General features: G+C 72.3%; 61 protein-coding genes and 1 pseudogene (2 of these 62 cut by a window edge). 29 read left to right on the top strand and 33 right to left on the bottom strand.

Features of this window, described 5'->3' with window-relative positions:
• Positions 1-115: the 5' portion of an amino acid permease gene (locus E5083_RS08620; protein ID WP_135784992.1), read on the bottom strand. The gene continues 1307 nt to the left of window position 1, outside the view; only the first 115 of its 1422 coding nucleotides appear in the window; the start codon lies at positions 113-115; the stop codon falls past the left edge of the window.
• Between the two features lie 90 nt (positions 116-205).
• Entirely contained in the window at positions 206-1129 is a 924-nt protein-coding gene (locus E5083_RS08615) for a LysR family transcriptional regulator (protein ID WP_135784991.1), read from the bottom strand.
• A 109-nt stretch (positions 1130-1238) separates the two neighbouring features.
• Here E5083_RS08615 and E5083_RS08610 point away from each other — a divergent pair, with 109 nt between their 5' ends.
• Positions 1239-2495, top strand: coding sequence for an MFS transporter (locus tag E5083_RS08610; RefSeq protein WP_244317432.1), 1257 nt, complete (start codon positions 1239-1241; stop codon positions 2493-2495).
• On the opposite strand, the gene E5083_RS08605 is transcribed toward E5083_RS08610, so the two are convergent.
• Positions 2431-2904 (bottom strand): universal stress protein, encoded by a 474-nt coding sequence (locus E5083_RS08605; RefSeq protein ID WP_135784989.1) that lies wholly within the window; start codon positions 2902-2904, stop codon positions 2431-2433. The two genes, E5083_RS08610 and E5083_RS08605, sit on opposite strands and share 65 nt — an antisense overlap.
• A 152-nt stretch (positions 2905-3056) precedes the next feature.
• Between E5083_RS08605 and E5083_RS08600 the strand changes: the two genes are divergently transcribed.
• On the top strand, positions 3057-3896 hold the full coding sequence (locus E5083_RS08600; RefSeq protein ID WP_135784988.1) for a polysaccharide deacetylase family protein: 840 nt from the start codon (positions 3057-3059) through the stop codon (positions 3894-3896).
• A gap of 26 nt (positions 3897-3922) precedes the next feature.
• Here E5083_RS08600 and E5083_RS08595 read toward each other — a convergent pair whose 3' ends face one another.
• Complete coding sequence (locus E5083_RS08595; protein ID WP_135784987.1) at positions 3923-4618, bottom strand: class F sortase; 696 nt, start codon at positions 4616-4618, stop codon at positions 3923-3925.
• A gap of 333 nt (positions 4619-4951) precedes the next feature.
• Between E5083_RS08595 and E5083_RS08590 the strand changes: the two genes are divergently transcribed.
• Positions 4952-5833, top strand: a complete 882-nt coding sequence (locus tag E5083_RS08590) for a hypothetical protein (protein WP_135784986.1) — start codon at positions 4952-4954, stop codon at positions 5831-5833.
• A gap of 91 nt (positions 5834-5924) precedes the next feature.
• Here E5083_RS08590 and E5083_RS08585 read toward each other — a convergent pair whose 3' ends face one another.
• Complete coding sequence (locus tag E5083_RS08585; protein WP_135784985.1) at positions 5925-6683, bottom strand: bestrophin-like domain; 759 nt, start codon at positions 6681-6683, stop codon at positions 5925-5927.
• Between the two features lie 30 nt (positions 6684-6713).
• Positions 6714-6842, bottom strand: coding sequence for a hypothetical protein (locus E5083_RS31990; RefSeq protein ID WP_272922752.1), 129 nt, complete (start codon positions 6840-6842; stop codon positions 6714-6716).
• 786 nt (positions 6843-7628) lie between these two features.
• On the opposite strand from E5083_RS31990, the gene E5083_RS08575 reads away from it, so the two are divergent.
• The 3 genes from E5083_RS08575 to E5083_RS08565 all read left to right on the top strand — a co-directional run bounded on the left by E5083_RS08575 (position 7629) and on the right by E5083_RS08565 (position 11745).
• Positions 7629-8576, top strand: a complete 948-nt coding sequence (locus E5083_RS08575) for an SCO0930 family lipoprotein (RefSeq protein WP_135784983.1) — start codon at positions 7629-7631, stop codon at positions 8574-8576.
• Between the two features lie 230 nt (positions 8577-8806).
• Positions 8807-9619, top strand: a complete 813-nt coding sequence (locus tag E5083_RS08570) for an SAM-dependent methyltransferase (protein ID WP_135784982.1) — start codon at positions 8807-8809, stop codon at positions 9617-9619.
• Complete coding sequence (locus E5083_RS08565) at positions 9616-11745, top strand: putative bifunctional diguanylate cyclase/phosphodiesterase (RefSeq protein WP_135784981.1); 2130 nt, start codon at positions 9616-9618, stop codon at positions 11743-11745. Before E5083_RS08570 ends, E5083_RS08565 begins: the two co-directional genes overlap by 4 nt.
• Positions 11746-11786: 41 nt before the next feature.
• On the opposite strand, the gene E5083_RS08560 is transcribed toward E5083_RS08565, so the two are convergent.
• Together E5083_RS08560 and E5083_RS08555 are read right to left on the bottom strand one after the other, a co-directional pair.
• Positions 11787-13088, bottom strand: coding sequence for a hypothetical protein (locus tag E5083_RS08560; protein ID WP_244317431.1), 1302 nt, complete (start codon positions 13086-13088; stop codon positions 11787-11789).
• 22 nt (positions 13089-13110) lie between these two features.
• Positions 13111-13995, bottom strand: a complete 885-nt coding sequence (locus tag E5083_RS08555; protein WP_135784980.1) for a LysR family transcriptional regulator — start codon at positions 13993-13995, stop codon at positions 13111-13113.
• Between the two features lie 118 nt (positions 13996-14113).
• On the opposite strand from E5083_RS08555, the gene E5083_RS08550 reads away from it, so the two are divergent.
• Genes E5083_RS08550 through E5083_RS08540 form a run of 3 tightly spaced genes read left to right on the top strand, consistent with a single transcriptional unit; the run spans position 14114 to position 17480 of the window.
• Positions 14114-14785: a succinate dehydrogenase gene (locus E5083_RS08550; protein WP_135785276.1), complete on the top strand. Its 672-nt coding sequence runs from the start codon at positions 14114-14116 to the stop codon at positions 14783-14785.
• A 2-nt stretch (positions 14786-14787) separates the two neighbouring features.
• Positions 14788-16734, top strand: a complete 1947-nt coding sequence (locus tag E5083_RS08545) for a fumarate reductase/succinate dehydrogenase flavoprotein subunit (protein ID WP_135784979.1) — start codon at positions 14788-14790, stop codon at positions 16732-16734.
• Positions 16731-17480: a succinate dehydrogenase/fumarate reductase iron-sulfur subunit gene (locus E5083_RS08540; RefSeq protein ID WP_135784978.1), complete on the top strand. Its 750-nt coding sequence runs from the start codon at positions 16731-16733 to the stop codon at positions 17478-17480. The genes E5083_RS08545 and E5083_RS08540 overlap by 4 nt, the downstream gene beginning before the upstream one ends.
• 92 nt (positions 17481-17572) lie before the next feature.
• Here E5083_RS08540 and E5083_RS08535 read toward each other — a convergent pair whose 3' ends face one another.
• Together E5083_RS08535 and E5083_RS08530 are read right to left on the bottom strand one after the other, a co-directional pair.
• Positions 17573-19327, bottom strand: coding sequence for an NlpC/P60 family protein (locus tag E5083_RS08535; protein ID WP_135784977.1), 1755 nt, complete (start codon positions 19325-19327; stop codon positions 17573-17575).
• A 102-nt stretch (positions 19328-19429) separates the two neighbouring features.
• On the bottom strand, positions 19430-19624 hold the full coding sequence (locus E5083_RS08530; protein WP_135784976.1) for an antitoxin: 195 nt from the start codon (positions 19622-19624) through the stop codon (positions 19430-19432).
• 107 nt (positions 19625-19731) lie between these two features.
• On the opposite strand from E5083_RS08530, the gene E5083_RS08525 reads away from it, so the two are divergent.
• Entirely contained in the window at positions 19732-20223 is a 492-nt protein-coding gene (locus E5083_RS08525) for a phosphatase domain-containing protein (RefSeq protein WP_135784975.1), read from the top strand.
• Positions 20224-20240: 17 nt separating this feature from the next.
• On the opposite strand, the gene E5083_RS08520 is transcribed toward E5083_RS08525, so the two are convergent.
• The 7 genes from E5083_RS08520 to E5083_RS08490 all read right to left on the bottom strand — a co-directional run bounded on the left by E5083_RS08520 (position 20241) and on the right by E5083_RS08490 (position 26864).
• Complete coding sequence (locus E5083_RS08520; RefSeq protein WP_030817079.1) at positions 20241-20453, bottom strand: dodecin; 213 nt, start codon at positions 20451-20453, stop codon at positions 20241-20243.
• A 158-nt stretch (positions 20454-20611) separates the two neighbouring features.
• Positions 20612-21571 carry an L-histidine N(alpha)-methyltransferase gene (gene egtD / locus E5083_RS08515; protein ID WP_135784974.1) on the bottom strand — a complete coding sequence of 320 codons (960 nt, stop codon included), beginning with the start codon at positions 21569-21571 and terminating at the stop codon, positions 20612-20614.
• On the bottom strand, positions 21568-22347 hold the full coding sequence (egtC, locus tag E5083_RS08510; protein ID WP_135784973.1) for an ergothioneine biosynthesis protein EgtC: 780 nt from the start codon (positions 22345-22347) through the stop codon (positions 21568-21570). The genes egtD and egtC overlap by 4 nt, the downstream gene beginning before the upstream one ends.
• Positions 22347-23681: an ergothioneine biosynthesis protein EgtB gene (gene egtB, locus E5083_RS08505; protein ID WP_135784972.1), complete on the bottom strand. Its 1335-nt coding sequence runs from the start codon at positions 23679-23681 to the stop codon at positions 22347-22349. The genes egtC and egtB overlap by 1 nt, the downstream gene beginning before the upstream one ends.
• A complete protein-coding gene (gene egtA, locus E5083_RS08500) occupies positions 23678-25015 on the bottom strand; it encodes an ergothioneine biosynthesis glutamate--cysteine ligase EgtA (RefSeq protein ID WP_135784971.1) in 1338 nt (445 codons plus the stop codon). The genes egtB and egtA overlap by 4 nt, the downstream gene beginning before the upstream one ends.
• Positions 25016-25385: 370 nt before the next feature.
• Positions 25386-25832, bottom strand: coding sequence for a type II toxin-antitoxin system PemK/MazF family toxin (locus E5083_RS08495; protein WP_086696410.1), 447 nt, complete (start codon positions 25830-25832; stop codon positions 25386-25388).
• A 30-nt stretch (positions 25833-25862) separates the two neighbouring features.
• A complete protein-coding gene (locus E5083_RS08490) occupies positions 25863-26864 on the bottom strand; it encodes an alpha/beta hydrolase (RefSeq protein WP_135784970.1) in 1002 nt (333 codons plus the stop codon).
• Positions 26865-26998: 134 nt separating this feature from the next.
• Here E5083_RS08490 and E5083_RS08485 point away from each other — a divergent pair, with 134 nt between their 5' ends.
• Positions 26999-27967: an SDR family NAD(P)-dependent oxidoreductase gene (locus E5083_RS08485; protein WP_135784969.1), complete on the top strand. Its 969-nt coding sequence runs from the start codon at positions 26999-27001 to the stop codon at positions 27965-27967.
• Between the two features lie 61 nt (positions 27968-28028).
• Here the strand turns inward: E5083_RS08485 and E5083_RS08480 are convergent, their stop codons facing one another.
• Complete coding sequence (locus tag E5083_RS08480; RefSeq protein ID WP_135784968.1) at positions 28029-28592, bottom strand: NAD(P)H-dependent oxidoreductase; 564 nt, start codon at positions 28590-28592, stop codon at positions 28029-28031.
• Between the two features lie 102 nt (positions 28593-28694).
• Here E5083_RS08480 and E5083_RS08475 point away from each other — a divergent pair, with 102 nt between their 5' ends.
• Complete coding sequence (locus E5083_RS08475) at positions 28695-29438, top strand: TetR/AcrR family transcriptional regulator (protein WP_135784967.1); 744 nt, start codon at positions 28695-28697, stop codon at positions 29436-29438.
• Here the strand turns inward: E5083_RS08475 and E5083_RS08470 are convergent.
• Both E5083_RS08470 and E5083_RS08465 read right to left on the bottom strand, forming a co-directional pair.
• Positions 29350-30519, bottom strand: a complete 1170-nt coding sequence (locus tag E5083_RS08470) for an FAD-dependent oxidoreductase (protein ID WP_135784966.1) — start codon at positions 30517-30519, stop codon at positions 29350-29352. The genes E5083_RS08475 and E5083_RS08470 overlap by 89 nt on opposite strands.
• A 17-nt stretch (positions 30520-30536) precedes the next feature.
• Positions 30537-31202, bottom strand: a complete 666-nt coding sequence (locus E5083_RS08465) for a TetR/AcrR family transcriptional regulator (RefSeq protein ID WP_135784965.1) — start codon at positions 31200-31202, stop codon at positions 30537-30539.
• Positions 31203-31339: 137 nt separating this feature from the next.
• On the opposite strand from E5083_RS08465, the gene E5083_RS08460 reads away from it, so the two are divergent.
• Positions 31340-32350 carry a LacI family DNA-binding transcriptional regulator gene (locus E5083_RS08460; protein ID WP_208754000.1) on the top strand — a complete coding sequence of 337 codons (1011 nt, stop codon included), beginning with the start codon at positions 31340-31342 and terminating at the stop codon, positions 32348-32350.
• A gap of 1 nt (position 32351) precedes the next feature.
• On the opposite strand, the gene trxA is transcribed toward E5083_RS08460, so the two are convergent.
• On the bottom strand, positions 32352-32747 hold the full coding sequence (trxA, locus tag E5083_RS08455) for a thioredoxin (protein ID WP_135784963.1): 396 nt from the start codon (positions 32745-32747) through the stop codon (positions 32352-32354).
• A gap of 193 nt (positions 32748-32940) precedes the next feature.
• On the opposite strand from trxA, the gene E5083_RS08450 reads away from it, so the two are divergent.
• On the top strand, positions 32941-34371 hold the full coding sequence (locus E5083_RS08450; protein WP_135784962.1) for a dihydrolipoyl dehydrogenase family protein: 1431 nt from the start codon (positions 32941-32943) through the stop codon (positions 34369-34371).
• A gap of 8 nt (positions 34372-34379) precedes the next feature.
• Here the strand turns inward: E5083_RS08450 and E5083_RS08445 are convergent, their stop codons facing one another.
• A complete protein-coding gene (locus E5083_RS08445; protein ID WP_135784961.1) occupies positions 34380-35024 on the bottom strand; it encodes a peptide deformylase in 645 nt (214 codons plus the stop codon).
• A gap of 96 nt (positions 35025-35120) precedes the next feature.
• Positions 35121-35468 carry a tetratricopeptide repeat protein gene (locus E5083_RS08440; protein ID WP_135784960.1) on the bottom strand — a complete coding sequence of 116 codons (348 nt, stop codon included), beginning with the start codon at positions 35466-35468 and terminating at the stop codon, positions 35121-35123.
• 182 nt (positions 35469-35650) lie between these two features.
• On the opposite strand from E5083_RS08440, the gene E5083_RS08435 reads away from it, so the two are divergent.
• On the top strand, positions 35651-36709 hold the full coding sequence (locus E5083_RS08435) for an enoyl-CoA hydratase/isomerase family protein (RefSeq protein WP_135784959.1): 1059 nt from the start codon (positions 35651-35653) through the stop codon (positions 36707-36709).
• On the opposite strand, the gene E5083_RS31985 is transcribed toward E5083_RS08435, so the two are convergent.
• Together E5083_RS31985 and E5083_RS08430 are read right to left on the bottom strand one after the other, a co-directional pair.
• Positions 36697-36822: a hypothetical protein gene (locus E5083_RS31985; protein WP_279632447.1), complete on the bottom strand. Its 126-nt coding sequence runs from the start codon at positions 36820-36822 to the stop codon at positions 36697-36699. The two genes, E5083_RS08435 and E5083_RS31985, sit on opposite strands and share 13 nt — an antisense overlap.
• 46 nt (positions 36823-36868) lie before the next feature.
• Positions 36869-37201, bottom strand: a complete 333-nt coding sequence (locus tag E5083_RS08430; protein ID WP_135784958.1) for an antibiotic biosynthesis monooxygenase family protein — start codon at positions 37199-37201, stop codon at positions 36869-36871.
• Between the two features lie 79 nt (positions 37202-37280).
• Here E5083_RS08430 and E5083_RS08425 point away from each other — a divergent pair, with 79 nt between their 5' ends.
• Complete coding sequence (locus E5083_RS08425) at positions 37281-37664, top strand: VOC family protein (protein WP_135784957.1); 384 nt, start codon at positions 37281-37283, stop codon at positions 37662-37664.
• Between the two features lie 7 nt (positions 37665-37671).
• Here E5083_RS08425 and E5083_RS08420 read toward each other — a convergent pair whose 3' ends face one another.
• Entirely contained in the window at positions 37672-39798 is a 2127-nt protein-coding gene (locus tag E5083_RS08420; protein WP_135784956.1) for an MMPL family transporter, read from the bottom strand.
• A 96-nt stretch (positions 39799-39894) separates the two neighbouring features.
• Between E5083_RS08420 and E5083_RS08415 the strand changes: the two genes are divergently transcribed.
• Entirely contained in the window at positions 39895-40368 is a 474-nt protein-coding gene (locus E5083_RS08415; protein WP_135784955.1) for a MarR family winged helix-turn-helix transcriptional regulator, read from the top strand.
• A 96-nt stretch (positions 40369-40464) separates the two neighbouring features.
• Here E5083_RS08415 and E5083_RS08410 read toward each other — a convergent pair whose 3' ends face one another.
• Entirely contained in the window at positions 40465-40647 is a 183-nt protein-coding gene (locus E5083_RS08410; RefSeq protein ID WP_135784954.1) for a hypothetical protein, read from the bottom strand.
• A gap of 273 nt (positions 40648-40920) precedes the next feature.
• Between E5083_RS08410 and E5083_RS08405 the strand changes: the two genes are divergently transcribed.
• Positions 40921-41922, top strand: a complete 1002-nt coding sequence (locus tag E5083_RS08405) for a mechanosensitive ion channel family protein (protein WP_244317430.1) — start codon at positions 40921-40923, stop codon at positions 41920-41922.
• 79 nt (positions 41923-42001) lie between these two features.
• Here E5083_RS08405 and E5083_RS08400 read toward each other — a convergent pair whose 3' ends face one another.
• Positions 42002-42172 carry a DUF5670 family protein gene (locus E5083_RS08400; protein WP_030805655.1) on the bottom strand — a complete coding sequence of 57 codons (171 nt, stop codon included), beginning with the start codon at positions 42170-42172 and terminating at the stop codon, positions 42002-42004.
• Between the two features lie 210 nt (positions 42173-42382).
• Between E5083_RS08400 and E5083_RS08395 the strand changes: the two genes are divergently transcribed.
• Entirely contained in the window at positions 42383-42628 is a 246-nt protein-coding gene (locus E5083_RS08395; protein WP_135784953.1) for a DUF6479 family protein, read from the top strand.
• A gap of 4 nt (positions 42629-42632) precedes the next feature.
• Here E5083_RS08395 and E5083_RS08390 read toward each other — a convergent pair whose 3' ends face one another.
• From E5083_RS08390 to E5083_RS08380, 3 genes are all read right to left on the bottom strand, one after another.
• Positions 42633-43142: an SRPBCC family protein gene (locus E5083_RS08390; protein WP_135784952.1), complete on the bottom strand. Its 510-nt coding sequence runs from the start codon at positions 43140-43142 to the stop codon at positions 42633-42635.
• A gap of 69 nt (positions 43143-43211) precedes the next feature.
• On the bottom strand, positions 43212-44324 hold the full coding sequence (locus tag E5083_RS08385) for an aminotransferase class V-fold PLP-dependent enzyme (protein ID WP_135784951.1): 1113 nt from the start codon (positions 44322-44324) through the stop codon (positions 43212-43214).
• Positions 44325-44394: 70 nt separating this feature from the next.
• Entirely contained in the window at positions 44395-46107 is a 1713-nt protein-coding gene (locus E5083_RS08380; protein WP_135784950.1) for an MFS transporter, read from the bottom strand.
• A gap of 240 nt (positions 46108-46347) precedes the next feature.
• Between E5083_RS08380 and E5083_RS08375 the strand changes: the two genes are divergently transcribed.
• Entirely contained in the window at positions 46348-47130 is a 783-nt protein-coding gene (locus E5083_RS08375; protein ID WP_135784949.1) for a TetR/AcrR family transcriptional regulator, read from the top strand.
• A gap of 1 nt (position 47131) precedes the next feature.
• Here E5083_RS08375 and E5083_RS08370 read toward each other — a convergent pair whose 3' ends face one another.
• Positions 47132-48346, bottom strand: a complete 1215-nt coding sequence (locus tag E5083_RS08370; protein WP_135784948.1) for an LmeA family phospholipid-binding protein — start codon at positions 48344-48346, stop codon at positions 47132-47134.
• A 180-nt stretch (positions 48347-48526) separates the two neighbouring features.
• Here E5083_RS08370 and E5083_RS08365 point away from each other — a divergent pair, with 180 nt between their 5' ends.
• Positions 48527-48868: an STAS domain-containing protein gene (locus E5083_RS08365; RefSeq protein ID WP_030805634.1), complete on the top strand. Its 342-nt coding sequence runs from the start codon at positions 48527-48529 to the stop codon at positions 48866-48868.
• Positions 48869-48874: 6 nt separating this feature from the next.
• On the opposite strand, the gene E5083_RS08360 is transcribed toward E5083_RS08365, so the two are convergent.
• The gene (locus tag E5083_RS08360; RefSeq protein WP_135784947.1) at positions 48875-49357 is read right to left on the bottom strand and encodes a YbaK/EbsC family protein; all 483 of its coding nucleotides are present in this window, start codon (positions 49355-49357) and stop codon (positions 48875-48877) included.
• A 211-nt stretch (positions 49358-49568) separates the two neighbouring features.
• Here E5083_RS08360 and E5083_RS31680 point away from each other — a divergent pair.
• From E5083_RS31680 to E5083_RS08315, 8 genes and pseudogenes are all read left to right on the top strand, one after another.
• Positions 49569-49706 (top strand): annotated as a pseudogene (locus E5083_RS31680) (TetR family transcriptional regulator C-terminal domain-containing protein); the annotation flags it as partial.
• 136 nt (positions 49707-49842) lie between these two features.
• Positions 49843-50151 carry a gas vesicle protein GvpO gene (locus tag E5083_RS08345; protein WP_279632446.1) on the top strand — a complete coding sequence of 103 codons (309 nt, stop codon included), beginning with the start codon at positions 49843-49845 and terminating at the stop codon, positions 50149-50151.
• Positions 50152-50218: 67 nt separating this feature from the next.
• A complete protein-coding gene (locus E5083_RS08340; RefSeq protein WP_135784946.1) occupies positions 50219-50671 on the top strand; it encodes a gas vesicle structural protein GvpA in 453 nt (150 codons plus the stop codon).
• A gap of 3 nt (positions 50672-50674) precedes the next feature.
• On the top strand, positions 50675-51388 hold the full coding sequence (locus E5083_RS08335; RefSeq protein ID WP_135784945.1) for a GvpL/GvpF family gas vesicle protein: 714 nt from the start codon (positions 50675-50677) through the stop codon (positions 51386-51388).
• A 38-nt stretch (positions 51389-51426) separates the two neighbouring features.
• A complete protein-coding gene (locus tag E5083_RS08330) occupies positions 51427-51684 on the top strand; it encodes a gas vesicle protein GvpG (RefSeq protein ID WP_135784944.1) in 258 nt (85 codons plus the stop codon).
• Between the two features lie 46 nt (positions 51685-51730).
• Positions 51731-52267 carry a hypothetical protein gene (locus tag E5083_RS08325; RefSeq protein WP_135784943.1) on the top strand — a complete coding sequence of 179 codons (537 nt, stop codon included), beginning with the start codon at positions 51731-51733 and terminating at the stop codon, positions 52265-52267.
• On the top strand, positions 52260-53456 hold the full coding sequence (locus E5083_RS08320) for an SRPBCC family protein (RefSeq protein ID WP_135784942.1): 1197 nt from the start codon (positions 52260-52262) through the stop codon (positions 53454-53456). Before E5083_RS08325 ends, E5083_RS08320 begins: the two co-directional genes overlap by 8 nt.
• Before the next feature lie 57 nt (positions 53457-53513).
• A protein-coding gene (locus tag E5083_RS08315; protein WP_135784941.1) for a gas vesicle protein crosses the window boundary here: on the top strand, positions 53514-53767 show its 5' portion. 157 nt of this gene lie beyond the right edge of the window; 254 of the gene's 411 nt are visible here — the first part of the coding sequence; it begins with the start codon at positions 53514-53516; its stop codon lies off the right edge, out of view.

Here is a 53767-nt window from a genome sequence, read left to right as displayed (position 1 = left end):
TGAGCTGCCAGAGGCCGAGCGAACGGGTCAGGCCGCCCTCGGCCGCCTCGGACTCCTCGATGTGTTCAATGGGTTTGCGACGGAGAATCCCCTCACCCGAACGGATCTTGGCCACACGCCTCACCTCTTCCCCGACGGCAAACGGCTGACGGCGGATCATGATGGCTCAGGGGCGGCCCGTTCGGAAGGCGCCACGCACGACGGCTCAGGTCACGGCCCAGTCCGGGACCCAGGTGCCGACGGCGTGCGGCGGTCCTGACCCGCCGGTCAGATGCGCGCGCAGGGCGGCGAGGGCCGGGTGGGCATTGGCCCGGTCCCAGATCAGGGAGTGCGGGTAGACCGGCGTCGGCCCGGTGAGCGGGATCAGCCGCAGGTCACGCCCGGCGTGCCGGGGATGCTCACCCATGAAGGTCGCCAGCTCCGGTGACCCGGCGATCCGGTCCAGCATCGCGGCGCTGCCGAAGTTGGGCCCCGCCGCGTCGATGGTGAGCCCGAACTCCGCCGCCAGCGAGGCGTAGTACGCGGCCCACTCGACGCCCTCCACGAGGCTCGGCATCCAGATCCGGTGCCCCGCCAGCTCGGCGGGGGTCACCGAGTCCGCGTCGGCGAGCGTGTGCTCCGGGCCGGTGAGCAGATGCAGCGGCTCGTCCAGCACCCGGACGCTCGCCAGGCTCTCCGGCAGCGGCCGCCCCGGCATGCCGACCGCGCGGAAGGTCGCGTCCACCCGGCCCGCCTGCACGGCGGCGACGGCGGTGTCCGCGTCGAACAGCGTGACCACCTCCAGCTCCACCCCCGGATGCGCCTCGTGGAAGCCGCGCAGCAGGACGGCCGGGGCGACGCGCGGGCCGATCACGTCCACCCGGAGCGCCCGGCGGCCCGGCCGGACCGAGGCGGCCGCCCGCTCCTCGGCCAGCAGCAGCGCCCGCGCGTGCGGCAGGAAAGCCCGCCCGTCCAGCGTCGGTTCGGCGCCCCGCGCGGTCCGGGCGAACAACCGCACCCCGAGGTCCCGCTCCAGTGCCGCGATCCGCTTGGAGACGGCCTGCTGGGTGACGGCGAGCACGGCGGCCGCCTCCTGGAACTGCCCCGCGTCCGCCACGGCGACGAAGGTGCGTACGGCCTTGAGGTCCATGGCCGACAGGGTAGCCGTACAACCGTCGGTTGTGCCCTGGCGGGGTTTGGTTGTTTGCTCCCGCCGTCCACGGGCCGATTTCATGACCCTGGTCAACGGGAGGTTGTGGATGAGGCTGGGGTCGCGGTTCGGTTGGCTGTGGGCGGCGTACGCCGTGAGCGCGGCCGGGACCTGGCTGGCGTTCGACGCCTTCGCGCTGATCGCGCTCCTCGTGCTGCACGCGGGTCCCGCTCAGGTGGCCCTGCTGGCCTCCGCCGGACCGGCCGTGGGCGCGGTGCTCGCGGTGCCGCTGGGGCCCTGGATGGAGTTCCGCCGCAAGCGCCCCGTCATGATCATGGCGGACCTGGTCCGGTGCGCCGCCCTGCTCGCCGTCCCCGCCGCCCACTTCCTCGGGGTGCTCGGCTTCGGCCAACTGCTGCTCGTCTCCATGGTCGTGGCCGCCGCCGACCTCACCTTCACCGCGGCCTCCGGCGCCCACCTGAAGAGCCTCGTACCGCGCGCCGGGCTGCTCACCGCCACCAGCAGGTTCGAGTCCACCACCTGGACCGCCACCGTGCTCGGCCCCCCGCTCGGCGGCGCCGCCGTCGGCCTGTTCGGACCGGTGGTGACGGTCGCCGCCAACGCCCTCAGCTTCCTGCTGTCCGCCCTCGGCATCCGCGCCATCAAGGGCACCGAGACCGCCCCGGAACGCCTGCCTCGCGATCCCGGACGCCCGCGCGCCGCCGACCTCCTCGACGGCTGGCGGCATCTGCTCACCAGCCCCGAGCTGCGGCCGCTGTTCCTCAACACGGTCCTGGTGAACGGCCTGATCATGGCCCAGGCCCCGCCGCTCGCCGTCCTGATGCTCGGCCCGCTCGGCTTCGCGCCCTGGAGTTACGGCCTCGCCTTCGCCGTGCCCTGCCTCGGCGGACTCCTCGGCTCCCGGCTCGCCCGCCCGCTCGCCGCCCGGTACGGCAGGCGGCGGGTGCTGCTCACCTCGGGCGTGCTGCGGGCCTGCTGGCCGGTGGGGCTGGCGCTGGTGCGGCCCGGCGTGCCCGGCCTGGTCCTCGTCATGGCGGTAGAGCTGTGCCTGATCACCTGCGCCGGCGTGTTCACCCCGGTGCTCGCCGCCGAGCGGCTGGAGCGCACCCCGGACGACCGGGTCGCCCGTACGCTCTCCGCCTGGTCGGTCTCCACCAAGACCGGTACGGCCGCGCTGACCGCGCTGTGGGGCGTGCTGGCCGCGCTCACCGGGCCGCGCACCGCCATCGCCGCGGCCGGAGTGCTGCTCCTGGCGACCGCCCCGATGCTGCGATCCCTCGCTACGGGACGACCGTCACCGGCCAGCGTCCCGCCTTCACCAGCCGGACCGCCACCGACCCGATGATCCGGTGTCCGGCCTGCTCCGAGGCGCCCACCACGACCGCGTCCGCCTTCAGCTCGTCGGCCGCCTGCACCAGGCCGTTGAAGGGGTCGCCGCGGAAGGTGTGGAACTCCCAGCGGACGTCGAATATCCCCTTCACCCGCTCCGCCGCCTCCCTGATCTGCGCGATCAGGTCCTCGGCGATCTCGTCCGTGGCCTGCGCCACCGGCACCCCGAGCGCCGCCCCGGCCGCCAGCACCGGCTGCACGTACACCACCGCCAGCAGGGCACCCTGCCGCCGGGCCAGACCGCCCGCGTAGGCGGCCGCCCGCAGGGAGGAGTCGGAGCCGTCCATGCCGACGACGATGACCTTGGGACCGTCCGTGCCCCGCTCGAACCGGTGCCGCTCGTGCTCTGCCTGCTGTTCCGTCACGGCGGTGAGGCTATCGGAAGCCGCCGTTCCGTCCAGGGGACGGGCAGGAGTGCCTTCGGAATCGCGCCGCCGCTCGGCCGACCGGGTGGACCGGACCCGCCGCACCGGTGTCGGTGCGGTGCGGCGCGGGGTCGGCGGGCGACTGATGGTTCATGGAGAAGGATCAGTTGTTCACACGGCGCCGGATGCTCCTCGGCTCGGCCGCCGTCCTCGGCGCCGCGGGCGTCGGGGGAGCCCTCATGTCGGGCGGCGGCGACGAGGCCGCCCGCACCACCGCCGGCCTCGCCGGGCCCCAGGCCCGCCAGGCCCTCAAGCCCTCCGCGTTCCGCCTCCAGCCCCTCATCGGCTCCGGCACCCCGCACACCGCCGCCCCCGGCAAGCTGAAGGTGCGTCACCAGCCCATCCTGCGCCTGACCGGCAAGGGCAGGAACATGATGCTCACCTTCGACGACGGCCCCCACCCCGACTACACCCCGCACATCCTGGACACCCTCGCCAAGTACGACGTACGCGCGATGTTCTTCGTCTGTGGCGAGATGGCCGTCGAGAACAAGGAACTCCTGGCCCGGATGGCCGAGGAGGGGCATGTGGTCGGCAACCACACCTGGACCCACCCGCTGCTCACCGAGATGGCCCGGCGCGACATCCGGGACGAGATCGAGCGCACCAGCGATGTCATCGAGGACGCCTACGGGGACCGCCCGCAGTGGTTCCGCGCCCCCTACGGCGCCTGGAACCGGGCCACCTTCCAGCTCGGCGCCGAGATGGGCATGGAGCCGATGGCCTGGACCGTCGACACCACCGACTGGATGACCCCCGGCACCAGCACGGTCGTCAAGCGGGTCGAACACGGCGCCGCCCCCGGCGTCGTCATCCTCTCCCACGACGCCGGGGGCGACCGGACGCAGAGCGTCCGCGCGATCCGCGAGTACCTGCCCTATCTGCTCGACCACGGCTACCACCTCACCGTGCCGCCCCGCCGCATGACCTAGGCCGTGCGTCTCGTGGTCGCGGGGGCTCAGGCTCCCGTGACCAGGCGGGCGAAGACGACCACGTTGCCGTCGTAGCCGTTCTGCTTGGAGAAGCCGCCGCCGCAGGTGATCACCCGCAGCTCCGGGGTGCCCTTGGAGCCGTAGACGCGGTCGCCGGGGAACTTGCTCTTCTCGAAGACCTCGACGCCGTACACCTCGAACACCGCGGTACGGCCGTCCTGCCGGGCCACGTCGATCCGGGCGCCCTTCTTCAGCGCGCCGAGCCCGTAGAAGACGGCCGGCCCCTGGGTGTTGTCGACATGGCCGACGATCACCGATGTGCCCTTCTCGCCGGGGGAGACCGCGCCGGTGAACCAGCCGGCCAGGTTCGGGTCCTCGGGCGGGGGCGCGCCGACCCAGCCGTCCGCGTCGAGGCCCACCGGGGTGACCGGGGCGTCGACCTGGATCGCGGGGATACGGACCCGGTCGGCGGGGGAGAACGACAGGCCGACCGGGGCCGAGGCGGGCGGGGTCGCGGTCGCGCCCGCGCTCGGCGTGGACCGTACGTCGGGGGCCGGGGCGGCGGCCGCGGCGGGCTGCGGGGGGCCCACGTCGAACTCGCCGGACCCGTTGCGGATCAGCGCCACACCGGTCAGCAGCACGAGCGCCAGCACGCCCCAGGGGGCGCGTCTCCTGCGCCGCTCCTCCCGTTCGCTCCACTCCGCCAGCTCGGACGCAGACATTCGCCATCCCCTCTCGACGCGGCTGTCGCCACGTCCGTCGCGCATGGGAAAACGCTAAGTCCCGCGCGGACGGGCGGCGACGGGGCGGCGGGCGAACGGGTGGCGGCCCCGCTTTCCGGTGCGCCATCCGAGTTGCAGAGCGGAGAGAATTTCTGACGGGGTGTGACCTGCGGAGATATCCGATTGTGTGGTTGTCGCACGGGAGGGGTGCTCACCAGGACGGCCCATTCTCGACATGCGGGCGTGTTCCTTGCGCCTGAGGGTTCAGTCGGGAGGTGCTTTCTCGCCGATCGACCGGGGACCGGCCCCGGCGTGCCTCTCGCGGAGGAACACATGCGTAACCAGCGTGCCTTGGCGGCCACGTGCGCCGCGATCGCCGTGCTCGGTATCGCCACCCCCGTCGCCGTCGCGGACGGCATGGGCAACGGGAACGGCACCAACACCGTCGTGGGCGTCAGCCCGAACACCGGCGTCATCAACGGGAACGGCAACTTCAACGGCAACTTCAACAACGGGAACGGGAACTTCGGAAACGGCAACGGCAATTTCAACGGGAACGGGAACTTCAACGGGAACGGCAACAACAACGGGAACTTCGGGAACGGCAACGGGCACGGGAACGAGAATTTCGGCAACGGAAACGGGAACGGCAACCGGGGCAACGACAACTTCGGGAACGGCAACAACAACGGGAACGGCAACGGCAACGGGAACTTCGGCAACGGGAACGGCCGGGGCAACGACAACTTCGGCAATGGCAACGGGAACGGCAACTTCGGCAACGGGAACGGCAACGGCGGTCATGGCGGCGGTGGCAACGACGGCAACCTCCGCAACATCGTCGTCACCCCCAGCGTCCTCCCCGCCGGCGGCCGGCTGACCATCAGCGTCGAGGGCTGCCGCGGCGGCACCGTCTCCTCGCGCGCCTTCCGCGCCGCCCGGCTGGAGGGGAACGGCAACAACTCCCGCGTCACCGTCACCATCGACCGCAACGCCCGCCCCGGCCGCTACGACATCACCGTCGAGTGCGGCGGCCGTACCTTGACCCGCCCGAACGCCTTCACCGTGATCGGCGGTGTCAACGGCGGCCTGGGCGGCTCCTCCACCACCGGCGCCACCCGTGCGGACATGGCGATCGGCGGCGGGCTCGTCGCCTCGGCCGCGCTCGGCGGCGGCGCCGTCTGGCTGCGCCGGCGCACCGAGAAGCGCGCCTGAGCCCCGCCCGCGTCCTCGCCGGCGCGGGACACGCCTCCACGGGCCCTCGCCCCACCCCTCGCCGGGCCGGGACGAGGGCCCTCGGCATGTCCTACGCGTGCGGGAACAGCGTCAGGAACGGCTCCGCCGTCACCGCGATGCCCCGGCTGAAGGGGGCGTCGAAGTCCCAGATCAGGAACAGCATGAACGCGATGGTGGCCGAGAACAGCCCCGCGAGGACCAGTTCCCGCGCGGTGCGCCGGATCTGCAGGGCGAACACCATGCCCACCGTGATCACCGCCCCGGCGAGCAGCCCCCACCACACCACGGGCGGCATGGTCGGGCCGGTGGAGTCGGCGCGGGCGTTGCGGGCCTGGTCGGCCGCGGCCACCTGGTCCACCAGCGGCTGGTACGCCTGCGCCTCGAAGTCGCTGCGCGGCTGGTAGTCCGTCACGTCCTGCCGCACCTTGTCCAGCAGCCGCGACCCCTGCGCGGTGACCTCCCCCTTGTCCGTCATCGACTTCCACTCGGTGTCCACGACGTACGAGACATACGCGTCCACGTCCGCGCGGACCTGGTCACGCACGTCCGCCGGGTACACCCGGACGCGCTCGGAGACCTCGTGGAGCGCCTGCGCCTCGGCCTGGACGGTGTCCCCGGCCGCGCTGCGCGCCTCCCAGACGCCCGCGATGGCCAGGCCCAGCACGATGGCGTACACCACCCCGATCCACATCGTCATGTACTCGATGACGTCGGGCGTCTCGCTGGGGTCCTCGTCCTCCGGGGCCCGCCGGTGCCGGACGAGGGTGATCAGCACCACCACGGCACAGGCGCCCAGCATGGCCAGGACGAGAACGAGCCAATCCGACAACGGATACCTCCAGGGGTGGGTGCGGCCGCGTCACCGCGGGCGCAGCGCCGCGACGGCGACGATCGCGGGGATGGTGACGAGCAGGACGTAGCGGACCGGCGAGGTGTGGGAGCGGGCGATGTGCCGGGCAGCGCGGGCGTGGTACGCCGGGTAGCTCACCGGGGTCACGGTCGGCCGGGGAGTGGGCTTCGGCGGTTCGGGTGCCGGCCGGGGTGGCGCGGGTGCGGGCGCCGGGGCGGGCGGGGGCGGTGTGGGTGCCGGGCGCGGTGTTGGTGGGGGCGGCGTCGGCGTCGGCCGGACGGGGGGCTTGGGGGCGGGTGGTGTCGGGCGCGGCTGCGGCTTCGGTGGTGGGGGAGGGTCGGGAGTCGGTGTGGGGGTGGGTGTCGGCGGTGGTGGGGGTGTCGGGGTGGGCGTAGGGGTCGGTGTCGGGGTCGGAGTGGGCGTCGGCGGGCACGGTGGCGGGGGTGGCGGATGGCAGGGCGGTGGGCCGGGGTGGTGGTTTCCGGCCACCGCCACGGCCACCGTGCCGTCCGGGCCCGTGGAGGCGTACGCGCAGGCGTCGGCCGACGCCGTGCCGACCGGGCAGCCGACCACGCTCCACACCACCGCGAGCAGCGCCAACGCCCTGGTGGCGACCGCGCATCGGGTTGCTTGGGGACCTTGCACGAGCGAGATCATGGAGGCCCCGCGAAGCCCCCGCGGCCATTCGTACGGGGATTGGTCCGAAGGAGGGACAACGCGCCCCACCCGGTTTGACGCGCCGGTGGACCCCGCCGGACGGATGGGTACGCCCGTACGCACCGCCACCCCCTCGGCACGCCCCGTCGCGCACCGCCGAAAGTTTTTCGCCGCCCCGTTGAACGCTCCGCCCCCCGAGCCCCGTACCCATGGCCGTGCGGTGACTCAGTAGCGCCGCAACAAACTGGCGAAAATGGGGAGTTGAGGATGAAGACCTCCTGGCGGACCGCCGCACTGGTGGCCACGGCCGCTTCGGTGCTGGCGCTGACGACGGCGTGCGGTCAGGACAACGCCACGCCCCCGGCGGCGGCCCAGAACGTGGGAGCGTCGGCCAGCGCCGCCGGTATCGGCACCGGACTCGGCTCGGGCAACGGTTACGGCGCCGACGGTGCCCAGAGCAGCGCCTCCCCGACCCCCGCCGCCCCCGCGGGCAAGCTGACGGTGGCCACCAACCCGCAGCTCGGCAACGTGCTCACCGACGGCTCCGGCCTCACCCTGTACCGCTTCGACAAGGACACCGCCGAGCCGCCGAAGACCAACTGCGACGGCGACTGCGCCACCACCTGGCCCCCCGTCCCCGCCGACGACGCCAACGCCGGCGCCGGTATCGACAAGGCCATGCTCGGCGAGGTCACCCGCGCCGACGGCACCAAGCAGCTCACCATCGGCGGCTGGCCGGCGTACCGCTACGCCAAGGACCTCAACTCCGGCGACGTCAACGGCCAGGGTGTGGGCGGCAAGTGGTTCGCGCTCGCCCCCAACGGCAAGAAGGCGTCGCTGACTTCACTGCCCGGTCTCTCCGTCCGCAAGGACCCCAAGCTCGGTGACATCGTCGTCGACAAGAACGGCCGCACGGTCTACCGCTTCCTCAAGGACAAGGCGTGGCCCAAGTCCGTCTCCAACTGCACCGGGGCGTGCCTGGAGAAGTGGCCCGCGGTCGCGCCGGTGAGCGCCGACGACACCCAGGGCGTGAAGAAGAAGGGCCTGATGCCCTTCACCCGCCCCGACGGTGTGAAGCAGATGTCGGTCAACTGCTGGCCCATCTACACCTTCACCGGAGACAAGGCGCCCGGTGACACCAACGGCCAAGGTGTGGGCGGCACTTGGTACGCCGTCTCGCCCGAGGGCAAGCCGATCGGCGCGCCCGCCGAGTAGCGGTCACCGCCCGGCGCAGGGCCCGTACCGTCCGTGTGACACGGAGGGGACGGGCCCTCCGTCATGCGCCCGGACGGTCACCCAGCGGGGTCGGACGGGTACTTCCCGCAGGCGGTGACCGGGAACGGATGGTCAATTTCCGTTTCGGGTCGCCCCTTTGGCGGGCGATCAGTAGCCTCAGCTCGAACACCGGCTCGCCCGTCCCTGCCGCCTACGCCTTGGAGTGATACATGGAGCGCCCCGCCTGGGCCCCCCGGAGCATCGACATCTCGGTGCCGAGCGTCTCGCGCATGTACGACTACTACCTGGGCGGTTCGCACAACTTCGAGGTCGACCGGGAAGCGGCCCGCAAGGCGATGGAGTTCCTCCCCGGCCTGCCCAAGATCATGCAGGCGAACCGGGCGTTCCTGCGCCGGGCCGTGCGGTTCGCCGCCGAGCAGGGCATCGACCAGTACCTCGACGTCGGCTCCGGCATCCCCACCTTCGGCAACGTCCACGAGATAGCCCAGGCCGCCCGGCCCGGAGCGCGTGTCGTCTACGTCGACCACGATCCCGTCGCCGTCGCGCACAGCCAGGCGGTGCTCGCGGGGAACGCGGACGCCGGGGTCGTCGCCGCCGATCTGCGCAAGCCGCGGGAGATCCTCACCAGCCCCGAGGTGGCCCGGCTGATCGACCTCGACCGGCCGGTGGCGCTGCTGCTGGTTGCCGTCCTGCACTTCCTGGAGGACGCCGACGAACCCCACCGCGCGGTGGCCGAACTGCGTGCCGCGCTCGCGCCGGGCAGTCTGCTGATCCTCACCCACGCCTCCTTCGAGGGCATCCCGCTGCCCGAGGAGCGCGCCGAGGGCGCGGTGGACGTGTACCGGGACATCCGCAGCCCGCTGGTGATGCGCCCGCGCGACGAGATCGCCCGCTTCTTCGACGGCTTCGAGCTGCTCGATCCCGGACTGGTCCATCTCCCGGACTGGCGCCCGGAGTCGGCGCGGGAGGACGAGGACGACTTCGCGTTCTCCGGGTTCGCCGGCGTGGGGCGTACGGCGTGAGCGCGGAGCCGGACGGCCCGGAAGGCAGAGTGCGGCGGCTGACGACGATCTGGAGCCGGGCCGTGTACCCGGTCACCTCCACGTCGCTCCCCCGCGCCGAGTTCGAGGAGCGGCTGCTCCCCCTCGCCCACCGCCTGAGCCGGGCGCTCAGGGCCCACAGCTTCGACGCGGGGGAGGCGAGGGCCGTCGGGGCCGCGCTGGTCGAGGCGCACGGCACCGACCCCGAGGTGCTCGCCCGCACCCTGGACTGCGTCGACGCCTACCTCGTCCTGTACTGCGGTGATGACAGCCCGCAGGACCAACTCCGCATGCGTTCCTCGCGGTTGCAGCACGCCATGGCCGCCGGGTACGCCCAGGCGCTGCGCGAGCGCACCCTCGCCGAGCAGGAGTCCATCGCGCAGGCCGCGCTCCGCGCCCAGGGGGTGGTCGCCGAGGCGCTGCACGCCAGCGAGGCCCGCTTCCGCGCGGTGTTCGAGGGCGCGGCGATCGGCATCGGCATCGCCGACCTCGACGGCAACGTCCTCCAGGTCAACGGCGCCTTGCAGCGGATGTTCGGCGTCTCCGAGTCCACGATGCGCGGCCGGAAGGTCCGGGACTGGACCCACCCCGAGGACGCGCCCCAGACCTGGCGGCTCTACGAGGAACTCGTCCGGGGCGAACGCGACCACTACCACGTGGAGAAGGCGTTCAACCGGACCGACGGCACCGCCCTGTGGACCAACCTCACGGTCTCCCTGCTCCGCGACGCCGACGGCACCCCGCAGTACCAGATGGCGATGCTGGAGGACACCACCGAGCGCCGGCTGCTCCATCTCCGGCTGCGCTACGAGGCCACGCACGACGCCCTCACCGGGCTGCCCAACCGGACCCTGTTCTTCGAGCGGCTGGAGAAGGCGCTCGCGGCCGGCGAGGGCCAGCGCTTCGGGCTGTGCTACCTCGACCTCGACGGCTTCAAGGCCATCAACGACAGCCTCGGCCACGCGGCCGGCGACCGGCTGCTGGTGGAGGTCGCGGACCGGCTCCAGTCCTGCACCACCGCGCCCGGCGAGATGGTGGCCCGGCTCGGCGGCGACGAGTTCGTGGCCCTCACCACCGGCCGCGACACCGAGCGCACAGTGGAGGAGCTGGCCGAGCGCATCGGCAACGCCCTGCTCACCCCGGTCGGCATCGACGGCCGCGACCTCCTGGTGCGCGGCAGCCTCGGCATCGTGGAGGGCCCGGCGGGGGAGCGTACGGCGGCGGAGGTGCTGCGCAGCGCCGACATCACGATGTACCGGGCCAAGTCGGCGGGCGGCAACCGGGCCGAGCTGGCCGACCCGGAGGCGGACGCCCGTGCGATCACCCGGCACGGGCTCACCACCGCGCTGCCCAGCGCCCTGGAGCGCGGCGAGTTCTTCATCGAGTACCAGCCCCTGGTGCACCTCGGCGACGGCACCGTGAGCGGGGCCGAGGCCCTGGTCCGCTGGCTGCACCCGCAGCACGGGGTGCTCGGTCCTGACCGCTTCATCCCGCTCGCCGAGCACACCGGGCTGATCGTCCCGCTGGGCCGGTGGGTCCTTGAGGAATCGATCCGGCAGGCCCGTGCCTGGCGGGAGAAGACGGCCGGCCCGCTGCGGATCAACGTCAACCTCTCCCCGTGCCAGCTCACCCATCCTGGCCTGGTGCAGGACACCGTCGACATTCTGGAGCGCGCCGGTGTCACCCCGGACGCGCTGTGCCTGGAGGTCACCGAGTCCGCCCTGATCGGCGCCGACGACGGCCTCCTGAAGCCGCTGCGCCGGCTGGCCGAGATGGGCGTCGACATCGCCCTGGACGACTTCGGCACCGGCTACTCCAACCTCGCCAACCTCCGCCGCCTCCCGGTCAGCGTCCTCAAACTCGACCGCTCCTTCACCCAGGGCATGCAGCAGTACCCCGCCGACCCGGTGGACCTCAAGATCGTCGAGGGCATAGTCTCCCTCGCCCACAGCCTCGACCTCGCGGTCACGGTGGAGGGCGTGGAAACCAGCGCCCAGGCCGACCAACTCCGCCTCCTCGGCTGCGACACCGCCCAAGGCTGGTACTACGCCCGCCCGGGCCCCCCGGAACACCTCCACACCCTGGCGTTGGCGGACGCGACGGGCTGAGCGGACGGGAGCCGGGCAGGACGCCCGGCTCCCTGTGCCGGTCAGCTCGGCGTGTGGACCGAGAAGACCACGCGCTTGCCCGAGGTGTAGTTCGCCCGTTCGTTGAGGCCCCACAGCCTCCCCGCCAGCGGGGACCACGACAGGTTCTGGGTCAGCGGCGGCGCCTCCGTCAGCACGTGCGGCGCCTCGCCGGGCTTCGCCCGGTGGACGCAGTACGGGACGTCGGCGTCGGTGCCGCCCGCGTAGTCCGGGCACTCGCCGCTGAAGTAGTAGTACGTGCCGTCCGTCGCGGCGCCCTGCACCTTCCAGACCGGCACCCGGTAGGCGGCGGTTGCCGTCACGGTGCCCGTGCTGTTGCCGGCCGTGTCCGTCTCCAGTAGCCCGTTGGAGGAGAGCGGCCAGCGGACGACCGGGCGGCCGCCGGTGGCGTTGAACTCGGAGGTGACCAGGCCGTCCGCGCCGGTGCGGTCCAGGCTCAGCGAGGTCAGGCAGGGGTTGGTGTCCGTGCACCCGTCGCCCGGCTTGCCGTTGGAGTACATGCCGATCATGGGCAGCGCGTAGTTGAAGTACCGCGCGGAGGACGCGCCGTTCTGGATGCCGACCGACGCCGAGGTGTTGCCGCTCATCTTCCACAGGTGCCGCAGGTCGTAGACCTGGATCTGGTGGCCGGTCGCCAGGAACAGCTTGTTGCCGTACCAGGAGATGCCGTCCGCGTGCCCGCCGGGGGCGGGGGACGCCGGGGAGGAGGGGTCGCCGACCGCCCGGAAGTTCGCCGAACCACCGCTGCCGTACGGGTCGACCAGCATGATGTGGTTGTACGTGGTGGGGGCGCCGGGGCTGTTGTCCACCACGGTGATGCGGGCGAAGGTGTTGTCCTTGAAGTGCCAGGACGCGATGTAGACGTAGTGGCCGCGCCAGGTGCCGGCCGGCGAGGCGTCGTGGGAGCCGGTGAGGCCCTGGGGCGTCCAGTCGGCGGAGGTGTCGTCGCCGTGGTCCCAGCAGAAGCCGTCGGGGGAGTAGGACGAGTTGAGGTTGGTCGGGTGGCACAGACCCCGGCTGCCGGTGTGTCCGTTGCCGGTCAGCAGCGGGCCCAGCGCGTCCTGGTCCGGGTCGTAGTAGCTGGTGACGGCGCCGCCCGCCTCGATGGCGTCGATGGCGTTCCAGCGGCTCTGGAAGTCGCCCGCCGTCAGCTTCATCACCGACGCGTTCATGGGCGCCAACGGGGTGGCGGCGGCCGCCGGTTGGGGGTTGACGAGGAGCAGGGCCAGGGCACCGCACACGGAGGCGCCGGCCAGGGAGGTTCTGCCGGACCATATCCGGCGCAGCTTTCTCAGTAGCAACATCGGCCGAGTGTAACGGCGTTGATCACCGCTCCAGCAGCATCCGCTGCAGCTCCCTGGCCCCCCGAGGCGGAGCCACATCGCTGCGGTGGGCGAGTGCGATGGTCCGGGACAGGCCCGGCCGGGCAAGAGGGGTCACGCGAAGTCCCCGTCCGGCACGGCTTGCCACCATCCGAGGCACGACGGCCACCCCGAGCCCGGCCCGCACAAACCCAAGAACGGCGTCCATCTCGCCCCCCTCCACCGCGAACTCCGGCTCGAACCCAGCGGAGCGACAGGCGGCGACGGTCAGTTCGCGGAGGTCGTACCCGTACCGGAACATCACCAGGCGCTCGTTCTCGAGGTCGGCGATCTCCACGGCACGCTGCCCTCCGCCGGGGGCGGGGGACTCGGGGGAGGAGACGACCACCAGGTCCTCCCGCAACAGCTCTACCGTGGTCAGCGCGGGCGCCGGGGCCGGGAGGGGGAGGACGATCAGGGCGAGGTCGAGGGCGCCGCGGGCGAGCTCGCGGACCAGGTCGCGGGAGCCGCTCTCCTGGACGAGGAACTGGATGCCGGGGTAGCGGTCGTGGAAGGCGCGCAGGACGTCCGGCAGCAGGCCCGTGCAGAGGCTCGGGGTGGCGCCGAGGCGGACCCGGCCGCGCCGGAGCTGGACCAATTCCTGCACCTCGTGCCGGGCGGTGTCCGCGTCCGCCAGGATGCGGCGGGCCAGCGGGAGCAGCGCCTCGCCCGCGTCGGTCAGCGCGATGTTGCCCCGCGCCCGCACGAACAGATCCGCGCCCAGCTCCCGCTCCAGCGCCCGGATCTGCTGGGAGAGCGAGGGCTGCGCCACATGCACCCGCTCGGCGGCACGGGTGAAGTGCCGGGTCTCGGCCACGGCCACGAAGTACTGGAGCTGCTGGAACTGCACCCCTCCAGGATAGCGAGAGGCTATGGAAACCAGCCGATCCATGTCTTGGACCGATCGGCTGCCCGGTCGTAACGTCCTGTCCATGGCTCTGGCAACGCGGACGGACCGACGGCCGTCGATGGCGCGCACGGTCTGGGACAGCTCCGTCGGCAAGAAGACCGTGATGGCCGTCAGCGGCATCGTGATGCTGCTGTACCTGGTCGCGCACATGATCGGGAACCTGAAGATCTACTTCGGGGCCGGCGAGTTCAACGCTTACGCCCACTGGCTGCGCACGGTCGGCGAGCCGTTCATGCACTACGAGTGGACGCTCTGGATCATCCGGGTCGTCCTGGTCGTCGCCGTGGTCGCCCACGCCACCGCCGCCTACCAGCTCAGCCGCCGAGACATCAAGGCCCGGCCGAGCAAGTACGTGCACAAGAAGGCGCGCACCAGCTACGCCACCCGGACCATGCGCTGGGGCGGCATCATCCTCGGCCTCTTCATCGTCTGGCATCTCCTGGACCTGACCACCGGCACCGCACACCCGGGCGGTTTCCAGGAGGGCCACCCGTACCAGAACGTGGTGGACACCTTCTCCACCTGGTACGGCAACGTCGTCTACATCGTGGCGATGCTCGCCCTCGGCCTGCACATCCGGCACGGCTTCTGGAGTGCCGCCCAGACCCTCGGCGCCGGCGGCCGGACCCGCGAACGGTTCCTGAAGGGTGCCGCAAACGTCCTCGCGCTGCTGCTCACGGCCGGCTTCATCGCCGTCCCCGTGGGCGTCATGACCGGAGTGGTGAGCTGACCATGACCTACACCGAGTACGTGACCGGAGAGCCGGTCGCCGACACCAAGGCCCCCTCGGGGCCGGTCCACGAGCGCTGGGACACCCGCCGCTTCGAGGCCAAGCTGGTCAACCCGGCCAACCGGCGCAAGCACACCGTCATCGTCGTCGGCACCGGCCTCGCGGGCGGCTCGGCGGGCGCCACGCTCGCCGAACAGGGCTACCACGTCGTCCAGTTCTGCTACCAGGACTCCCCGCGCCGCGCCCACTCCATCGCGGCGCAGGGCGGCATCAACGCGGCGAAGAACTACCGCAACGACGGCGACTCCGTACACCGGCTGTTCTACGACACCGTCAAGGGCGGCGACTTCCGCGCCCGCGAGTCCAACGTGCACCGCCTCGCGCAGATCTCGGTCGAGATCATCGACCAGTGCGTGGCCCAGGGCGTGCCCTTCGCCCGCGAGTACGGCGGGCTGCTGGACACCCGCTCCTTCGGCGGCGTCCAGGTCTCCCGCACCTTCTACGCCCGCGGCCAGACCGGCCAGCAACTGCTGCTGGGCGCCTACCAGGCGCTGTCCCGCCAGATCGCGGCCGGGAACGTGGAGATGCATCCGCGCACCGAGATGCTCGACCTGATCGTGGTCGACGGCCGGGCGCGCGGCATCGTCGCCCGCGACCTGATCACCGGGAAGATCGACACCTACTTCGCGGACGCGGTGGTCCTGGCGAGCGGCGGTTACGGCAACGTCTTCTACCTGTCGACCAACGCCATGAACTCCAACGCCACCGCCATCTGGCGGGCGCACCGGCGCGGCGCGCTGTTCGCCAACCCCTGCTTCACCCAGATCCACCCCACCTGCATCCCGCGCACCGGCGACCACCAGTCCAAGCTGACGCTGATGAGCGAGTCGCTGCGCAACGACGGCCGGATCTGGGTGCCCAAGGCGGAGGGCGACACCCGGCCGCCCAAGGAGATCCCCGAGGACGAGCGGGACTACTACCTGGAGCGGATCTACCCCTCCTTCGGCAACCTGGTCCCGCGCGACATCGCCTCCCGTGCCGCCAAGAACGTCTGCGACGAGGGGCGCGGGGTCGGACCCGGCGGCCAGGGCGTCTACCTGGACTTCTCCGACGCCATCGCACGCATGGGCCGCAAGGCGGTCGAGGCCAAGTACGGCAACCTCTTCGACATGTACCACCGCATCACCGACGAGGACCCGTACGAGGTGCCGATGCGGATCTACCCCGCCGTGCACTACACGATGGGCGGGCTCTGGGTCGACTACGACCTCCAGACCACCGTCCCCGGACTCTTCGCCATCGGTGAGGCCAACTTCTCCGACCACGGCGCCAACCGGCTCGGCGCCTCCGCGCTGATGCAGGGCCTGGCCGACGGCTACTTCGTGCTGCCGGCCACCCTCAACGACTACCTGGCCCGCCATCCGCACCAGGAGCCGCTGAGCGACGAACACCCCGAAGTGCAGGAGGTGCTGGCCGAGACCGAGGACCGGGTCAACCTGCTCCTCGCCGTCGACGGCGACCGCACCCCCGACTCCTTCCACCGTGAACTCGGCGAGCTGATGTGGGAGTTCTGCGGCATGGCCCGCAACGCCGAGGGCCTGCGCAAGGCGCTCGCCGAAATCCCCCGTATCCGCGAGGAGTTCTGGCGCCGGATCAAGGTGCCCGGCACCGGTGAGGAGTTCAACCAGTCGCTGGAGAAGGCGAATCGCATCGTCGACTACCTCGAACTGGCCGAGCTGATGTGCCTCGACGCCCTGCACCGCGCCGAGTCCTGCGGCGGCCACTTCCGCGAGGAGTCCCAGACCCCGGACGGCGAAGCGGCCCGCCGGGACGACGAGTTCGGCTACGCGGCCGCCTGGGAGTTCACCGCCACCGGCGAGGCCCCCGTCCTGCACAAGGAAGACCTGGTCTTCGAGTACGTCCACCCCACCCAGCGGAGCTACGCATGAGGCTCACCCTGCGCGTATGGCGCCAGCGGAACGCCGGCACCGACGGCGCCATGTCCACCTACGAGGTGGACGGCATCTCGCCCGACATGTCCTTCCTGGAGATGCTGGACGTCCTGAACGAACGGCTCATCCTCGAGGGCGAGGACCCCGTCGCCTTCGACCACGACTGCCGTGAGGGCATCTGCGGCGCGTGCAGCCTCGTCATCAACGGCGACGCCCACGGACCCGAGCGCACCACCACCTGCCAGCTCCACATGCGGTCCTTCCGGGACGGCGACACCATCGACATCGAGCCCTGGCGGGCCGCCGCCTTCCCGGTGATCAAGGACCTGGTGGTGGACCGGTCCGCCTTCGACCGGATCATCCAGGCCGGCGGCTATGTCACCGCCCCCACGGGTGCCGCCCCGGAGGCCCACGCGACACCGGTGCCCAAGCCGGACGCCGACTTCGCCTTCGAGCACGCGGAGTGCATCGGCTGCGGGGCCTGTGTGGCCGCCTGCCCCAACGGCGCCGCGATGCTCTTCACCTCGGCCAAGGTCAACCACCTCAACGTCCTCCCGCAGGGCGCCCCCGAGCGGGAGACGCGGGTGCTGGACATGGTGGCCCAGATGGACGCGGAGGGCTTCGGCGGCTGCACCCTGGCCGGCGAATGCGCCACCGCCTGCCCGAAGGGCATCCCGCTCTTCTCCATCACCGGAATGAACAAGGAGTGGCTGCGCGCGACCCGTAAGGCGGGCAAGCGGTAGGGAACTCAGCAGACGTTCGCCAAAGGGGGCGGACGGGCGGGGCCGGGAGTGGTGCTCATCCCCGGCCCCGTCTGCTGTGTTCGCACAGCGGGTCAGATACGGCGGACCGTGTGCAGGGACGTCGCGTACGTGCCGGTGCCGTCCAGGAGGGACGCGCCGCCCAGGTCGGACATGGTGGGGCCGTCGACCGTCTTCCGGCTGGACAGGAAGCGCCGCTTGCCGTCGGCGTCCGGGCCCAGATAGATCCCGACGTGGTCCACGGTGACCGTCGCGTGGTCGTCACTGGAGTCGGCGTTGAACAGCACCAGGTCACCGGGCTGGAGCAGCGCGGCGGCGGGCGGGGTGGTGCCGGTCGTGCGGTCGACGACGACACCGGGCGCGTAGTCGACGATGTCACGCGACTTGCGCGGTATCCGCGTCCCCGAGGTGTCCGCGCCCGCGGCCAGCGGTACGCCCAGGTGGTAGCCGTACACCATCCGGGTGTAGCCGGAGCAGTCGAGGTTGCCCACCTGCTTGCTCGACGGCCCGGTGTAGGTGCCGTCGGGGAAGGTCCAGCCCACGTTCATGTACTCGTGGAAGTCGGCGCCCTCGTAGCGGTAGCCCTGCGGGTCCGGATAGCCGTAACCGGCCTCGCCCAGTACCTGCTTGCCCCGCGCGGGCCCGTCCCCGGCGGTGACCGCCGGAGCGCCGCCGAGGAACATCGCGGCGTACGCCAGCACGTCCGGCGCCGTCGACCCGGCCCAGCCGCGCACCGTGCGCTCCAGGTCGGCCGTCCAGGTGCCGTCGAAGGGCTGCGGCAGCACGCGCACCCAGTCGCCGTGGGTGACGGTCGGCGGGGTGTCCCAGTTCGCCGCGTCCACCTCGAAGCGGCTCACCTGGAGCCTGACCGGCAGGTTGGAGCAGCCCTGGTTGGCCAGCGCGCGCAGGCCCACCCGGCCCGCGCCGAAGGTGGCGTCCGTGGTGTCCACCGCCCAGCCGGCCGGCTCCGCCGTGCTCGTCCGCCACGCCTTGACCCTGATCCGGGTGCCCTCCCGGCGCACCCGGACCGTGAAGTCGGTGCCCGCGGGGACTCCGGTGGCGAGGGTGGTGGCGGTGGCGAGCTGGGTGACCGTGTCGGCGACCTCCTTCTCGACGCGCAGCTCCACCGCGCCGCTGGTCAGGAAGGAGAGCCGGGCCCGGTAGTTGTTGTGGGTGTCCTGGTAGCCGAAGGAGAGCGCGGAGGAGCACGCCTGGCCGGTGGGCACCTTGTCGAAGCGGGTGGTCGCGCGCACGTCCACGTCGGTGATCCGATCGTCCCGCAGGGTCGCATGGCGGCTGGCATAGTCGGTGGTCAGGGCGATGACGCCGGTGCCGGGCTGCACCGAGTAGTCGGTGTCGGCGGGGCCCAGCGTGGACCAGCTCCCGCCGCCCGGCGAGGTCCCCCAGTACGAGCGGTCGGCGGCCGGGAGCGAGGTGTCCGGCAGGGTGCGCCCGAAGTCGTCCACGAAGGGCCGCTTGTTCTCGGCGAAGGTTCTTCGCGGGCCCGGCACCAGCACGGTCCGCGCGCCCCGGGTGAGCAGGGCGACCCGTCTGCCGCCGCTGGTTATCTCGGTGCGGGCCGGGGTGCCGGGCAGCACGGTGGCGGTGAGCGGCGCGGCGAGGGTGAGCTGGGAGAAGTAGGAGGCGTCCAGCGGCGGCAGGGTCACCGAGGAGCGGGCCGAGGTCAGGCCGGCCGGGGCCGGCAGCGGGTCCACGGGCGTGGGCAGGGCGTCGGCCCGCGCGGGAGCGGTGGCCAGGGCGCCCAGCGGCAGCGAGGCGGCGGTGACGGCGAAGGCGGCCAGCAGGCCGCGGCGTGACGTGTTGATCATGCGAGGCATGATCCCGTACCCGGCCGCGCACACGACCGCGTCCGGCTCGGATCAGCTCCGAACCGGACGCGGCCGTAGGTGTGGTGGGAGTTTCGCGGCGTCCTAGGACTGCGGCGGGTTGTCGCGGTGCTGCTGGGAGCCGAACTGGTCCCTCAGCTTGTCCTGAGCGGTGTCGACCTGGGACTGGTGCTTGTTGCCGGTCCGCTGGTCGAGGTAGTCGCCACCCCTGTCGATGCCCTTGTCGGCCATGTCTTCGTGGCCCTTGAGCATTCCCTTGATCTTGTCCATAAAGGACATGGCAGCCCTCCTGGTCGCTTGAGGCTTCCCCTCCCAGGGTCACCGTCCCGGCCCGGCTTCGCATCTTGAGCGCCCGGCGGGCGTCACCGCCGCCCTACAGTGGGCCTGTGGCACACAGCAGCGAACGCCCGGTGACCGTCTTCGACCTCGACAACACCCTCGCGGAGACCGCGCACCGGCAGCACTTCCTTCAGCGGCGCCCGCGCGACTGGGACGGCTTCTTCGCCGCCGCGCCCCTCGACCCGCCCCTGGTGGAGGGCGTGGCGATGGTTCGTACCGCCGCCCGCACCTGCGACATCGTGTACCTCACCGGCCGCCCCGAGCGGTGCCGCCGGGACACCCTCGACTGGCTCGCCCTCCACCAACTCCCGGACGGCGAGCTGCACATGCGTCCCGGCCAGGACCGCAGGCCCGCCCGCACCACCAAACTGGAGATCCTGCGCAGGCTCGCCCGGCGGCGTGAGGTGCTGGTCGTGGTGGACGACGACGAGCTGGTCTGCGACGCGGCCGAACGGGCCGGCTTCGCCGTGGTACGGGCCCGCTGGGCCGAGTCCTCGGCCGCGCTGCAGGAGGCCCAGGAGCAGGAGGGCCGGACCTGAGGGACGGCTCGGCCCGCTCAGACGTCCTCCAGGCGGAAGCCCACCTTCAGGCACACCTGGTACTTCTCGATCCGCCCGTTCTCGATCTGCCCCCGGACCTGGGTGACCTCGAACCAGTCCAGGTTGCGCAGGGTCTGGTCGGCACGGCCGATGGCGTTGCGGATGGCCTGGTCGACACCGTCGTTGGAGGTGCCGACGATCTCGCTGACCCGGTAGGTGTGGTTCGACATGGGCGGGTGCTCCTCTTCGCCGTACGGCAGGATGACGGCGCCCGGCTGCCCCGACATGGCCGGTTTGTCGCGCCGTAATCCACCGTGCCGCATCCCCGCCCGGCGCGCGAGACATCGCCCGCCGGGCGGGGAGACAGCGGCCCTCGGTCCGCTGTCGCTCAGCGCGCCACGCTGAGCGACAGCGCGAAGCGGTCCTCGGAGTCGGTCCACCAGTGGGTCAACTCCAGCCCCGCCTTGTCCAGTTCGGCGCCGACCCCCTCCCGGCGGAACTTCGCGGAAACCTCGGTACGCAGCTCCTCGCCGGCCGCGAAGTCCACGACCATGCCGAGCGCCGGGATCTTCACCGTCTGCGCGGTACGCGAGCGCAGCCGCATCTCGATCCACTCCCGCTCCGGGTCCCAGCGGGCCACGTGGTCGAAGGCGTCCGGGTCGAAGTCGGCGCCCAGCTCGCGGTCGACCACGCTGAGCACGTTCTTGTTGAACGCCGCCGTCACCCCGGACGCGTCGTCGTACGCCCGGACCAGCACCGCCTCGTCCTTCACCAGGTCGGTGCCGAGCAGCAGCCCGTCGCCCGGCGCCAGCATGGCGCGCACGCCGGCCAGGAAGTCGGACCGCTCGGCGGGCAGCAGGTTGCCCAGCGTGCCGCCGAGGAAGGCGACCAGCCGGGGACCCGGAGTCTCGGGCAGCGTCATCGGCCGGGTGAAGTCCGCGATCAGCGCGTGCACCGCGAGACCCGGCCGCTCCTCGGTGAGCGCCCGCCCCGCCTGCACCAGCGCGCTCTCGCTGACGTCGACCGGGACGTACGCCTCCAGCGAGGTCAGCGCGTCGATGAGATGCCGGGTCTTGGTGGAGGAGCCCGACCCCAGCTCGATCAGGGTGCGGGCGCCGCCGGCCGCGGCGATCTCACCGGAGCGGGTCTGCAGGATCTCCCGCTCGGCCCGGGTCGGGTAGTACTCGGGCAGCTCCGTGATCCGCTCGAACAGCTCGCTGCCGCGCGCGTCGTAGAACCACTTGGGGGGCAGTGTCTTGGGATCGGTGGACAGGCCGTCGAGGACGTCGGCGCGCAGCGCGGCTTCGGTCGCGTCCTCGGGGAGGGTGCGGGTCACGTGCAGGCTCACGTGCAGTGCTCCTTCGGTGGTGCGGACACGAGGTCCTCGACGGGGTCGAGCCGGACCTCGGTACGGCTCGCGGTGACCACGGTGCGGTCGGGGACCTCCCGCCACAGCGGTTCGTCGTCGTACGGCTCGGAGGCGACGATCACGGCGGGTCCCGGTTCCGCGCGGTACCAGAGGCTGTCGCCCCAGGCGGTCGCGGTGACGGTCTCGCCGTCGGTCAGCAGCAGGTTGAGACGGGAGGCGGGCGCGGCCTCGGCCAGTTGGCGGACGGTCGCCGCGAGGGCGTAGTCCGGGGCCTCGCCCGACCTGAGCCGGTGCAGGACCAGCGCCCAGACGAACGCCGAGTCGGTGCGTGCCTGGAGCGACAGCACATCGACCGGGGGCAGCAGGGAGACCAGCGGTGCGGCCGCGTCGGGCCAGCCGGCCACCGCCCCGTTGTGGCTGAACAGCCAGTGCCCCGAGGCGAACGGCGCCGCCGCGGCCTCCGCGTCCGCGCCCGTCAGCGTGGCGTCGCGCACGGCGGCCAGCACCGCGCCCGAACGCACCACACGGGCCAGGTCCAGCAGCGACTGGTCCGCCCAGATCGGCCCGGAGCGCCGGTAGCGGGCCGGCACCGGATCGCCGTCCGCGTACCAGCCGACCCCGAACCCGTCCGCGTTCACCGTGCCGTTGCGCTGCCGCCGGGGCGCCCAGGACTGCCGGTACAGGCTGTGCGGCGGGTCCAGCAGCAGGTGCTTGAGGGGCTGCTCGGGTCCCAGATAGGCCAGGTGGCGGCACATCAGGCGGACTCCGAGCGGGCGGTGCGGAACCCGGCGAAGATCTGCCGCCGGACCGGATAGTCCCAGTTGCGGAACGTACCCCGGCAGGCCACCGCGTCCACGGCGAACGAACCGCCGCGCATCACCTTGTACTCCGGCCCGAAGAACACCTCCGAGTACTCCCGGTACGGGAACGCGGCGAACCCCGGATACGGTGCGAGGTCGCTCGACGTCCACTCCCAGACGTCCCCGATCAACTGCCGTACCCCGAGCGGCGATGCACCGGCCGGGTAGCTGCCGACAGGGGCGGGGGAGAGGTGCCGCTGGCCCAGGTTGGCGTGCTCCGGGCCCGGATCGGCGTCGCCCCACGGGTAGCGGGTGGAGCGGCCGGTGACCGGGTCGTGCCGGGCCGCCTTCTCCCACTCCGCCTCGGTGGGCAGCCTGCGCCCGGCCCAGCGGGCGTAGGCGTCCGCCTCGTACCAGCACACGTGCAGCACCGGCCCCTCGGGCGGCACCACCTCGGTGACCCCGAACCGGCGCCGCAGCCACTGGCTCCCCTCCCGGCGCCAGTACAGCGGCGCCTTGAGGGAGTTGCGGCGGACATGCGCCCAGCCCTCCGGGGTCCACCAGCGCTCGGTGTCGTAGCCGCCGTCCGCGATGAACGCCTGGTAGGCCGCGTTCGTCACCGGCACCGTGTCGATCCAGAACGGCGCCACCTCCCGTACGTGCGCCGGGCGTTCGTTGTCCAGCGCCCAGGGCTCGGTGGAGGTGCCCATGGTGAACGGGCCGCCGGGAACCAGGACTTCGGCCGGGCCGGTGTACGGCGGCACCGGGTCGTGGGCGGGCGCGGTCAGCGCGGCCGGGCCGGTGCGGAGCTGATGGGTGATCAGCATCGTCTCGTCGTGCTGCTGTTCGTGCTGGGCGATCATCCCGAAGGCGAACCCCGCCTCGGTGAGCCGGCTGCCGCCCTCGAAGTCGGCGCCCTCCAGCAGGTCCAGCGCCCGCCCGCGCACCTCGGCCGCGTACTTCCGCGCCTCCTCGGGCGGGAGCAGCGGGAGCGAGGGGCGTTCGGAGCGCGGATGCTCGAAGGCGTCGTACAGCACGTCGATGTCGGGCCGCATCGCCTCCCGGCCGCCGACGTTGCGCAGCAGCCACAGCTCCTCCTGGTTGCCGATGTGCGCGAGGTCCCAGACCAGGGGCGACATCAGCGGGGAGTGCTGGGCGGTGAGGTCCGGGTCCTCGACGCAGCTCGTCAGCAGGGTGGTGCGGTCGCGGGCGGTGACCAGCGAGGCGAGCAGCCGCTCGCGCAGCGTCTCGGTGCCGGCCGCCGTGGTCCCGCTCTCCTGGGCGGTCATGAGCGGATGTCCTTCCTCGCGTGGGCGCGCGGGTCCGTGGCGCCGGCGCCGGCCGGCAGGTCGTCGGCCGGGCAGCGGCCCCGCAGGACGTAACGGTCCAGATACCCCGCCACCGCGTCCGACACCTCGGGCGTGGCGCCGAGCCGGGGCAGCGCAGCCAGGGCCGCCGTGAAGCAGGCGGTGGCGGCCTCCCGCAGCCCCGGATCGGCGAGGCCGAGCCGGGCCGCGTCCGACCACAGCGGGTTGTGCGGGGCGGGCCGGTCCAGCGCGCGCTCCGTCAGCGGCTTCACCGCCCGGTGCGCGGCCTCGGCGGCCTCCGGGTCGTCGAAGAGGGCCGCCGTCACCGCGAGCGGCACGATCCAGCCGTCGTCACCGGGCTGCGCGTCGATCATCCGCAGCTCCAGATGGCCGCGCGGCCTGACCGGCGGGAACAGCGTGGTCAGGTGGTAGTCGAGATCCGCGCGGGTGGGCGGGCGCGGGGCCCGCGACCGGGTCCACTCGCGGAAGGTCAGCCCCTCCGGCACGTCCCAGGGGCCCTCGTCGCGGCGGACGCACATCACCGGGGAGTCCAGCACGTGCCGGGCCCAGTCGGCCCGTGGTTCGCCGTCGATCGGCGGAGCCCCGGCCCGGCCGGGACCGATCTCCATCCAGTGGAGCTGCCGGGTGGACCGCCAGCCGGTGGGCCGGCGCCCGGTCATCGGGGAGTTGGCGAACGCGGCCACCAGGACCGCGCCGAGCTGGTGCGCCAGCCACCAGCGCCGTTCGTAGCCCAGCGGACCCGGCTCCTCGTACCCGGCGTCCACGCAGACCTGCACGGAGGCCGAGGCGCACATCATGTGACGGCCGGCCCGGCCGGTGCGGTCCAGGCACGCCTCCATGGCGTCGTAACGGGGTTCATGGAGGAAGCGGGTGGGTTCCTGCCAGGGATCGTGGCCGACGCCGAGGAGGGCCAGGCCGTGTCCGGCGAGGACCTTGCGGACCGCGGTCAGGTCGGCGGAGACGGAGTTCACGCACTCCATGAGGGAAGAGGCGGGCAGTGAGCTGAGCTCCAACTGACCGCCGGGCTCGACCGTGAGCGGCGAGTCCAGGGGGACGGTGCGCACGGCCGCGTGGGCCGCTTCGAGCCGTTCGGGCGGTACGGGGAGCCAGGGCCGCTCCGGATCACGGACCAGCCACTCCACCTCCACCCCGAGGGTGCGGGGCGGGCCGGTCTTGAAGCAGATGCCCCGGATCAGGGCGTCCACCTCGGCCTCGGTGACCGCCGCGCGGTGCCGGGTGCAGTCGTGTTTCGTGCAGTGGTGCTCCGTACAGTCACCACTCGATGCGTCAGACATGTCGGGGTTCTCCTGGGATTCCAGCGTGCCGACGGAGCCCGGCCGGGGGTGTGCCGGGCAGAGACGCATTCCACCCAAGACCCTCGCACCGAATCGCACAAGAGCGCCCAATGGGACGTCCGGGATCGTTCATCTCCGTCTCCTCGCGCGTTTCCTCCCGTACCGGGTGACCGGTTCCGGGCGCCTTCGCGGCACCCCACCAGCATTACCCCGGCGGCGCGTGGAGGCACGGCGGGGAGAGCGGGGGACGGCGGCGGTTCGGGCAGCTCAGGAGGGCTCGGGGGCGGTCCGGGCGGGGCTGCTCCGACCGGGTGAGTCCGCCGCGAGCATGCGAAGGCCCGCCCGGGCGGGGGCGGGCCTTGTGAGGCGGTCAGGTCCAGCCGTAGCGCTCATAGAGCCGCTGCCGGACCAGGTTGAAGCGCATCCGGTCCAGCGCGCACGCCTCCCGGCGCATGCCGTCGTCGTGCAGCCGCAGCACCCGCTCCACGGACACCCAGGAGTCGCGGCCGGTGCGGTCCCAGGGACCCTGGCCTATCGCCACCCACTCCCGCTCGCCGTCGTGCTCCTTGCTGGACAACTGGACGGCGAGGAAGGTGCCGGCGGCCTCCCGCGCGACGACCAGCACCGGGCGGTCCTTGCCCCGGCCGTCGTTCTCCTCGAACGGCACCCAGGTCCAGACGATCTCGCCCGGATCGGGGTCGCCGTCCCGCTCGGGCGTGTACTCGGTGGCAACCGGGCCGACCTGGCGCGGGTCGGCCTCGGTGGTGGCGTGGGGGCCGAAGCGGCCGGGGACGTTCTCTTCGCTGTACGTGCTCACGCCGTGCACCCTAACGGCGGGCAACGGCCCTCAGGACCTCGGGGTTTGCTCCGTCCCGTCGGTGAGCAGCCGCTCCAGCCAGCCCAGTTGGGCCGCGCGGGCCGCCTTCGACAGGGACGCCTCGGGCGCGAAGGCGTCGAAACCGTGGAACCCGCCCGGCCAGACGTGGAGTTCGGCCACCCCGCCGCTGCGCCAGATCCGGGATGCGTACTCCACCACCTCGTCCCGGAACGTCTCCGCCGAACCCACGTCGAGAAAGGCCGGGGGCAGCCCGGCGAGATCGGTGGCGCGGGCCGGAGCGGCGTACGGGGAGACGTCCGGGCCGCCCCGGCGCTCACCCAGCAGGGCGTTCCAGCCGGTCTCGTTGGCGGTGCGGTCCCAGACGCCGACGCCGGCCATCTGATGGCCGGAGGGGGTGTCGTTGCGGTCGTCCAGCATCGGGTACCTGAGCAACTGGCCCAGCACGGGCGGTCCTTGGCGGTCCCGCAGCATCAGGGCCACGGCGGCCGCCAGACCGCCGCCCGCGCTGGCGCCCGCGAGGACGATCCGCTCCGGGTCGCCGCCCAGCTCCTTCGCGTGCTCCGCCGCCCACAGCAGCCCGGCGTACACGTCCTCCACCGGCGCCGGATGCGGATGCTCCGGGGCGAGCCGGTACTCCACGGAGACGACCACCGCGCCGCCCAGGTCCAGTGCGAGGGACAGGACCGCGTCCACGCCCGCGCGGTTGGTGCCGAGGATCATGCCGCCGCCGTGCACGTAGTAGATCACCGGCAGCCGGGCGCCGGGCTCGGTGCCGGTGGGGCGGCAGAGGTAGAGGGAGACGTCCGGGGCGCCCGGCGGGCCCGGCACCTCGCGGTCCTCCACCTCGAAGGCACCATCCAGGGTGAGATCCAGCGACCCGAACACCTCCATGGCGGCGTTCTCCCGCGCCGCCTCGATGCCGTCCGGGGTCAGGCCCGGCTCCATCGTGTCCCTGAGCGGTTCCAGTGCGGCGGCGAGTTCCGGGTCGAACGGCGGCGGGTCCATGGTCATGATCGTGCCCCTTCCCTCGCGCGCGGGCGATTCACCTCTCCAGGATCGGTGCGCGGGCGTTCCGGCGCAGGTTCCCGGCGCGTCCTTGTGCACCGCTTGACTTCGAGAGCACTCCAATTCGTAGCGTTCCGGGCATGAGTACTCCTGCACAGCACAAGATCGGTTCGGGTTTCGGCGCGGACAGCACCGCCGACGAGGTCCTGCGGGGCATCGACCTCACGGGGAAGCTGGCGATCGTCACCGGCGGCTACTCGGGGCTCGGCCTGGAGACCACCCGCGCGCTGGCCAAGGCGGGCGCCCACGTGGTCGTCCCGGCCAGGCGTCCGGACGTGGCCCGACAGGAGCTGGCCGGGATCGAGAACGTCGAGGTGGACGAGCTGGACCTCGGCGACCTGGACAGCGTGCGCGGCTTCGCCGAGCGGTTCCTGGCGTCCGGCCGCAGCATCGACTTCCTCATCGACAACGCGGGGATCATGGCCTGCCCGGAGACGCGGGTCGGGCCGGGCTGGGAGACGCAGTTCGCCACCAACCACCTTGGCCACTACGCCCTCGCCAACCGGCTCTGGCCGGCCCTCGCCTCCGGTGACGGCGCCCGCGTCGTCTCGGTGTCCTCGCGCGGACACCACCTCTCGCCGGTCCGCTGGGACGACGTCCAGTGGACCGACGGCTACGACAAGTGGCAGGCGTACGGCCAGGCCAAGACGGCCAACGCCCTGTTCGCCCTCCAGCTCGACACCCTGGGCCGGGACTCCGGTGTGCGGGCCTTCTCGCTCCACCCCGGCGGGATCATGACCCCGCTCCAGCGGCACCTGCCCAAGGAGGAGATGGTCGAGCGCGGCTGGATCGACGAGCAGGGCAACCCGCTGGACGCGGCGGGCTTCAAGACCCCGGAGCAGGGCGCCGCCACCCAGGTCTGGGCCGCGACCTCGCCCCGGCTCGACGGCCTGGGCGGGCTGTACCTGGAGGACTGCGACATCGCCGAGCCCGCCCCTGAGGACGGCACCTGGGCCGGCGTCAAGGACTGGGCCACCGACCCCGAGCAGGCGGCCCGTCTGTGGGCGCTGTCGGCGGAGCTGACCGGTGTGGACACCTTCGCCAAGTAGGTCCCGCGCACGCGCCGAGGGCCGGGGTCCAGTGGACTCCGGCCCTCGGGCGTACGAGAGGTCAGGCGGCGATGACGTCGCCCACGGTGCCGTGCAGGCGGGTGACGACCTCGGTGAGCTGGCCGGCGACCTCGGCGTCGTCGGACGGGTGGGTCTCGGCGAAGCGGGTCAGGGAGCCGGGGATGGAGAGCTTGATGTCCTCGATCACCTTGCCGCCCGCGATGCCCACGGCCTTGCGGGTGTCGTCCTGGGCCCACACGCCGCCGTACTGGCCGAAGGCGGTGCCGATGACGGCGACGGGCTTGCCGCCGAAGGCGCCGGCGCCGTACGGGCGGGACAGCCAGTCGATGGCGTTCTTCAGCACGGCCGGCATCGTGCCGTTGTACTCGGGGGAGAACACGAGGAACGCGTCGGCGGCCTGGGCGGCGGCACGCAGCTCGGCGGCGGCGGCCGGGACCTGGCCGTCGACGTCGGTGTCCTCGTTGTAGAACGGCACGTCGGCCAGACCCTCGTAGATCACGACCTCGGCGCCCTCGGGGGCGAGCTTGGCGGCCGCCTCGGCGAGCTGACGGTTGTGCGAACCGGCGCGGAGGCTGCCGACGAGCGCGAGGATGCGAACGGACATGGGGTACTCCAAGGGGTGGTGAAACACGCTGGAAACGATCCGGACCGGGGTCCGTTTAATTTTCTACCACCCTAACCGGACCGGGGTCCAGTTTTGTTCCCGATGCTTTACGCTGTCTTCATGTCCAGCGCTCTGCCGCCCTGCCCGCAGCCTCAGGAGCCCGTCGACACACCTCGTCTGCTGGAGGTCGCCGCCGGCCCCCAGGACCCGTGCCTGCGCGCCGACGCCGCCCGCAACCGGGCCCGGCTGCTGGAGGCCGCCAGCCGGCTGATCGCCGAGCACGGGGTGGCCGGGGTGACCATGGAGGCCGTCGCCACCGCGGCCCAGGTCGGCAAGGGCACCGTCTTCCGCCGCTTCGGCGACCGCACCGGACTCCTCACCGCCCTGCTGGACCACTCCTCCGCCCGGCTCCAGGCCGACTTCCTCGCCGGCCCGCCCCCGCTGGGCCCCGGCGCACCCCCGCGCGAGCGGCTGCACGCCTTCGGCGTCGCCGTGCTCCACCTCTGCGCCGACCAGCTCGACCTGCAACTGGCCGCGCTGCCCGAGCCCACCCGGCGCCATCTGCACCCCTCCAACCAGGCCATGCGCGCCCACGTCCTGGTCCTGCTGCGCCAACTGCTCCCCGGCGAGGACTGCGAACTCCTCGCCCCGGTCCTGCTGGCCTACCTGGACCCGGCCCTCATCCACCATCTGACCCGCCAGCTCGGCATGCCGATGGCGCGGGTGGAGGCGGGCTGGTGCGACCTGGTCGACCGGCTCACCGCTCCTCGGCCCACGGCTGGTGCCCCCCGAACATCGCCGCCAGCCGCTCCGGCGCGTCCGGCCGGAACAGCATCCCGCCCATGAGGGCCGAGTCCGCGGCCGAGTGCTCGGCGCGCGGGAACATCCGCTCCTCGTAGGCGGCGAGCGCGGCCTCGGTGTCGCCGGGGTGGGCGAGGAGGGCGCGGGCCAGGTCGGCGCCGTCGATCAGGGCCAGGTTGGCGCCCTCGCCGGCGAACGGCGACATCAGGTGGGCCGCGTCGCCGAGCAGGGTGACGCCCGGTGTGCGCGGCCAGCGGTGGCCGACCGGGAGGGCGTGGATGCGGCGGGGCACCAGGGGGGCGTCGGCGTCCGCGACCAGGGCCCGCAGATCCTCGTGCCAGCCGTCGAACTCCTTGAGCACCGCCCGCGCGGCCGCCTCGGTGTCCGTGAAATCGATGCCGTCCAGCCACTCCTCCGGGGCCTCGACGGCGGCGTACACATGCAGGCTGCCGTCCGGCTCGCGGTGGGCGAGGAAGCCGCGCCCGGCGCCGAGCGCGAACAGCATGCCGCCGCCCACCACTTGGGCGCCGGCCGGGTGCCGGGTGTCGGCCGAGTGCAGGTCCGCCTCGACGAAGGACATCCCGGTGTAGGCGGGGACCGCGTCCGACAGCAGGGGCCGTACCCGCGACCAGGCGCCGTCCGCGCCGATGAGCAGGTCGGTGGTGAAGGCGGTGCCGTCGGCGAGCGTCACCTCGTGCCGGCCGCCGTCCAGCGCGCGGACGCCGGTCACCTTGGCGCCCCAGCGGACGAGCCCCTCGGGCAGCGACTCCAGCAGCAGGGCGCGCAGTTCGCCCCGGTCGATCTCGGGGCGGCCGCCCGTGCCGTCGTCCGGCTGCGACCAGTGCACCTCGGCGTGCCGGTCCAGGACACGGGTGGCCTGGCCGCCCGCGTGGACCCGCGCGAGGAACGCCTCGTGCAGCCCGGCCGCGCGCAGCGCCTCCTGCCCGGTGTCGTCGTGGATGTCGAGCATCCCGCCCTGCGTGCGCGCCTCGGCCGAGGCGTCGAGGTCGAACACCGCCGCCTCGACACCGTGCGCGTACAGCACCCGCGCGAGCGTGAGCCCGCCGAGTCCGGCGCCGATGACGGCTATGGGGTGATGGGGGAGGGGGGTGGTGGTTTCGGTCATGGAAGTCTCCTGGTGGCTCATTCGGGTACGGCGGTCCGCTCGATGCCGTTGATCAAGGTCTGGAAGGCCCACGAGAGCCGGTTCTCGGGCGTGCCCGAGAGCAGCGCCTCGGCGCTGCCCGCGATGTGCGGGTGGGTCCGGTCGGACACCGTGCGCAGGGTGCCGATCAGGTTCTGCCAGTCGTCCGCCGGCTCCTCGCCGGCGTGCTCCGCGGCGGTCGCGGTGGCGTGCTGGAGCAGCAGGTCGACACCCCAGGCGGCCCGCTCGCGCGGCACCCCGCCCTCGGCGAGCAGTCCGAGCAGGGTCTCGATCAGGTTCAGGTAGTGCGGCCCGCTCGGCCGCGCGGTCAGCGCGGAGCGCGCCAGCTCGGGGTGGGCCAGCAGCATCGCCGTACAGGACGTGAGGACCTGCTCCAGGCGCTCCCGCCAGGTGCCCCCGTCGGGGACGGGCGGGAGGGTGCCGAGCAGTTCGTCCAGGACGGCCGCGTGCAGTTCGTGGGTGTTGCGGACGTAGACGTAGAGCGAGGCGGGGCCGGTGTCGAGTTCCTGCGCCAGCCGTCGCATGGTCACCTTGCGCAGCCCCTCGGCGCGCAGAACGGCCAGCGCGGCGGCCACGATGCCCTCGCGGGTGAGGGCGGGCTTGGCGGGGCGCTCCCTGCGGGAGCCGGGGGGAGGTGGGGTCATGGCTCGACAGTAACGAACATGTTCGCTCCGAACAAGTTCGTGGCGAACATGTTCGTGCACCGCCTCGTGTGCCGCGCTTTCGTCCAGTCCTGTACGACCTCGCCCCGCCCGAAGCCGCCCCCGCCGCCTCTGCCAGGATGCGCTCTGTCATGGTGCAGATACCGAACACGCCCACGAGCGCCGACGTGGCCCGCCTGGCGGGCGTCTCGCGCGCGACCGTGTCCTACGTCCTCAACGACACCGACGCCGTACGGATCAGCGAGCCCACCCGCCGCCGCGTCCACGCCGCCGCCCGCGAACTCGGGTACGTGCCGCACGCCGCCGCCCGCACCCTGCGCGCCGGACACAGCCGGATGGTGCTGATGCCCGCCCCGGCCGTCCCGGTGGGCCCCCTCTACCACCGCTTCCTCGGCGAACTCCAGGCCGCCCTCGGCCGCCTCGACTACACCGTCGTCCAGCACGGCGCCGTCGGCCAGGGCGACGAAGCCGCCCGCGCCTGGGCCGAGTTACGCCCCGTCGCCGTCCTCGCCCCCGGCTCCGGACTCGGCCCGCACGGGGTCGCGGTGCTCAAGCGGGCCGGGGCCCGCGCCGTGGTGACCCTCGGCCCCGCGCGCGTCGAGGGCGCGCACGCCCTGCTGATGGACCACACCGTCGTCGGCCACCGCGCCGCCGCCCACCTGTACGACCGGGGGCGCCGTTGCATCGGCGTCCTCCTCCCCGAGGAACCCGGCCTGGAGTTCTTCTCCCACCCCCGCCTCACCGGCGTCCGCCGCGCCCTCAACGGCACCGACGCGACCGTGACCGGGCTGCCCCTCGCGTACACGGAACGGGCGGCCAGTGAACTGGCCGCCCGTCTGCCCGAGTTGGGCCTCGACGCCGTCTTCGCCTACAACGACGAGTACGCGATGCTCCTGATGCGCGCCCTGGAGGACGCCGGACTGCGCGTCCCCGAGGACATCGCCGTGGTCGGCGCCGACGACCTCATGCTCGGCCGCCTGCTACGCCCCCGGCTCAGTACCGTCCGCCTCGAACTGCCTTCCGGCCGCGCCCTCGCCGAACTGGTCGACCACGCCGTACGCCACCCCGGCGCCGAACCCGAGGTCCGCACCGTGCTGGACGCCACGCTGATCCACCGGGCGTCGAGCTAGTTCACTCGCCGCCGGGCTGCTGCCCCTGACCCTGGCCCTCCTGGGCCGCGATGTCCTTGCGGACCTCGTTCATGTCCAGCTTGCGGGCCTGGTCGATGACGTCCGTCAGCGCAGGCTCGGGCAGCGCGCCCGGCTGCGCGAAGATCGCCACCTGGTCGCGGACGATCATCAGCGTGGGGATCGACTGGATGCCGAACGCCTGCGCCAGCTCGGGCTGGGCCTCGGTGTCGACCTTGGCGAACACCAGGTCGGGGTTCTCCTCGGCCGCCTTCTCGTACACCGGCGCGAACTGCTTGCACGGTCCGCACCAGTCCGCCCAGAAGTCGATGAGGACGAACTCGTTGTCCGCCACCGTCTGGTCGAAGTTCTCCTTGGTCAGCTCCACGGTGCCGCTCATGGTGTGATCCCTCTTCCTGGTGTGGAGGTAGGTGCCACCGGCGGAAACATGCCCGCCAGGGTGCCTATTCCGGGCCGTAGTGCCCCGTCTTCCCTGCATCGGTCCCCTACAGCTTCCCCTCAGGGAAACCTTTCGGCATTCCCGCGCCCCGGATCATGTGGCCCCCGCGCCGCCCACCCACCACACTGGCCGCATGACGGAAACGGAATCCATCGCGTACGACGTCGTGGTGCTCGGGGCCGGGCCCGTGGGGGAGAACGCCGCCGACCGCGCCCACGCGGCCGGGCTCAGCACCGCGATCGTGGAGAGCGAGCTGGTGGGCGGCGAGTGCTCGTACTGGGCCTGCATGCCCAGCAAGGCGCTGCTCAGGCCGGTCATCGCCCAGGCCGACGCCCGCCGCCTCCCCGGCCTCGCCGCCGCCAACGAGGGCCCGCTCGACGCCGGGGCGGTGCTCGCCCGGCGGGACGGCTTCGCCTCCCACTGGAAGGACGACGGCCAGGTCCAGTGGCTGGACGGCGCCGGGATCGCGCTCTACCGGGGCCACGGCCGCCTCGCCGGCCCCCGCACGGTCACGGTCACCGCCGAGGACGGCACGCTCACCACGCTCACCGCCCGGCAGGCGGTCGTCGTCGCCACCGGCACCCGCGCCCAGCTCCCGGACCTGCCCGGACTCGACGAGGTACGGCCCTGGACCAGCCGGGAGGCGACCAGCGCGCAGACCGTGCCGGGCCGGCTGATCGTGGTCGGCGGCGGTGTCGTCGCCACCGAGATGGCCACCGCCTGGCAGGCCCTCGGCTCGCAGGTCACCCTGCTGGTCCGGGGCAAGGGCCTGCTCAGCCGGATGGAGCCGTTCGCCGGGGAACTGGTCGCGCAGGCGCTCACCGAGGCGGGCGTGGACGTGCGCACCGGCACCTCCGTGGAGTCCGTCAGCCGCGAGAACGGCACCGTCGTGGCCGTCACCGGCGACGGCGAGCGCATCGAGGCCGACGAGATCCTGTTCGCCACCGGCCGGGCCCCGCAGACCGACGACATCGGCCTGGACACCGTCGGCCTCGAACCCGGCTCCTGGCTGGAAGTGGACGACACTCTCCTGGTCCCCGGCACCGACTGGCTGTACGCGGTCGGCGACGTCAACCACCGGGCGCTCCTCACCCACCAGGGTAAGTACCAGGCCCGGATCGCCGGATCGGTCATCGCGGCCCGCGCGTCGGACACCCCGCTGGACGAGGCCCCGTGGGGGGCCGACGTGGCCACGGCCGACCACTACGCCGTACCCCAGGTCGTCTTCACCGACCCCGAGGCCGCCGCCGTCGGGCTCTCCCTCGCGGAGGCCGAGCAGGCCGGGCACCGGGTCCGCGCGGTCGACGTCGACTTCGGCTCGGTAGCGGGGGCGAGCCTGTACGGCGACGGCTACAAGGGGCGGGCCCGCATGGTGGTCGACCTGGACGAGGAGATCCTGCGCGGGGTCACCTTCGTCGGGCCGGGCGTCGGGGAACTCGTCCAGTCGGCGACCGTCGCCGTCGCCGGCCAGGTGCCGCTGGACCGGCTGTGGCACGTGGTGCCGCCGTTCCCGACGCTCAGCGAGGTGTGGCTGCGGCTGCTGGAGGCTTACCGGGACAACTGAGCCCCGGCTCAGGGGAGTTCGAAGCCCAGGGCCTCGGCCGCTGCCTCCGGTGCGGGCTGCGCCCAGCGGGCCGCCACCGCCTCGTTGGTCGACAGCGAGCGGAGTTCGGCACGGTCGAGGTACAGGGTGCCGTTCAGATGGTCCGTCTCGTGCTGCACGATCCGGGCGGGCCAGCCGGCGACCACCTCGTCCAGTTCCCGCCCGTGCTCGTCCTGCCCGCGCAGCCGGACCCGCGCGGGCCGGGTCACCACGGCCTGCCAGCCCGGCACGCTGAGGCATCCCTCGAAGAAGGACGCCCTCTCGGCGCCCTCCGGCTCGTACGACGGGTTGACCAGCACCCGGAAGGGCTGGGGCACCCGGCCCCGGACCACCGCGATCTCCTCCGGCACCGGTGCCGGGTCCTCGATCACGGCGATCCGCAGCCCCACCCCGACCTGCGGCGCGGCGAGTCCTACGCCGGGGGCCGCGTGCATGGTGTCGCGCAGGGCCGCCACGAAGCGGGTGAGCAGCTCGGGGGAGAGCTGGCCGTCGTACGGCTCGGCCGGGTGGCGCAGTACCGGGTGGCCGGCCGCGACGATGGGCAACGGGCCGCCCGCCGCGAGGAGTTCGGCCACCCGCTCGGCCAGGGGAGCGTGATCACTGACAGGTGTCATCGCGCCAGGATGCCACGCCGGCCTGCGCGGAAGAGGGGCGCGCCGCACCAACGGCCGGTGCGAAACCGGCCGTTCATACGGCGCGCCCGAAGGTGCTCAGTCCTGCGGGAAGTCACCCGCGAGGGCGGCGGCGATCCGCAGATGCGGCGCGGCCTCCTCGTGGCGGGACTGGCGCTCCAGCGTGCGGCCCAGCATCAGCCGGGCGTAGTGCTCCACCGGGTCCCGCTCCACGATGATCCGCAGCTCCGCCTCGGCACGGTTGAGCTGGGCGGAGTGGTAGTAGGCGCGGGCCAGCAGCAGCCGGGGCGCGGTCTGCTCCGGGACCTCCTCGACCAGCCCGGTGAGCACACGGGCCGCGTTCGTGTACTCCTTGGCGTCGAAGAACATCCCCGCCCGCTCCCAGCGCTCGGCGGCGGTGCCGTGGTCGTAGTACATGGTGTCCACCTGAGACCTCCTTCGGCGGGTACAGCGCTCTGGGGTTGTTGAATATTCCACCAAAGCTGGGGGTGTCGCCGGAGGCTCCCGCGGAGGCAAGATCGTCGGTGTCCCGCTTGTCCACCGGACCCGGAAGGAACCAACGAGATCATGTGCGTCATCGTGGCCCACAGCCTGCTGGAGGCGATCGGATGACCGGCGCCGACGCTCCCGTGCTGGTGCACACCATCGGCCGGGCCGCTCACCTCACCCTGAACCGTCCCAAGGCGCTCAACGCGCTGAATCACGACATGGTCGGGCTCATCGACGAAGCGCTCACCGAGTGGGAGCGGGACCCGACCGTGCGGACGGTGATCGTCACGGGGGCGGGGGAGCGGGGCCTGTGCGCGGGCGGTGACATCCGTGCCGTCCACGACGACGCCCGCGACGGCGACGGCACCGCCTCGGCGGAGTTCTGGCGGGACGAGTACCGGCTCAACGCCCGGATCGCCCGCTACCCCAAGCCGTACGTGGCCGTGATGGACGGCATCGTGATGGGCGGCGGGGTCGGCATCTCCGCGCACGGCAGCGTCCGGATCGTCACCGAGCGGTCCCGGATCGCCATGCCCGAGACCGGCATCGGCTTCGTCCCGGACGTGGGCGGCACCTATCTGCTGTCCCGGACTCCCGGCGAGCTGGGCACCCACCTCGCGCTCACCGGCGCGCAGATCGGGGCGGGGGACGCCGTGCTGTGCGGACTGGCCGACCATTACGTACCGTCCGCCGCGCTGCCCGACCTGGTGGCCGACCTCGACGCGCTCGACGTGGCGGAGGTGCTCGACCGGCACGGGCGTCCGGCCCCGGAGGGTGAGCTGGCGGCGCAGCGGGAGTGGATCGACGCCTGCTACGCCGCCGAGACGGTCGAGGAGATCGTCGCCCGGCTGCGGGAGCACGGCTCGCCCGAGGCGAAGGGGGCCGCCGACACGCTGCTGACCAGGTCTCCCACCGCGCTGAAGATCACCCTGGCGGCTCTTCGCCGCGCCCGTCGGCTCGGGTCCCTGGAGGAGGTCCTCGACCAGGAGTACCGGGTCTCCTGCGCGGCGCTGTCCACCCCCGACCTGGTCGAGGGCGTCCGGGCCCAGATCATCGACAAGGACCGCTCGCCGCGCTGGTCGCCCGCGACCCTGGCGGAGGTCTCCGACGTGGAGCGGTTCTTCGCGCCGCTGGGCGAGCGGGAACTCGGACTGGGGGACGCCCCTCACTCCGGGTGAGCGGGAACTCGGAGTGGGGAGCGCCCGGTGTCGGCCGGCCGGGCGCGGACCCAGCGGGCGCACAGCGCGTCCTCGGAGGCGGCGGCGGTGGACTCCACGAGCGCGACGGTCATGTGCCGGTGCTGCCAAGGGACTTGAGGGAGCCTGAGGCTGGGGGCGTCAGCTCGTGTGGACCGACTCCACGCGGAAGAGGCGGGGCTGGACGTGGGTGGCGATGGTGGCCGCCTTGTCCATGTGCACCCTGGCCTCGGGGTCGGCCAGCATGGCGAGGTAGTGCTCCTCGGTCTCCCACTGTGCGTAGTTGACGACGCTCTCGCCGTCCAGGGAGGCGTGGAAGTTGGCGCAGATGAAGCCGGGCTGGTGCTTCATCGTCTCCTCCGTGGCGCGGGAGAGGAGGTCGATCAGCTCGACCTGGCGGTCCGGGGCGACGGTGAACACGTTGATGAGCGTGGCCACCGGGCGCGTGGTGTCGATGTGTGCGGTGAGGGTCATGCCGGAAGGCTCCCCGGTACGGCACGTCCGGCTCGCTTCCGGCCCACCGGATTCGCCCGTTCTCCGTACACTGCCCGCCATGGCATGCCTTATCAGTGAGCTGGTCATCGACGCCGCCGACCCGGAGAGGCTCGCCGCGTTCTGGAGCGGCGTACTCGGCTACGTGGAACTCGGCCGGGAGGAGGACGGCAGCATCGAGATCGGGCCGCCCGGTACCGGCTTCGGTGGCCCGCAGCCGACCCTCGTCCTCAGCCCCACCACCGACCCCCGCCCCGCCAAACTCCGCCTCCACATCGACGTCAGCCCCACCGACCGCGACCAGCCCGCCGAACTCGACCGCCTCCTCGCCCTCGGCGCCCGCCCGGCCGACATCGGCCAGACCGGCGAGGAGTCCTGGCACGTCCTGCTCGACCCGGAGGACAACGAGTTCTGCCTCCTGCGCAGGCGGCTGGACCCGGCGTAACCGCGGGCTACTGGGTCTGCTCCACGCGGTCCTCCGTCGACTCCCTTTCCTGCGGCGCCCGTTGCTCGTGGGACAGCTTGCTCGGCCACCACACCGCCGGGCCGATGTCGCGGACCAGGGCCGGGACCAGAAGGGAGCGGACGACGAGGGTGTCGAGGAGGACGCCGAAGGCGACGATGAAGGCGATCTGGACGAGGAACGCCAGCGGGATGACGATCAGCGCGGCGAAGGTCGCGGCGAGGACGACGCCGGCCGAGGTGATGACACCGCCCGTGGCGATCAGGCCGCGCAGGATGCCCTCGCGGGTGCCGTGGCGGACGGTCTCCTCGCGGACGCGGGACATCAGGAAGATGTTGTAGTCCACGCCGAGCGCGACCAGGAACACGAACCCGTACAGCGGGACCGACGCGTCCGTGCCGGAGAAGCCGAAGCCGTGCCGGAAGACCAGGCCCGCGATGCCCAGCGTGGCCAGGTAGTTGAGGGCGACCGTCGCCACCAGCAGTACCGGCAGCAGCAGGCAGCGCAGCAGGGCGATCAGGATCACCAGGATGATCAGCAGGACGACCGGGACGATCAGGTTCCGGTCGTGCTCGGCGGTGTGCTCGGTGTCGTACTGCTGGGCGCTGTAACCGCCCACCAGCGAACCGGGGTCCAGCGCGTGCAGCCGGTCCCGCAGCCGCTCGACGGTCGCCTTGGCCGTGTCGCTGTCCGGCGCGTCGGTCAGGGTCGCGTCGATGCGTACCCGCCCGTCCACCACGCGCGGGGCACCGCCCGGCTTGCCGGTCGCGCTCAGCGGGGCGGCCGAGGCCACGCCGGGCGTCTTCGCCGCCGCAGCGGTCACCTCCGCACCCTTGGCCGCGTCCGCGATGACGACCACGGGCTGCCCGGAGCCGCCCGGGAAGTGCCGGCCGAGCGTCTGCTGCGCGGAGACGGACGGGGCGTCGTTGACGAAGAGTTCGTCCAGCGGGACGCCCTTCGACTTGAGCGCCGGGAAGAACGCCGCGCCCACGACGAGTACGACACAGGTCGCCGACCACACCTTGCGGGGGCTGCTGTCGACCCGGTGCGCCACCCGGCGCCACAGGCCGTGGCCGCCCGTCGCCGCGTCCGCCGGGCGGGGCTTGGCCGGCCAGAACGCGGCGTGGCCCAGCAGGGCGAGCACCGCGGGCAGGAAGGTGAGCGTGGACAGCACCGCGCACCCGATGCCGATCGCGCCCACCGGACCCAGCGCCCGATTGTTCGTCAGGTCGCTGAGCAGCAGCGCGAGCAGCCCGAGCGCGACGGTGGCCGCGCTGGCGGTGATCGCGCCGAAGGAATTGCGCAGCGCGCCCCAGGCCGCCTCCGCCCGCTGGGCGCCCCGCGCCAGCTCCTCGCGGAAGCGGGCGGTGAGCAGCAGGGCGTAGTCGGTGGCCGCGCCGATCACCAGGATCGAGAGGATGCCCTGCACCTGCCCGTCCACCCGTACGACCCCGTGGTCGGCGAGGACGTACACGATCGCGCAGGCGATGCCCAGCGCGAACACCGCGCTGAGGATGACGACGAACGGCAGCAGCACGCTGCGGTACACCAGCAGCAGGATCACCAGCACGGCCGCCAGCGCCACACCCAGGAGGATGCCGTCGATACCGCCGAACGCGTGAGTGAGGTCGGCCTGCGTGGCGGCCGGACCGGCGACCTGCGCGCGCGTGCCGTCGACATCCGCCGCCGTCCGCTCGACCCGGTCGACCACGTCGGTGACCTTCTTGCCCAGCTCCGGGCTGAGCGGGACGACACCCTCCAGCGCGGCCCCGTCCTTGGACGGCAGCGCGGGGGACGGCCGCCCCACCACACCGTCGGTACCGGCGAGCGACGCCAGCGCCCGCGTGGCCGCCTCGCGCTGGGCCGGGGTGATCTTCCCGCCGTCCTTGCCGGTCCAGACCACCACGGCAGGGAGCGTCTCCTGCCGGTCGAAGGTCTTCTGCAGGGCGACGGCCTTGGTGGACTCCGCGCTGCGCGGCAGGAACGCGGTCTGGTCGTTGGTCGACACCTCGCCCAGCTTGCCCGCGTAGGAGCCGAAGGCCCCGCCGAGGCCGAGCCAGACGAGCACGAGGACGAGGGGGACCAGCCAGCGGACCGGTCGGCGTACGGGGTTCATGCGCTCCCCAGGGAGGAGTGGGCGGATGCCGGGAAGGTACCTCAACCACAAAGTATCTCAATGATCGAGGCAACTGGAGATCATATCCTTGGAGACATGCAGCCCGAACGCCCGGAGGAGCGTCCTCCCAGCGACCTCCAGGGGTACGCCGTCCTCCTGCGCACCCTGAACAGCGAGATAAACCGGATCGCCCACGCGTTCGCCCACGCGCACGGCCTCCACGCCACGGACGTTCACGCGCTCGCCGCGATCATGGACGCCTCGGCCCTGGACGGCGAGCCCATGACCCCTTCCCGGCTGCGCGAACGCCTGAACCTCACCTCGGGCGCCGTATCGGCGTGTCTGGACCGCCTCGAACGCGCCGGCCACATCACCCGCGCCCGCGACAGCGTCGACCGCCGCGTGGTCCACCTGCACTACAACCCCGCCGCCCGCACCCTCGCCCGCCAGTACTTCACCCCCCTCGCCCGCGGCACCGAGGCGGCCCGCCGCCACTTCACCCCGGATCAGCTCGAAACGGTCGCCGAGTTCCTGGGCGCCCTGAACCGCGAACTGGCCGGGGAGCGCTGAGGCGACCCTCGCGGGCTTCGGGATGCTCGTCCCCGGCCTGGCGGGCGGCGACTGCGGGAGCGCGGTGGTGCGTCTGCGCAGGGTGGTCCAGCCCGGTCAGCGGCCGGGGGGCGGGCCCATCGGGCCGGGCGCGTGCTGCCCGGCGCCGGGCAGACCGGTGCCCGGAGGCATCACTCGTGCCAGGTCGCGGTGTATGCGGTCGGCTTCGCCCCGCACCTCGGCGGGGACGTCACCGCGTTCGGCGACGAGACGGCTGAAGATGGGGGTGTCGGTGAACATGGCGGAGGCTGCTCTTTCCAGTGGGTCGCCGGGTGGTGGGGGGAGCGACGGGACGGGTGACGGTCACCTGCCGTGGCCGGACCGTCGGCGGGCCGAAAGACGGCGGCCCCGAGGAACGCCCGGCCAGGAACGGGCACACGACACCTTAAGGGGCGGTACCGACAACGCGTGTCCGGGGACCCGGTCCAACTGGTCAGCTTAGATGATCATGTCTTACGTATTCGAGGGTAGACGCGGCCGACGAGTCCGAAAGTCGTCGAATACGGAGTAGTCGTGCCGACACCGCACCTTTCCCCACAGCCCAGCGCGTCCGGAGCCGTGCATCTGGCCGCGTCCTGGCCGAACTGGCTGGAGGCGCACACCACGGCACTGGTCGAGGTCCCCCTGCGCATCGCTCTGATCGTCGTCGTCCTGGCGGTGATCCGCTGGGTGGCCAAGCGCGCCATCACCCGCGTCGTCCAGCACATCCTGCAGCCCTCCGGCGACGACCACGAGTCCCGCCCGCCGCGCCGCGCCGGACGGGGGGCCGCCGTCCTGCTGCGCGACCGCGCCCGCTCCTCCCAGCGCCGCGAACAGCGCGCCCGCACCATCGGCTCGGTGCTCAGCAGCGGCGTCACCATCGTCCTCGCCCTGCTCGGTACGGCCATGATCCTCGACCAGGTCGGCATCGCCCTCGGCCCGCTGCTGGCCAGTGCCGGAGTGGTCGGCCTCGCCATCGGCTTCGGCGCGCAGAGCCTGGTCGCCGACTACCTCTCCGGCCTGCTCATCATGGTCGAGGACCAGTACGGCGTCGGTGACACCGTCGACCTCGGCGAGGCCGTCGGCGAGGTCGAGCACATCGGCCTGCGCCTGACCCACGTCCGCGACCTCAACGGCGGCCTGTGGCACATCCGCAACGGCGAGGTCCTCCGCGTCCGCAACGACAGCCAGGACTGGGCCCGCGCCGTCCTGGATGTCGCCGTCGCCTACGACGCCAACCTCGACACCGTCTACCAGGTACTGGAGGACGCCGGCCGCGCCCTGCGCCAGGACCCCGCCTTCTCCGCCGTCCTGCTGGAGGACCCCAGCGTGTGGGGTGTGCAGTCGCTGGACGCGGACGGTGTCGTCGTCCGCCTCGCTGTGAAGACCATCCCGCTCCAGCAGTGGGGCGTCACCCGCGAGCTGCGCCGCCGGGTGAAGGACGCGCTGGACGCGGCCGGCATCGACATCCCGTTCCCGCAGCGCACCATCTGGCTGCGCAACGAGGAGCAGGAGAAGCAGCTCACCGCCCGCTGACCCGTCCGCGCAAGACGAGGGGCCCGGCCTTGGGAAGGCCGGGCCCCTCGTCATGTCCCGCGGTGTGCGTGCGGTCCGCTTACCAGCGGTACCAGCGGCCACGACGGCCACCGCTGCCCGCGGGGCGCACGAAGAAGCCGACCAGCCACACGACCAGGACGATCACCGCTATCCACCACAGCGCCTTCAGGGCGAAGCCCGCGCCGAAGAGGATGAGAGCCAGCAGAAGAACCAGAAGCAAAGGAACCATTGTCATAACCTCCTGACCGCCGATTGCCCCTGACCAGCGAATACACGCACACAACTGCCAAGTTATCCGCACGACTTGAAGGGCATGTGGACGTGTTGCCGTGCAGGCCGTCCCGGCGGCGGTGCTCCGTTCGGTGCAGCGCGGACGCGGAGGAGGCTGACGGGGCCGGTGAAGAGGGATTCTCCGCGTGCGCGGGGGTAACCGCCCTGCATGAACATCGCTGCTGAATTCCTCGCCGCGTCCAGTAAGAGCGCGCTCTGGCTCCTGGTCGTGGGCGTGATCGTCGCCGTGATCCTGCTGGGCGGATTCCTGCTGGGCAGCCGACGGGCGCGCTCGCGCCGCATGTCCACGCAGCCGCCCGGCGCCGACACCCGCCGTGGCCCGCAGGACCAGTCGGGCGTCGGCTGGCAGACCCCGGAGGACAACCCGGAGAACCACTCCCACCACCGTCACTGACGGCTCACGCCGCGTGCTGCCGCTCCAGCTCCCGCTTCAGGTTGGCCAGCGTCCTGCGGATGTTGCGGGCCTGGAAGTCGGGGAAGGTGCTGCCCGACGTGACGATCCGGTCGAAGACACCGGCCACGAAGTCGGGCCAGGTACGGCGGTCGTCGGTCCAGATCTCGGTGACGCGGGTGCCCTCGCCCTCCGGCTCGAACCGGTACTCCCAGGTGGCGATCGGGCCGCGCAGGCGCGGGCGGCCCACGCCGATCGCGTGGACCCGGAAGGCGAAGCGGCGGCCCGGCTCGGCTGCCGTGACCGTGCACCGGGTCACCCAGCGGAAGCGTCCGCGCTTGTTCCGGCCGACGAAGCTGGTGCCCACCTCGGCCGGACCCGCCGCCGAGCCGGGGGTGGTGCCCAGGTTCTCCGGGCTCCAGCGGCCCATCTCGGCGGGGTCGCTCACCGCCCGGTAGGCGGCGTCCGGCGAGACGTCGATGACGATGCTGTCGCTCACACTCAACACACGGGCCACTGCGCTGCCTCCTACCGCGAACATCTAGCTACTGCCGAGTAGGAATCATGGCACGGCCCCCCGGCGCGGTCAGTCCCCGAGGGCCGACAGTGCGGCGGCGACCCGGTCGCCCACCTCCGGCGGGGTCGAGGCGTGCGGGGAGAACCTCAGCGAGTCCGCGCGCACCGTGGGCGTGACGCCCTCGGCGTGCAGCGCCTTCGCCACGAGCGCCGGGTCGCGGTCCGGCAGGGTGAAGGAGAGGATGCCCGCCCGCCGGGCCGGGTCGGTGGGGGAGAGGACCCGGCCCCCGTACTCCCGGACGACCTCGGCGAGTTCACCGATCCGCTCCGCGACGGCCGCCTCGATCGCGCCCACGGTGTGCCGTTCGACGAGGTCCAGCGCGGCCGCGAAGGCGGCTGCCGTCACCGGGCTCAGATTGGTGACGGACCAGCGGCCCGCGTCCGGGACGGGCGGATGCTCCTCGCCGTCGAAGAGGCCGACCTCCGCCACGCCCGTCCAGCCGGTGAGCACCGGTTCCAGGGTCTCCAGCGCGCGGTCGGACAGGGTGGCGAAACCCGTCGCCCACCCGGCGCGCAGCCACTTCTGGCCGCCGGCCACCACCACGTCCGCCGCGTCCCAGGGCAGCTCGGCAGCGCCGAACGCCTGGATGGCGTCCACCACCAGCAGCCGGTCCGGCCCGATCGCCTCCCGCAGCCCCGCCAGATCCGCCCGGAACCCGGTACGGAAGTCCACCGCGCTCACCGACAGCGCCACGACATCCTCGGTCAGCGCGGCCCGCACCAGCTCGGGGGTGACCCCGCCGCCGGGCTCCGGGTCGAGCCAGCGGGGCGTCACCCGGCCGAGCCCCGCGGTGCGGCGCCACGGGTAGTGGTTGGCGGGGAAGTCGGTGCGGGGGACGAGGACCGTGCCCTCCCGGATGCCGAGCGCGGCGTGGAAGAGGCCGGTGGACGCGTTCGGCAGCAGCACGGTGTTCCCGGCGTCGGTCCCCGCCAGGCGGGCGGCGGTCTCCCGCGCGGTCACCTCCGCGCGCATCAGGCCGTCCACCGTGGTGTGGTCGGCGCGGGCGGACTCCGCCAGGGCCCGCGCGGTGGCGTCCACCGCGTCCCGCGACGGCGGCCCGAACCGCGCGAAGTCGAGATACCCGGCCGGTGTGTCGAAGTGAGCTGCGTACGAAGTGAGCACGGGCTCATCCTCCCCGGTACGGCACGGGCCGGGCACCCCCGCCCTGGGGATGCCCGGCCCGTCCGTCCGCTCAGTGCCCGGCGGATTCCTCGGGACGCGCCCGGCGCGGCAGGAGGAAGGCGAGCAGGAACGTCAGGACGAGCATCCCGTCCACGATCCACAGCACGGTCTTCATGACGGACCCGAAGCCGCCCTTGAAGGCCGACGTGGCGGTGGACTGGAGGGCGGCCGGTATCCGGGCGCCGTCCTGCGGCGAGGTGATGACCGACCGGGTGTCCTTCTCCAGGGTGGCGCAGGAGGCCGGGGTCGCGGCCGGGTCCTTGGCGACCGCGCGGTCCGAGGCGCAGGTCCGCAAGTCCGCCACGACCCGGTCCTGGGCGGCCGGCGCGACATGCGCGGCGGTCAACTGCTTGCGCAGACCGTCGGAGTGGTGGTCGACGGCGGTGGCGATGCCGCCGCCCAGCAGGCCGAAGAAGACGGTGCCGAGGATGGCCACACCGAAGGCGCCGCCCAACTGCTGGACCGCCGTCATGGTGCCGGAGGCCGAACCCGTCTCGTGCTGTTCGACGCTGGCCAGCACGATGTCGAAGAAGGGCGCCATCAGCAGGCCCATGCCGATGCCGGTCACCAGGAGCGAGGGGAGGAGCTGCCAGGGGCCGACACCGCTGCCCGCGAGGTCCAGGGTCAGCCACACCGCGAACACGCCGAGCGCCATGACCAGCGCGCCGCCCTGGAGCACGGCACGGCCGAACCGGGTGACCGCCTGGGCGAGCCCGAAGCCGACGATCATGCCGCCCGACCAGGGCACCATCACCAGGCCCGCCTTCAGCGGCGAGTAGCCGAGACCGATCTGGGTGTACAGGTTGAAGACCAGCATGAAGCCCTGCATGGCCGAGAAGAAGACCAGGCCGAGGATCATGCCGCCGCTGAAGCCGCGCTTGCGGAACAGGCTGATGACCACCAGCGGGTCCAGGCCCGCCCGGCTGCGCCGCGCCTCGTACAGCGCGAAGGCGGCGAAGACGACGACCGAGGCGGCCATCATCACGAAGGTCCACACCGGCCAGTCGTACTCACGGCCCTGGACCAGCGGGAAGATGAGGAGCAGGGCGGCCAGGGAGACCAGGAGCATGCCGGGGATGTCGAGGCGCGGCTTGCTCTCGGAACGGGTCTTCGGCAGGTAGCGCACGGCACCCAGCAGGGCGGCGGCGCCCAGCGGCAGGTTGATCAGGAAGATCATGCGCCAGCCGGTGCCGAAGTAGTCGGCGTCCACCAGCCAGCCCGCCAGGATCGGCCCGGAGACCGCGGACAGGCCCATGACCGGGCCGAACATGCCGAACGCCTTCTGCGACTCCTTCGGCGGGAACATCTCCTTGATCATGCCGAGGCCCTGCGGCAGCATCACCGCGCCGAAGAGCCCCTGTATGACACGGGCGCCGATCAGCATCGCGGGCGACACCGAGACCGCGCAGAGCAGCGAGCCCACGGTGAAGCCGGCGGCGCCGACCAGGAACATGTTCCGGCGGCCGTGGATGTCGCCGAGGCGGCCGCCGGTGACCAGGCCGACGGCCATCGAGAGCGTGTAGGCGGCGGCGAGCCACTGCAGGGTGGAGGCACCGCCGCCCAGGTCGGCGCGCATGGACGGGCCCGCGATGTTCGTGACCACGGCGTCCAGGAGGTCCATCACCTCGGCCGCGAGGATCACGAAGAGCGCAGCCCAGCGCCATCGATAGGGCGCTGGTGAGTCAGTGGGCGTCTCGGCGGACGCGACACCGGTGGTGGACATCGAAAAACTCCTCGCGGAAGGGACCGGAGCCGGAGAACACTGTTCACCGTAGCAGAACAGTGCTCACTGAGAGAACGCTGTTCATCAAGATATAGCGCAAGCTCGCCGCGAGAACAAGATATATCGCGTTGGTCGCGAGGGAAGTGCCCTGTGGACAACCGCTCCGAGACCGAGCGCGCCGCGAACAAACCCCGCTCACCAGCCGTGAACACTGTTCTCCGACGGCCCTAGACTGTCCCCATGAGCGACGCGGCCGCCGGCAACCCCGCACTCCCTCCGCCGTCCCCCTGGGAACGCGAGCGTCCCGCCCGCCCGCAGACGGCGGCCCAGCGCACCCCGCTGTCGCGCGAGCGGATCGTCGAGGCAGCGTTCTCCGTACTGGACCGCCAGGGGCTCGACGGGCTCTCGATGCGCCAGGTGGCGGCCGAACTGGGCGTCACCGTCTCCGCGCTCTACGCCTACGTCAGCTCCAAGGACGACCTGCTGGAGCTGATGTACACCCGGCTCTTCGACGGCTTCACGATGCCCGCGCCCGACCCCGAACGCTGGCGCGAGCAGGTCCGGGACTACGCGCGCGCCGGACGCAAGCGTCTGCTGTCCCACCGGGACGTGGCCCGGATCTCCATGGCCCACGTCCCCTTCACGGCCGAACTGCTGCCGCATGTGGAGGGCTTGCTCGCCATATTCCGTACGGCCGGGCTGCCGGACCGGATCGCGGCGGAGGCCGGGGACCTCATCTCCACCTACATCGACGGCTTCGTGCTGGAGGAGGGCATGTGGCAGGACCGGGCCGCCGCCCGGCCCGACGACGGCGACTCCTCACTGGCCCGCCCCGACTGGCGCGAGATGGCCGGGGAGATGCAGAACTACTTCGCGTCCCTGCCCCCGGCGGACTTCCCCCACCTGCGCGCCCTCGCGGACGTGATGGTGACCGACTCCTCCGACGAGCGGTTCGACATCGGCCTGGAGATCATCCTGCGGGGCCTGGCGAGCTACCTGCCCGACAAGGCGCCGGACGCCTGACTCAGCGACCGCCCGCCGCCCGCGCCTTCGGCGTGTCGCCGAACGGCAGCGCACCGCCGCTGAGACGGGCCCGGATGCCGTCCCGCTCCACGGTGATCCGCTGGATACGGATGTCGCCCGGCGTCTTCGGCAGCTCGAACGACAGATTGAGCTGATCCGCGAGCTGCGGCTCGGTGACACCCCGTACCGCGCCCATCAGCTTGGGGTCGACGCCGAGCTTCGCGGGCAGGTCGGGCTGGTCGGCGACCACGTCGAACAGGTTGACCTTCATCAGCTTGCCCACGAACCCCGGCGTGCCGGTGAGCCGCTCCAGGGCCGACTCGTTGCGCAGCGCGTCGCGGATCTGCGACCGGTCGATCCCGGCCCGCTCCGCGATCGCCGGTACGGCCAGCATGGCGCGCACCTTGTCCCGCTGTTTTGCGACCTCGCGCGCCGCCTTCGGGGTGAGCCGGAGCCCTCCGTTCCGGCCGGGCCGGAAGACCGCCACGTCCCCGATGTCGAGCCGCATACGGCTGATGTCGGTCGAGACCCCCCGGTCGCCGGACCGCCCGATCCGCGCCTCCGCGTGCAGCCCGAGCCGCTGCCCGCCGATCGGCACCTGCCCGTCCGCCTTGATCGCATGGTGGCCCAGCTTGCTGAACTGCACCTGGGACGCGCCCAGTTCACGGTCGAGGTCCTCGAAGGAGAGCAGTACGTCGCCGTCGACGGAGTGGACGGTGCCGCCCTTGAGATGGGAGGGGAGGTCGCCGTCGAGCCGTACGTCGTGCGCGGTGGCGTGGACGCGGGCCAGGGAGACCCGGTCGGCGGCGAGGTCGGGGACGGTGACGTGCGCGGTGTCGATCCGCTTGTCCAGCACCTGGGTCAGGAACGGGAAGCCGTCGATCTCCACCTGCGGCGCGGCCTCCAGATGCAGCGACTTCTGCAACTGGTCCTCGGTCTTGCGCTCCGCGAACAGCACCGCGAACCGGTCGCCCAGCACCAGGAACGCCAGCGCGACGGCGACCGCGATCCCGGCCTTCACCAGGCGCCGCAGGTTCTTGAACGGCCGGGTGCGCTTCCGCCCGCGCCTGCGGCGACCGGCGGGCCGCCCGGCACCCTCCCGGTAGGGATCGGCTTCCCCGTAAGGGTCGGCCCAGCCCCCTGACGGGCCGTCAGGTACGGCGTGGGCCTGGTCGTTCGTCGAGCGGTGGGACGCCATGCGAGTGGAGGAGCGCATCACGCCACCCAAACACGTCACCGCAGGTCGGACGCAAGTTCAGCCTCTCGGGCGCGACGGTTCTCACACCGTGGTGGCGGGGACGCGTGGTGCGGGTGAAGAGGTCTGGCCGATCATGTGGCGACCGTGTGACCATGGAGGGAGAGCAGTGTTCCGCCTCCGGCTGCGAAGGAGGTCACCATGGCAGCCGAACCGCCCTTCGAGCCGCCCATCGGGCCTGTCCTGACGGTCTCGGCCGCCGACGTCCGGCTGCCCGAGCTGATCCTGGCCGGGGACATCGGCGCCGAGGCCCTGCGTGATCTGGAGGAGGTCCTCGGCGCCCCGCCACTGCACACGGCCACCGCCTGGACCGTCGACATGAGCCAGGTGACCCGCATCGACCTGGCCTGCGCCTACGCCCTCCTGCGCGGAGCCACCCTGCGCCCGGAACCCGCCGAACTCACCATCCGCGGCCCCCGCCGGGCCGTCCAGCGCATCCTGCGCAACGCGGGGCTCGACGTGGTGGCCGTCATCGAGGAGTAGGGCGCCCTACGCCGGTCCCTCCGCGACCTCGGCCGGCTCGCCGCCGGTGATCCGCACCAGCTCCGGATATGTCGTCCGGAACACCGTGTGCGGCATCCCGGCGCCCGCCCAGAGGTGCTCGTACCCGGCCAGGGTCGCGTCGATCAGGGTGCGCACCGGCTGCGGATGGCCGACCGGGGCCACGCCGCCCACCTCCTGGCCGGTGGCCGTCAGGACGAAGGCCGGGTCCGCGCGCCGGACGCGCTTGCGGGCCACGCCCAGCAGACCGGCGAGGCGCCGGGTGTCCACGCGGTGGGCGCCGCTGGTGAGGACGAGCAGCGGGTCGCCGTCGACGGAGAAGACCAGGCTGTTGGCGATCGCGCCCACCGGGCAGCCGACCTGGGCCGCCGCCGTGGCCGCGGTGGGCGCCGGGTCGGGGAGTTCGACCACCTCGGCGTCGCTGCCGAGTTCCCGCAGGGCCTCGCTGACCCGCAGTACGCGTTCGTGCACGGTGACCTCCGGTCACTTCTCGTCGGTGCCGCCGGGGCCGGCCACTCCTCGGCGAGGACCGACCAGACCTCGCTGTCCTGCCGTACGCCCCGGTGGGGGTAGCGGCGGCGCAGGGTGCCCTCGTGGGTCATGCCGAGACGGCGTGCGGCCGCGCTGCTGCGGGTGTTGCCCGCCGCGACCCACCATTCCACACGGCTCATCTCGCAGGTGCCCGCGTCAACTCGCCGCCACCGCCGTCGCGTTCACCCACGGCCTGGTCGTGCAGGCTCTTTTCGATCCCGGGCGGTTCCCCGAGAACGCTCAAGTCGCCCTGCTGGACGGCTTCTTGGCGTCCCTCGCCGCGTCCTGAACCGGCCCCCTCCGCTAGTACCGCCGTTCGATTCGATCGCTCACGCATATGTGCGAGACCCACGGGCAACCGAAGCGGAAGGCGTAGAGGACAGGTGAAGGACCTCCTCGAAGACTCCCGTTCAGGGGAGGGGATCGTGGACAGAACAGACAGCAAGAGCGAGAAGAGCGGTCAGGATTCGGACGAGCGCATGGACCTGCCGACCGTGATGCGGCAGGCGAGCCAACAGCTCTCCGGGCTGCTCCAGCGTGAAGTGGGCGCGGTCTCCGCCGTGAAGGCCACCGACGACGGCTGGGTGGCGGACGTCGAGGTCGTCGAGGTCGAGAAGGTGCCGGACACGATGAGTGTCATGGCCTCCTACCGCGTCGAACTCGACAAGCAGGGACGGCTCATGGCCTACGAGCGCGTACGCCGGTATGCCCGGGGCCAGATCGACCGCCGCTGAATCAGAGGGCGGCCGCAGCGGATCGAGCCGCGCGGCGCCCTGAACGGATCGACGGAAAGAAGCCAGCATGACACTCGTACAGCAGTCCAGCACCCAGTCCGGCGGAAGCGGCGGCGGTGGCGGAAATCTCTACGACGTCCTCGAACTCATCCTGGACCGAGGGCTCGTGATCGACGCGTTCGTGCGCGTCTCCCTCGTCGGCATCGAGATACTCAAGATCGACGTCCGGGTGGTCGTCGCCAGCGTCGACACCTACCTGCGCTTCGCCGAGGCGTGCAACCGGCTGGACCTCGAGTCGGGGCGCAAGGCGCCGGCCCAGCTCACCGACATCGTCGGCGACACCGTGGAGAGCGGGGCCAAGGGGAAGTCGAAAGGAGCACTGACCGGAGCCGTCGAGGCGTTCACCGAGTCGCTCGGGAGCAAGCGCGACGACTCCGAGGAGGAGGAGCCGCAGCCCCGTAAGCGCGCGGCGCGCAAGTCCACGTCCAGCCGGCAGTCCAGCCAGAACCGCGGGGAGTAATCCGTGCCCACCTATGTCTACGGCATCACCGGAGCCGACCACCCGCTGCACCTGGAAGAGGTCTTCGGCGTCGGCGAGACCCCGGCACCGCTGCGCACCGTACGCACCGGCGACCTCACCGCCGTCGTCAGCGACGCGCCGGAGGGCCTGCGGGCCAAGCGCCGCGATGTGCAGGCCCACCAGCGCGTGCTGGAGGTCCTGATGGGCGACGGCGCCACTCTCCCCATGCGCTTCGGCCTGCTCGCCCCCGACGACGAGCAGGTGGCGAGCGCGCTGGACGCCGAGGGCGACCGCTACCGTGCCCGCCTGGAAGAGCTGGACGGCCACGTCGAGTACCACCTGAAGGTCTCCCGCGACGAGGACGACCTGCTGCGCGAGATCGTGGCCGAGTCCGGCCAGGTCCGCGAGCTGCGCGAGCGCACGCGGGACCAGTCCGGCGCGCACGACGAGCGGGTCGCGCTCGGCGAGCTGATCTCCCACGAGGTGTCCGCCCGCAGCAGCGCGGAGGCCGAGGACCTCGCCCAGCGGCTCTCGCCCGCGGCGACCCGTCTCTCGGCGGGCGAGCCCAGCTCGACGCACTTCCTGAACGTGTCCTTCCTCGTCCCCGAGGACGGGGTGGAGAGCTTCGTCCAGGCCGTGTCGCGCGAGTCGGACCAGCGCGGGGACGCGTACACCTTCACCCTCACCGGGCCGCTGCCGCCGTACAGCTTCGTCTGACCCCACTCGCCCGGCCGACGACGGAAGGGAGCGCCGGAATGGGACTCATCACCGGCATCGTGACCTTTCCCCTCGCCCCCGTGCGCGGCTCGCTCTGGGTCATCGACCAGGTGCTGACCGCGGCGGAGGAGGAGTACTACGACCCGGAACCCGTCCGGCGCGAACTGGCCGAACTCGAACGTGCGTTGACCAGCGGCCAGATCTCCGACGAGGAGTACGACCGCCGCGAGGACGAACTGCTCGACAGGCTGGACGAGATCGACGCCCACCGGCGAGCGAACGGAGGAAGTCGCTGACCAGACCGCGCAATCGACGACCCGCAGAGACTGAGGTGCTCAACGAATGACGAAGAACGCCAAGATAGCCGCCGCCCTGGTGGGCGGATACGTACTGGGGCGGACCAAGAAGGCCAAGATGGCCATCGGCCTGGGCATGTTCCTGGCCGGCAAGAAGCTCGATCTCGACCCGCGCCGCATCGGCACGCTGCTCGCCGAGTCGCCCGCGCTCGCCGGTCTCAACGCCCAGGTCCGCAAGGAGCTGGTGGAGACCACGAAGGCCGCGGCCACCGAGGCGCTGACCAAGCGCGCCACCGGTCTCGCCGACTCGCTCGCCGACTCCATCTCCCAGCGCACCAAGGCGCTCGACGGCCCGCAGAACGACGAGGCCGAGGAAGATGAGGGCGAGGAGGAGGAGAAGCCCGCCAAGCAGCAGCGCTCCTCCGCCTCCGGGGGCACGCGCCGCAAGACCGCGGCCGCCCGCAAGAGCACCGGCGCCGCGAAGTCGGCCGCCTCCCGCAGCGGCGCCTCCCGCGCCGGCGGGGCCGCCAAGAAGCGGGCCTCCTCCGCCACGCGCAAGAGCGGCGGTAACGGCAATGGCTGACTCCGCACTGAGCAAGGCCAAGGACGAGGTCGTCCACAACGAGTCGACCGACCGTCTGAAGGAGGCGCTGGGCAACTATCTGCGCGCCCGCGCCGAGCACACCGTCAGCTCGCTCGGTCACAAGCTCGGCGAGAGCGTCACCAAGCTCGGCACGCCCGGCGAGGGCGGACCGCTCAAGAGCCTGGCCAAGGGCGGGCAGGCGCTCGCCGACGGCAAGTCGCCGGCGCAGGCCGCCATGTCGGCCGGCGTCTCCCACCTGAAGGACACCGTGAAGGACAAGGTCAAGGGTCTGTTCGGCAAGGGGCGCAAGTCCGGCGGCGGCAAGTCCAAGAGCGTGACCATCGTCGAGGACATCGAAGTCGGCGTGCCGGTGCGCGAGGCGTACGACCAGTGGACCCAGTTCCAGGAGTTCTCCACCTTCGCCAAGGGCGTGGTGAGCGTCGAGAAGGCGGACGACACCTCCAGCAACTGGAAGGTGAAGGTCGCCAAGTCCACCCGTAGCTGGAAGGCGAACGTCACCGAGCAGGTGCCGGACGAGCGGATCACCTGGACCACCGAGGGCGCCAAGGGCACCGTCAAGGGTGTCGTCACCTTCCACGCCATCACCGACAACCTCACCAAGGTGCTGCTGGTCCTCGAGTACTTCCCCAAGGGGCTGTTCGAGAAGACGGGCAACATCTGGCGCGCCCAGGGCCGCCGGGCCCGGCTCGACCTCAAGCTCTACCGCAAGTTCATCATGATGCGCGGCGAGGCGACCGACGGCTGGCGCGGTGAGATCCGCGACGGCGACGTGGTCGTCAGCCACGAGGACGCCATCGAGCAGGAAGAGGCGGAACAGAACGAGGAACAGGGCGAGGAGCAGGACGAGCCGCGCGCTGAGGAAGAGGGCGACGAGCCCACCGACGAGGCCGACGCCGACGCCGACGAGGACGACCTCGAGGACGACGAGTTCGCCGACGAGGCCGCCGAGGACGAAGAGCCCGCCGAGGACGGCGAGGACGAGTACCTCGACGAGGCCGACGAGGACGGCGAGGACGCCGAGCCCGAGGACGCCGAGGAGTACGAGGCCGAGGCCGACGCGCCGGAGGACGAGGAGTCCTACGACGAGGCCGAGGAAGAGCCCGAGGCGGACGAGGAGAAGGCTCCCCGGTCCTCCCGGCGCCGGCGCACCGCCGACGCGAGCGCCTGATCCGGGAACCAGCCGAAAGACAGGGTTGAGAACGTGTCCGATTCACTCGCCGGTCGAATGCCGGCCCCTCCGCGCACCGCGCCGTCCTACGCGGGGCAGGGAAGCAGCGCCAATCTGGCCGACATTCTGGAGAGGGTCCTCGACAAGGGAATTGTGATCGCGGGGGACATCCAGATCAATCTGCTCGACATAGAGTTGCTGACCATCAAACTCCGCCTGCTCGTCGCATCCGTCGACAAGGCGAAGGAAATGGGCATCGACTGGTGGGAGCACGATCCCTCGCTCTCCTCCCGCGCGCAGCCGTCCGCCAC

Source organism: Streptomyces bauhiniae (assembly GCF_004784475.1).
Lineage (GTDB): Bacteria > Actinomycetota > Actinomycetes > Streptomycetales > Streptomycetaceae > Streptomyces > Streptomyces seoulensis.
Note: the sequence above shows the minus strand (reverse complement) of the source record. Positions and strands in the feature narration are given on the sequence as shown.

What these genes read in the sequence shown, in the direction of transcription:
- E5083_RS08520 (WP_030817079.1), bottom strand. Translation starts at nt 20,453, where the DNA reads ATGTCGAACCACACCTACCGGGTCAGCGAGATCGTCGGCACCTCCAAC.
- E5083_RS08330 (WP_135784944.1), top strand. Translation starts at nt 51,427, where the DNA reads ATGGGACTCATCACCGGCATCGTGACCTTTCCCCTCGCCCCCGTGCGC.
- E5083_RS08365 (WP_030805634.1), top strand. Translation starts at nt 48,527, where the DNA reads ATGGCAGCCGAACCGCCCTTCGAGCCGCCCATCGGGCCTGTCCTGACG.
- E5083_RS08550 (WP_135785276.1), top strand. Translation starts at nt 14,114, where the DNA reads ATGGCGCGCACGGTCTGGGACAGCTCCGTCGGCAAGAAGACCGTGATG.
- E5083_RS08560 (WP_244317431.1), bottom strand. Translation starts at nt 13,088, where the DNA reads ATGTTGCTACTGAGAAAGCTGCGCCGGATATGGTCCGGCAGAACCTCC.
- E5083_RS08470 (WP_135784966.1), bottom strand. Translation starts at nt 30,519, where the DNA reads ATGACCGAAACCACCACCCCCCTCCCCCATCACCCCATAGCCGTCATC.
- E5083_RS08325 (WP_135784943.1), top strand. Translation starts at nt 51,731, where the DNA reads ATGACGAAGAACGCCAAGATAGCCGCCGCCCTGGTGGGCGGATACGTA.
- E5083_RS08610 (WP_244317432.1), top strand. Translation starts at nt 1,239, where the DNA reads ATGAGGCTGGGGTCGCGGTTCGGTTGGCTGTGGGCGGCGTACGCCGTG.
- E5083_RS08425 (WP_135784957.1), top strand. Translation starts at nt 37,281, where the DNA reads ATGGCATGCCTTATCAGTGAGCTGGTCATCGACGCCGCCGACCCGGAG.
- trxA (WP_135784963.1), bottom strand. Translation starts at nt 32,747, where the DNA reads ATGAGCGGCACCGTGGAGCTGACCAAGGAGAACTTCGACCAGACGGTG.
- E5083_RS08420 (WP_135784956.1), bottom strand. Translation starts at nt 39,798, where the DNA reads ATGAACCCCGTACGCCGACCGGTCCGCTGGCTGGTCCCCCTCGTCCTC.
- E5083_RS08535 (WP_135784977.1), bottom strand. Translation starts at nt 19,327, where the DNA reads ATGATCAACACGTCACGCCGCGGCCTGCTGGCCGCCTTCGCCGTCACC.
- E5083_RS08475 (WP_135784967.1), top strand. Translation starts at nt 28,695, where the DNA reads ATGCTTTACGCTGTCTTCATGTCCAGCGCTCTGCCGCCCTGCCCGCAG.
- E5083_RS08540 (WP_135784978.1), top strand. Translation starts at nt 16,731, where the DNA reads ATGAGGCTCACCCTGCGCGTATGGCGCCAGCGGAACGCCGGCACCGAC.
- E5083_RS08320 (WP_135784942.1), top strand. Translation starts at nt 52,260, where the DNA reads ATGGCTGACTCCGCACTGAGCAAGGCCAAGGACGAGGTCGTCCACAAC.
- E5083_RS31985 (WP_279632447.1), bottom strand. Translation starts at nt 36,822, where the DNA reads ATGACCGTCGCGCTCGTGGAGTCCACCGCCGCCGCCTCCGAGGACGCG.
- E5083_RS08570 (WP_135784982.1), top strand. Translation starts at nt 8,807, where the DNA reads ATGGAGCGCCCCGCCTGGGCCCCCCGGAGCATCGACATCTCGGTGCCG.
- E5083_RS08575 (WP_135784983.1), top strand. Translation starts at nt 7,629, where the DNA reads ATGAAGACCTCCTGGCGGACCGCCGCACTGGTGGCCACGGCCGCTTCG.
- egtA (WP_135784971.1), bottom strand. Translation starts at nt 25,015, where the DNA reads ATGTCTGACGCATCGAGTGGTGACTGTACGGAGCACCACTGCACGAAA.
- E5083_RS08395 (WP_135784953.1), top strand. Translation starts at nt 42,383, where the DNA reads ATGAACATCGCTGCTGAATTCCTCGCCGCGTCCAGTAAGAGCGCGCTC.
- egtC (WP_135784973.1), bottom strand. Translation starts at nt 22,347, where the DNA reads ATGTGCCGCCACCTGGCCTATCTGGGACCCGAGCAGCCCCTCAAGCAC.
- E5083_RS08450 (WP_135784962.1), top strand. Translation starts at nt 32,941, where the DNA reads ATGACGGAAACGGAATCCATCGCGTACGACGTCGTGGTGCTCGGGGCC.
- E5083_RS08490 (WP_135784970.1), bottom strand. Translation starts at nt 26,864, where the DNA reads ATGACCATGGACCCGCCGCCGTTCGACCCGGAACTCGCCGCCGCACTG.
- E5083_RS08460 (WP_208754000.1), top strand. Translation starts at nt 31,340, where the DNA reads ATGCGCTCTGTCATGGTGCAGATACCGAACACGCCCACGAGCGCCGAC.
- E5083_RS08435 (WP_135784959.1), top strand. Translation starts at nt 35,651, where the DNA reads ATGACCGGCGCCGACGCTCCCGTGCTGGTGCACACCATCGGCCGGGCC.
- E5083_RS08465 (WP_135784965.1), bottom strand. Translation starts at nt 31,202, where the DNA reads ATGACCCCACCTCCCCCCGGCTCCCGCAGGGAGCGCCCCGCCAAGCCC.
- E5083_RS08595 (WP_135784987.1), bottom strand. Translation starts at nt 4,618, where the DNA reads ATGTCTGCGTCCGAGCTGGCGGAGTGGAGCGAACGGGAGGAGCGGCGC.
- E5083_RS08485 (WP_135784969.1), top strand. Translation starts at nt 26,999, where the DNA reads ATGAGTACTCCTGCACAGCACAAGATCGGTTCGGGTTTCGGCGCGGAC.
- egtB (WP_135784972.1), bottom strand. Translation starts at nt 23,681, where the DNA reads ATGACCGCCCAGGAGAGCGGGACCACGGCGGCCGGCACCGAGACGCTG.
- E5083_RS08400 (WP_030805655.1), bottom strand. Translation starts at nt 42,172, where the DNA reads ATGGTTCCTTTGCTTCTGGTTCTTCTGCTGGCTCTCATCCTCTTCGGC.
- E5083_RS08430 (WP_135784958.1), bottom strand. Translation starts at nt 37,201, where the DNA reads ATGACCCTCACCGCACACATCGACACCACGCGCCCGGTGGCCACGCTC.
- E5083_RS08340 (WP_135784946.1), top strand. Translation starts at nt 50,219, where the DNA reads ATGACACTCGTACAGCAGTCCAGCACCCAGTCCGGCGGAAGCGGCGGC.
- E5083_RS08445 (WP_135784961.1), bottom strand. Translation starts at nt 35,024, where the DNA reads ATGACACCTGTCAGTGATCACGCTCCCCTGGCCGAGCGGGTGGCCGAA.
- E5083_RS08370 (WP_135784948.1), bottom strand. Translation starts at nt 48,346, where the DNA reads ATGCGCTCCTCCACTCGCATGGCGTCCCACCGCTCGACGAACGACCAG.
- E5083_RS08415 (WP_135784955.1), top strand. Translation starts at nt 39,895, where the DNA reads ATGCAGCCCGAACGCCCGGAGGAGCGTCCTCCCAGCGACCTCCAGGGG.
- E5083_RS08480 (WP_135784968.1), bottom strand. Translation starts at nt 28,592, where the DNA reads ATGTCCGTTCGCATCCTCGCGCTCGTCGGCAGCCTCCGCGCCGGTTCG.
- E5083_RS08590 (WP_135784986.1), top strand. Translation starts at nt 4,952, where the DNA reads ATGCGTAACCAGCGTGCCTTGGCGGCCACGTGCGCCGCGATCGCCGTG.
- E5083_RS08600 (WP_135784988.1), top strand. Translation starts at nt 3,057, where the DNA reads ATGGAGAAGGATCAGTTGTTCACACGGCGCCGGATGCTCCTCGGCTCG.
- E5083_RS08545 (WP_135784979.1), top strand. Translation starts at nt 14,788, where the DNA reads ATGACCTACACCGAGTACGTGACCGGAGAGCCGGTCGCCGACACCAAG.
- E5083_RS08375 (WP_135784949.1), top strand. Translation starts at nt 46,348, where the DNA reads ATGAGCGACGCGGCCGCCGGCAACCCCGCACTCCCTCCGCCGTCCCCC.
- E5083_RS08380 (WP_135784950.1), bottom strand. Translation starts at nt 46,107, where the DNA reads ATGTCCACCACCGGTGTCGCGTCCGCCGAGACGCCCACTGACTCACCA.
- E5083_RS08530 (WP_135784976.1), bottom strand. Translation starts at nt 19,624, where the DNA reads ATGTCCTTTATGGACAAGATCAAGGGAATGCTCAAGGGCCACGAAGAC.
- E5083_RS08615 (WP_135784991.1), bottom strand. Translation starts at nt 1,129, where the DNA reads ATGGACCTCAAGGCCGTACGCACCTTCGTCGCCGTGGCGGACGCGGGG.
- E5083_RS08410 (WP_135784954.1), bottom strand. Translation starts at nt 40,647, where the DNA reads ATGTTCACCGACACCCCCATCTTCAGCCGTCTCGTCGCCGAACGCGGT.